Source organism: Streptomyces sp. NPDC101151, from assembly GCF_044768335.1.
In the GTDB taxonomy this organism is placed as follows: Bacteria; Actinomycetota; Actinomycetes; order Streptomycetales; family Streptomycetaceae; genus Streptomyces.
Window position 1 is genome coordinate 391,757 of the sequence record NZ_JBIWPP010000001.1, and the last position, 56,086, is coordinate 447,842.

The window sequence follows — 56,086 nt, forward strand, 5'->3', positions numbered from 1 at the left end:
GATCGACACGATCGAATTCATGCAGGTCATCGGTAGATTTCACGAGCATGCGCGTAAGATCCGGATCGATTGACGTTCCGCAGACTGATTCCGGAATCTCGTTTTCATCCGCCTGGTTGCAGGAAACCTCAAAGACGCCAAGAGACAGCATGACGAGCCCCAGCAAACTGATGCGAAAGAGTGCCCTCACCTCGGCCGCTCCCCAGACATTCCGGCTGCGTGCGCAATTCCTGCCTGCGAAGATCTAGTAATCTCCTCCTTGGGATCGTAGTACGGGTTCTCGCCCACGTGATGCACCTTCTCCCACTCTTTTGCAAGCGCCATCAACTGCCCGTTCCTCGCGGAGTAGGCCTTGATGTTGTCGTCCGACTGCTGGTTATCGAGTCTCTTCTGCTCATCAGCGAGCCACTGGTCGGTGACGTAATCGAACCCAGCCTGCACATCGTCGTTGACCACTGGGATATAACTGATCGCCTTGTCGAAGAACGGCTTGGTCTCGAACTCGGCGGACTTCGGGGATCCCGCTGCCTGGATCCGCGCCTCCTCCAGGAAGCCGACCGTCCGGCCGGCTCGGGTCAGGGAATCCGCCGACTTGGAATGGTCGCCGTGGATGTTCGCGACCATCGCCTGGTTCAGCCCTCCGTTCAGGGTGCCGTAGGCCTCCTTGTCCTTGGACACCTGCTTCACCACCTCGAAGAGCTGGTCCTGCTGCAGAGGCGAGTGCTCGATGTCGATCTCGCTCATGGACGCGTGGACCGTGGCGCCATGGTTGACCAGGATGCCGGCCATGGGTTGTCGCAGCGATGGTGGGAAGTCGTCGCCCCGGTCCGCCAAATAACCCAGCGCCAACTTGAAGACCACATCATTCGCATGCCTGTGACCCACATAGTGCGCATGCTTGTCAGCCGGGTCGATTCCCGTTGCCGCCGCCTGCAGGGCCGCTCCGAAGCCCGCTCGGTCGTCCCCGTCGAGCCCGGCCGCGTACGTGCCCGCCTTGGAGGTCCCCTGATTATGCAGGGTGACCTTCCAGTCGCGCTCCTGCATCAGGTACTTCATGTGCGCGTCCGAGCCCAGGTAGTGCGCCGCCGTACTCGGCTCATGGCTCATGATGCCGAGCATCCCGTCCACCGGGTCGTTGGCGAACCAGCCGCCCCGCTTCCCGGCGTACTCGCCCTTGAGCTGCCAGATCCCCGGATGCTGCCGCTCCGCTCTGATCATGTCGTCCGTCAGATCCTCGAGCATCTCCGGCGCATACCCGTGCCCCTTGCCCATCAGGGTCACCAGCGACTGATATCCCACCGCCTTGTCCAGCCGCTCCCCCTGCGCATCGGTCGCACAGTGCTCGGTCCCTGCCTGCCTCATCGAGGCACGCCAGTCCTGGTACCAGGGCGAGTCCGTATCCCGCGTCGCCGTCGCCAGCGTGTCCGCGAGGCCCGACTCAATCGTGGAGTACGTATGCGCGGCCGCCCCGCCCCGGACGTGGATCAGGTCGTTCAGTTCGTTCGTCAGCCTGATCGTGCCCCTCGTACCCAGATCGTCCAGCAGCGTGCGGGAGAACGCCTCGTCTTCGGAGTTGTCACGGAACACCCGCTCCAGTTCCGCCAGTTCACGCCGCGACAGATGCCCGCCCCGGCTCAGCTTCTCCAGCGCACCCTCCGCCTCCAGCGCCTCGTACTTCTCGACGTCCCCCATCGCCCTGCCGTTGAAGCCCCGGCCCCCGACCAGCGGGTCCGAGTCGACCACCGCCGCAGTCAGCGCGATCTGGACGCCTGTGTCCGCGTCCGTCATGTCCCGAACCGCCTTGTCGATCCGGTCCTGCCAGGACCGCAGGTCCGCGTCGGTCGGGGAGTCCCCGGCGTGGTGCTCGTCGACGCAGACCAGGCCGCGGTCCGAGACCCGCATCCCGGCCGCCATCGCCTCCCGCCGCACCGCCGTCAGCCGGCCTTTCAGCTCCACGAACTGGGCGTGCGCGTCCCGCAGCAGGGAGGCGATCGCCTTCGCCTCCGTCTGCGCGTACCGGAACTCCTTGAGCGTGACGTCGAACCGTCCGTGCGCCGCCTCCGCGCTCATCCCCGTCCAGGCGACGCCCAGCGAGATGCCGTACACATCCCGGCGGTAGGCCCTCTCCTGCTTCGCGAACTCGCCCGCCGTCCCGTCCCAGCGCTCGGCCGCGGCGGTGAGTGCGGAGAGGTCGGTGCTCATGATCTCGTGGTACGTCGGCATCCCCGGCCGTGCCCCCTCAGTACCGGTCCAGGGCGGACATCTGCCGCAGCGTCGACCCCACGGCCAGGTCCGTGCTCGTCAGGACCACGTTCGTACCGCGCAGCGCTTCCTTCTCCGCGCCCAGCCGGTCCATCAGGTTCTTGACCTGGTCGCCCCAGCTCTCATGGGCCTTCCGCAGGGCCGACGAGGTCAGCCAGCCGTCCCCGTCCCGCGTACCGAAGGTCTTCACCGCCGCCGCGGTCTCGTCGTCCGCCCAGCACCCGGCCTTGCGGGTGTCCTGCTCGATGTGGTCCTCGATGGCCTTCGCCGACGCCTGCTTCTCGGCAGGCGAGGACGCCAGGCCCTTCGCCCCCGGGCCACCGACCGGACCCCCACAGTCCCACCCCTCGCCGTACTACTGCCGCCGACTCTCCGGCGGACCCGGGTACGGCGCCGGCCGCCCTCCCGTGTCGCTCAGGAGCCGTTGCAGCACCACCGTCGGATCCGCCCTCCGGAACATCAACCGATGGACGCCGATCTTGGTCACGGTGTGTTTCATGGCCGTCGCGTTGACGTCGACCGAAGCGGTCGGAAGCCCCGCCATCCCGTCACGAGCCCCGCCATGTGCCCCGCCACGTCCCGTTCGCCACCGAGGAGTTGGAGCCTCCGCCGGTGCGGAATGAATGGCGTCCCGGGTCCGTCACCCACAGGTCACCGCCCCCGGACAACGCGAAGGGGCCCGTACGACCGAAGTCGTACGGGCCCCTCCGACAGCTACCAGGTCGGAGACCCGGGCCGGATCAGCTCAAGATCACTTGTTGATCTTGGTGACCTGGCCGGCGCCCACGGTCCGGCCACCCTCACGGATGGCGAACTTCAGGCCCTCTTCCATGGCGACGGGCTGGATGAGCTCCACCGTCATCTCGGTGTTGTCACCCGGCATGACCATCTCGGTGCCCTCGGGGAGGGTCACAACGCCGGTCACGTCCGTCGTACGGAAGTAGAACTGCGGACGGTAGTTGTTGAAGAACGGCGTGTGGCGGCCACCCTCGTCCTTGGACAGGATGTAGGCCTGCGCCTCGAACTCGGTGTGCGGGGTGACCGAGCCCGGCTTGATGATGACCTGGCCGCGCTCGACGTCCTCGCGCTTGATGCCACGGAGCAGCAGACCGACGTTCTCACCGGCCTGGCCCTCGTCGAGCAGCTTGCGGAACATCTCGATGCCGGTGACCGTGGTGGTGGTCTTCTCCTGCTTGATGCCCACGATGTCGACGGTCTCGTTGACCTTGAGGACACCACGCTCGATACGGCCGGTGACGACCGTACCGCGACCGGTGATCGTGAAGACGTCCTCGATCGGCATGAGGAACGGCTTGTCGACGTCACGCTCGGGCTGCGGGATGCTCTCGTCGACGGCCTTCATCAGCTCGAGGACGGACTGCGTCCACTCGGGGTCGCCCTCGAGCGCCTTCAGCGCGGAGACCTTGACGACCGGCAGGTCGTCGCCCGGGAACTCGTACTCGGAGAGGAGCTCACGGACCTCGAGCTCGACGAGCTCCAGGATCTCCTCGTCGTCCACCATGTCGGCCTTGTTCAGGGCGACGACGATGTACGGAACGCCGACCTGGCGGGCCAGGAGCACGTGCTCCTTGGTCTGCGGCATCGGGCCGTCGGTGGCGGCGACCACCAGGATCGCGCCGTCCATCTGCGCGGCACCGGTGATCATGTTCTTGATGTAGTCCGCGTGACCCGGGCAGTCGACGTGGGCGTAGTGACGCGCATCGGTCTGGTACTCGACGTGCGCGATGGAGATGGTGATACCGCGCTGGCGCTCCTCGGGCGCCTTGTCGATGTTGTCGAACGCGGTGGCCTCGTTCAGGTCCGGGTACGCGTCGTGCAGCACCTTGGTAATGGCGGCCGTGAGGGTCGTCTTACCGTGGTCGATGTGACCGATGGTGCCGATGTTGACGTGCGGCTTAGTCCGCTCGAACTTCGCCTTCGCCACTGGGGTCCTCCTGTGGAGTGGTTCTGTACGCCTTACTTCATCGGCGCCAGGTGATCTTTGCTGGAAAGCCCGGAACCCGGGGCAAACATCCAGGATTGTGGCTGTTTGCCCCTTGAGGCTCCGGAGTCAAGCCTAAGGCGTGGGAACGCGGTGCGTTACTCGCCCTTGGCCTTCGCGATGATCTCCTCGGCGACGTTCCGCGGAACCTCGGCGTAGGAGTCGAACTGCATCGAGTAGCTTGCGCGACCCGACGTCTTGCTGCGGAGGTCGCCGACGTAGCCGAACATCTCCGACAGGGGCACGAGGCCCTTGACGACGCGGGCACCGGCCCGCTCCTCCATGGCCTGGATCTGGCCACGGCGGGAGTTGATGTCGCCGATGACCTCACCCATGTAGTCCTCGGGCGTGGTGACCTCGACGGCCATCATCGGCTCAAGGAGCACAGGGCTGGCCTTGCGCGCGGCCTCCTTGAAGGCCTGCGAACCGGCGATCTTGAAGGCGAGCTCGGAGGAGTCGACCTCGTGGTAGCCACCGTCGATGAGCGTGACGCGGACGCCCGTCATCTCGTAGCCCGCGAGGATGCCGAACTGCATGGCCTCCTGCGCACCGGCGTCGACCGAAGGGATGTACTCCTTCGGGATACGACCACCGGTCACCTTGTTCACGAACTCGTACGAGGCGTCGCCGCCCTCGATGGGCTCGATCGCGATCTGCACCTTGGCGAACTGACCGGTACCACCGGTCTGCTTCTTGTGGGTGTAGTCCACGCGCTCGACGGCCTTGCGGATCGTCTCGCGGTAGGCGACCTGCGGCTTGCCGACGTTGGCCTCGACCTTGAACTCACGGCGCATACGGTCGACCAGCACCTCGAGGTGCAGCTCGCCCATACCACCGATGATGGTCTGGCCGGTCTCCTCGTCCGAGTGGACCTGGAAGGACGGGTCCTCCTCGGCCAGGCGCTGGATCGCGATGCCCAGCTTCTCCTGGTCGCCCTTGGACTTGGGCTCGATGGCGACCTGGATGACCGGCGCCGGGAAGTCCATGGACTCCAGGATCACCGGGTTCTTGTCGTCGCAGAGCGTCTCACCGGTCGTGGTCTGCTTCAGACCCATCACGGCGACGATGTCGCCGGCGCCCACCGACTCGATCTCCTCACGCTTGTTCGCGTGCATGCGGTAGATCTTGCCGATGCGCTCCTTGCGGCCCTTGACGGAGTTCAGCACGGCCGTGCCGGACTCCAGGCGGCCCGAGTACACCCGGACGAAGGTGAGCTTGCCGAGGTGCGGGTCGCTCATGATCTTGAAGGCCAGAGCCGACAGCGGCTCCTCGTCGGACGGCTTGCGCTTGACGACCGTCTCCGGGTCCTTGACGTCGTGGCCCTCGATGGCCTCGATGTCAACGGGAGACGGCAGGTAGCGCACGACCGCGTCGAGCAGGGGCTGGACGCCCTTGTTCTTGAACGCGGTGCCGCAGAACACCGGGGTGACCGTGGTGTCCTTGGACTTGCCGGACGCGATGGTGATACGACGGATCGCGGCGTACAGCTGCTCCACGGAAGGCTCCTCGCCCTCCAGGTACAGCTCCATGATCTCTTCGTCGTTCTCGGCGACGGCCTCGATCAGCTTGCCGCGGTACTCCTCGGCAGCCTCGGTGTGCGTGGCCGGGATGTCGACGATGTCGTACATCTCGCCCTTGGTGGCCTCGGCGGACCACACGAACGCCTTCATCGTGACCAGGTCGACGACGCCCTTGAAGTCGGCCTCGGCACCGATCGGGAGCTGCATGACGATCGGCTGAGCGCCCAGGCGGTCAGAGATCATGTCGACGCAACGGTGGAATTCGGCACCGGTCCGGTCGAGCTTGTTGACGAAGCAGATACGCGGAACGCCGTAGCGGTCCGCCTGACGCCACACCGTCTCGGACTGGGGCTCCACGCCGGCGACGCCGTCGAACACCGTCACGGCACCGTCGAGCACGCGCAGGGAACGCTCCACCTCGACGGTGAAGTCGACGTGGCCCGGGGTGTCGATGATGTTGATGGTGTGGTCGACGTCGGCCAGCGGCCAGTGACAGGTGGTGGCAGCAGAGGTGATCGTGATGCCACGCTCCTGCTCCTGCTCCATCCAGTCCATGGTGGCAGCGCCGTCGTGGACCTCACCGATCTTGTAGGACACACCGGTGTAGAACAGGATCCGCTCGGTGGTGGTCGTCTTGCCCGCGTCGATGTGGGCCATGATCCCGATGTTTCGGACCTTGGCCAGGTCAAGTGAAGTGGTAGCCATAAGGCTTCAGTCTTCTCTCGGTCTCGATGTGGGTAGCGACTACCAGCGGTAGTGCGCGAAGGCCTTGTTGGACTCGGCCATCTTGTGCGTGTCCTCGCGCTTCTTGACGGCCGCACCGAGGCCGTTCGAAGCGTCGAGAAGCTCGTTGAGCAGACGCTCGGTCATGGTCTTCTCGCGACGGGCGCGGGAGTAGCCGACGAGCCAGCGCAGCGCGAGGGTGTTGGCGCGACCGGGCTTGACCTCGATCGGAACCTGGTACGTCGCACCACCGACACGGCGGGACTTGACCTCGAGGGTCGGCTTGATGTTCTCCAGCGCGCGCTTCAGCGTGATGACCGGGTCGTTGCTGGTCTTCTCGCGCAGGCCCTCCATGGCGCCGTACACGATGCGCTCGGCGGTGGAGCGCTTGCCGTTCAGCAGCACCTTGTTGATCAGCGACGTGACCAGAGGAGAACCGTAGACCGGGTCGATGATGACCGGGCGCTTCGGGGCGGGGCCCTTACGAGGCATTTCTACTTCTCCTTCTTGGCGCCGTAGCGGCTGCGGGCCTGCTTGCGGTTCTTGACACCCTGGGTGTCAAGGGAGCCGCGGATGATCTTGTAGCGAACACCGGGCAGGTCCTTCACACGGCCACCACGCACGAGCACGATGGAGTGCTCCTGCAGGTTGTGTCCCTCACCCGGAATGTAGGCCGTGACCTCGATCCCGCTGGTCAGACGCACACGCGCGACCTTACGCAGGGCCGAGTTCGGCTTCTTCGGGGTGGTCGTGAACACACGCGTGCAGACGCCACGACGCTGAGGGGAACCCTCGAGTGCGGGCGTCTTGTTCTTCTCGACCTTGTCCTGCCGGCCCTTACGGACCAGCTGCTGGATCGTAGGCACTACTTCTCCGGTTTCTGTGTGCCGATAGGTACAGCTAACCTGGAACGTCGCCGACCCACGCGGTCGGGTGTGTCGAATCCCGCAGACCTTCGCCGCAAGGCGAAAAGGGCGCAGATTTCGGTGGCCGGTGTCGGCTCGCCATGCGGTTGAAGGCACGCACGAAAGCCAGGGCACACCCCAGGCACAAGGTCTGAGCGTACCTACCTCATTCGCTGTGGTCAAAACAAATGGAACTCGGCGGCCTCACCCTGCGAGGCATGTCAAGCCGCTGTACCCTACGTGATCTTCGAATCGACAGTTCCAGGCGCGCCGTCGATCTCGGTCCACGCCCACCCCATGGCCCTCTGTGCCGTTCTCAGGCCCTGCCATCGAGTGCACGGTCTCCCCCTTCCCGGCAGCGCCGGCAGCACCCCGGCCGCCCCGTGACGGCTCTTCACGGCCCATCGGTACGCCGAAGGGCGGCCACCCCGAAACGGAGTGACCGCCCTTCATGCAGCTCGCTTACTGGTTGTACGGACCGTAGTCGTAGTCCTCCAGCGGAACGGCCTGGCCGGAGCCCGTGCCGAACGGCGAGTAGTCGATGTCGTCGTAGCCGACGGCCGAGTACATCGCGGCCTTGGCCTCCTCGGTCGGCTCGACCCGGATGTTGCGGTAGCGGGACAGGCCCGTACCGGCCGGGATGAGCTTACCGATGATGACGTTCTCCTTGAGGCCGATCAGGGAGTCGGACTTGGCGTTGATCGCCGCGTCCGTCAGCACCCTGGTCGTCTCCTGGAAGGACGCCGCCGACAGCCAGGACTCCGTGGCCAGCGAGGCCTTGGTGATACCCATGAGCTGCGGACGACCCGAGGCCGGGTGACCGCCCTCCTGGACCACACGACGGTTCTCGGTCTCGAACTTCGAGCGCTCCACCAGCTCGCCGGGCAGCAGCTCGGCGTCGCCGGACTCGATGATCGTCACGCGGCGGAGCATCTGCCGGATGATGATCTCGATGTGCTTGTCGTGGATCGACACACCCTGCGAGTTGTAGACCTTCTGGACCTCGCCGACCAGGTGGACCTGGACGGCACGCTGACCCAGGATGCGCAGCACGTCGTGCGGGTTGGTGGCACCCACGGTGAGCTGCTGGCCCACCTCGACGTGGTCGCCCTCGCGAACCAGGACCTTGGCACGCTTCGAGATCGGGAACGCCGTCTCGTCGCTGCCGTCGTCCGGGGTGACGACGAGCTTCTTGGTCTTCTCGGTCTCCTCGATCCGCACGCGGCCGGAGGCCTCGGAGATCGGGGCGACACCCTTCGGGGTACGGGCCTCGAAGAGCTCGACGACACGGGGCAGACCCTGGGTGATGTCGTCACCGGCCACACCACCGGTGTGGAAGGTACGCATCGTCAGCTGGGTACCGGGCTCACCGATGGACTGGGCGGCGATGATGCCGACCGCCTCACCGATGTCGACCAGCTTGCCGGTGGCGAGCGAGCGGCCGTAGCACATCGCGCAGGTGCCGACGGCGGACTCACAGGTCAGGACCGAGCGGGTCTTGACCTCCTCGATGCCCGCGGCGACCAGCTGGTCGATGAGGACGTCACCGAGGTCGACGCCCGCCGGGGCGAGCACCTTGCCGTCGACGACGATGTCCTCGGCGAGGCAGCGCGCGTACACGCTGGTCTCGGCGTTGTCCGCCTTGCGCAGGACGCCGTCGGCGCCGCGCTCGGCGATGGCCAGCTTGAGGCCGCGCTCGGTGCCGCAGTCCTCCTCGCGGATGATGACGTCCTGCGAGACGTCCACCAGACGACGGGTCAGGTAACCCGAGTCGGCGGTACGCAGGGCGGTGTCCGCCAGACCCTTACGGGCACCGTGCGTGGAGATGAAGTACTCCAGCACGGAGAGACCCTCACGGAACGACGCCTTGATGGGCCGCGGGATGGTCTCGTTCTTGGCGTTCGACACCAGACCACGCATACCGGCGATCTGCCGCATCTGCATCATGTTTCCTCGGGCACCCGAGTCAACCATCATGAAGATGGGGTTCGTCTTGGGGAAGTTCTCGTTCATCGCCTCGGCGACCTCATTGGTCGCCTTGGTCCAGATCGCGATGAGCTCCTGAGTGCGCTCTTCCTTGGTGATCAGACCGCGCTCGTACTGCTTCTGGACCTTCTCGTCCTGCGCCTCGTAACCCGCGACGATCGCCTTCTTCGCCTCGGGGACGACGACGTCGGAGATGGCCACGGTGACACCGGAGCGGGTGCCCCAGTAGAAGCCGGCCGCCTTCAGGTTGTCGAGCGTCGCCGCCACGATGACCTTGGGGTAGCGCTCAGCCAGGTCGTTGACGATCTCGCCGAGCTGCTTCTTGCCCACCGAGTAGTCGACGAACGGGTAGTCCTCGGGCAGCAGCTCGTTGAAGAGCGCGCGGCCCAGGGTCGTACGCAGGCGGAAGGTGTCACCCTGCTGCCACTCCGGCTCGCCCTCCTCCTGCGCCGGCGGGGTCCAGCCGCGCGGCGGGATGGTGCCCACCGGGAAGCGGATGTCGACCGCGGACTGCAGCGCGAGCTCACCGGCGTCGAACGCCATGGTCGCCTCGGCCGTGGAGCCGAACGCGCGGCCCTCGCCCTTGGTGTCGCGCAGCTCGCCGTCGGTCGTCAGGAAGAACAGACCGAGGACCATGTCCTGGGTCGGCATCGTCACCGGACGGCCGTCGGCGGGCTTGAGGATGTTGTTCGAGGACAGCATCAGGATGCGGGCCTCGGCCTGCGCCTCCGCGGAGAGCGGCAGGTGCACGGCCATCTGGTCACCGTCGAAGTCCGCGTTGAACGCGGTGCAGACGAGCGGGTGGATCTGGATGGCCTTGCCCTCGACCAGCTGCGGCTCGAAGGCCTGGATGCCGAGGCGGTGCAGGGTGGGAGCACGGTTCAGCAGAACCGGGTGCTCGGCGATGACCTCTTCGAGGACGTCGTACACGACCGTGCGGCCGCGCTCCACCATGCGCTTGGCGCTCTTGATGTTCTGCGCGTGGTTCAGGTCGACCAGGCGCTTCATCACGAACGGCTTGAAGAGCTCCAGCGCCATGGCCTTGGGCAGACCGCACTGGTGCAGCTTCAGCTGCGGGCCGACGACGATGACGGAACGCGCCGAGTAGTCGACTCGCTTACCGAGCAGGTTCTGACGGAATCGACCCTGCTTGCCCTTCAGCATGTCGCTGAGGGACTTCAGCGGACGGTTGCCGGGGCCCGTGACCGGGCGACCACGACGGCCGTTGTCGAAGAGCGCGTCGACGGCCTCCTGGAGCATGCGCTTCTCGTTGTTGACGATGATCTCGGGCGCACCGAGGTCGAGAAGGCGCTTCAGGCGGTTGTTGCGGTTGATGACACGGCGGTACAGGTCGTTCAGGTCGGAGGTCGCGAAGCGGCCACCGTCCAGCTGCACCATCGGACGCAGGTCCGGCGGGATGACCGGGACGCAGTCCAGGACCATGCCCTTGGGGCTGTTGGACGTCTGCAGGAACGCGGAGACGACCTTCAGCCGCTTGAGGGCGCGGGTCTTCTTCTGGCCCTTGCCGGTGCGGATGATCTCGCGGAGCTTCTCGGCCTCCTCCTCGAGGTCGAAGGACTCCAGGCGCTTCTGCAGCGCCGCGGCACCCATCGAGCCGTCGAAGTACGTGCCGAAGCGGTCACGCAGCTCGCGGTAGAGCAGCTCGTCGCCCTCGAGGTCCTGGACCTTGAGGTTCTTGAACCGGTTCCACACCTCGTCGAGGCGGTCGATCTCGCGCTGCGCACGGTCGCGCAGCTGCTTCATCTCACGCTCGGCACCCTCGCGCACCTTGCGGCGCACGTCGGCCTTGGCGCCCTCGGCCTCCAGCTCGGCCAGGTCGGTCTCGAGCTTCTTGGCGCGGGCCTCCAGGTCGGAGTCGCGACGGTTCTCGATCTGCTGGCGCTCCACCGAGACATGCGCCTCCAGGGAGGGCAGGTCGCGGGTACGGCGCTCCTCGTCGACGTACGTGATCATGTACGCCGCGAAGTAGATGACCTTCTCCAGGTCCTTCGGAGCGAGGTCGAGCAGGTAACCCAGGCGCGACGGGACGCCCTTGAAGTACCAGATGTGCGTGACGGGGGCGGCCAGTTCGATGTGGCCCATCCGCTCACGGCGCACCTTGGCGCGCGTGACCTCGACGCCACAGCGCTCGCAGATGATGCCCTTGAAGCGGACACGCTTGTACTTGCCGCAGTAGCACTCCCAGTCCCGGGTCGGACCGAAGATCTTCTCGCAGAAGAGTCCGTCCTTCTCGGGCTTGAGGGTGCGGTAGTTGATGGTCTCGGGCTTCTTGACCTCGCCGTGGCTCCACTGACGGATGTCGTCAGCGGTGGCCAGGCCGATCCGGAGCTCGTCGAAGAAGTTGACGTCGAGCACTATGCGTCAATCCCTCTCAGGGTCGAAAGTCTTTGGTCTGAAACGGGGGCCTGGGGGTCGGCGGGGCCCTGTGGGTGAGGGCCCCGCCGGACTCCCGTCAGACCTCTTCGACGCTGCTCGGCTCGCGCCGGGACAGGTCGATACCGAGCTCCTCCGCAGCGCGGAAGACGTCCTCGTCGGTGTCGCGCATCTCGATGGACATACCGTCGCTGGACAGCACCTCCACGTTCAGGCAGAGCGACTGCATCTCCTTGATGAGCACCTTGAAGGACTCGGGGATGCCGGGCTCGGGGATGTTCTCGCCCTTGACGATGGCCTCGTAGACCTTCACGCGACCGGTGACGTCGTCGGACTTGATGGTCAGCAGCTCCTGGAGGGCGTACGCGGCGCCGTACGCCTCGAGCGCCCACACCTCCATCTCACCGAAGCGCTGGCCACCGAACTGGGCCTTACCACCCAGCGGCTGCTGGGTGATCATCGAGTACGGGCCGGTCGAACGGGCGTGCAGCTTGTCGTCGACCAGGTGGTGCAGCTTGAGGATGTACATGTAGCCGACCGAGATCGGGTCCGGGAACGGCTCACCGCTACGGCCGTCGAACAGCCGCGCCTTGCCGGACGGGAGCACCATGCGCTCGCCGTCGCGGTTCGGGATGGTGTGCTGGAGCAGACCCGCCAGCTCGTCCTCACGGGCACCGTCGAAGACCGGGGTCGCGACGTTGGTGCGCGGGGCGACCTGGTCGGCGCCGATGACCTGCAGGCGCTGCGCCCACTCGTCCGCGAGGCCGGAGACGTCCCAGCCGCGGCTGGCGAGCCAGCCGAGGTGGATCTCCAGGACCTGTCCCGGGTTCATTCGGGACGGCACACCCAGCGGGTTGAGGATGATGTCGACCGGGGTGCCGTCCTCCAGGAACGGCATGTCCTCGATCGGCAGGATCTTGGAGATGACACCCTTGTTGCCGTGCCGGCCGGCGAGCTTGTCACCGTCGGTGATCTTTCGCTTCTGCGCCACGTACACGCGCACAAGCTGGTTCACACCCGGGGGAAGCTCGTCGCCCTCCTCGCGGTCGAAGACGCGGACGCCGATGACCTTGCCGGTCTCGCCGTGCGGCACCTTCAGCGAGGTGTCACGGACCTCACGGGCCTTCTCACCGAAGATCGCGCGCAGCAGGCGCTCCTCGGGGGTCAGCTCGGTCTCACCCTTCGGGGTCACCTTGCCGACGAGGATGTCGCCGGCGATGACCTCGGCACCGATGCGGATGATGCCGCGCTCGTCGAGGTCGGCGAGGACCTCCTCGGAGACGTTCGGGATGTCCCGGGTGATCTCCTCGGGGCCGAGCTTGGTGTCACGGGCGTCGACCTCGTGCTCCTCGATGTGGATCGAGGAGAGGACGTCGTCCTGCACGAGGCGCTGCGACAGGATGATCGCGTCCTCGTAGTTGTGACCCTCCCACGGCATGAACGCCACGAGCAGGTTCTTGCCGAGCGCCATCTCGCCGTTCTGGGTGGCGGGACCGTCGGCGAGCACCTGGCCCGTGATGATCCGGTCGCCCTCGTTGACGATGACCTTCTGGTTGACCGAGGTGCCCTGGTTGGACCGGGAGAACTTGGCCAGGCGGTACGTGATGTACGTGCCGTCGTCGTTGGCGGTGGTGATGTAGTCCGCGGAGACCTCCTGGACCACACCGTCCTTCTCGGCCTTGACCACGTCGCCGGCGTCGGCCGCGGAGCGGTACTCCATGCCGGTGCCGACGAGCGGGGCCTCGGACTTGATGAGGGGCACGGCCTGACGCATCATGTTCGCGCCCATGAGGGCACGGTTGGCGTCGTCGTGCTCGAGGAACGGGATCATGGCGGTCGCGACCGACACCATCTGGCGCGGCGAGACGTCCATGTAGTCGACGTCCTCGGGGCTGACGTAGTCGACCTCACCGCCACGGCGGCGCACCAGGACGCGGGCCTCGGCGAAGCGGAGGTCGTCCCCCAGCGTCGCGTTGGCCTGCGCGATGACGAAGCGGTCCTCCTCGTCGGCGGTCAGGTAGTCGACCTCGTCGGTGACCTGGCCGTCGTTCACCTTGCGGTACGGGGTCTCGACGAAACCGAACGCGTTCACACGGCCGTACGAGGCCAGCGAACCGATCAGACCGATGTTCGGGCCTTCGGGCGTCTCGATCGGGCACATGCGGCCGTAGTGAGACGGGTGCACGTCACGGACCTCGAAGCCGGCCCGCTCACGGGAGAGACCACCCGGACCAAGAGCCGACAGACGGCGCTTGTGGGTGAGACCCGACAGCGGGTTGTTCTGGTCCATGAACTGGGACAGCTGGCTCGTGCCGAAGAACTCCTTGATGGAGGCGACGACCGGCCGGATGTTGATCAGGGTCTGCGGCGTGATCGCCTCGACGTCCTGGGTGGTCATGCGCTCGCGCACGACGCGCTCCATACGGGCGAGACCCGTACGGACCTGGTTCTGGATCAGCTCGCCGACGCTGCGCAGACGACGGTTGCCGAAGTGGTCGATGTCGTCCGTCTCGACGACGATCATGTCGCCGTTGTCACCGGTGGTCTCGGTCTCGCCGGCGTGCAGCTGCACCAGGTACTTGATCGTCGAGATGATGTCCTCGACGGTCAGGATGCCCGCGTCGAGCGGAGCGTCCGCACCCAGCTTCTTGTTGACCTTGTAGCGGCCGACCTTGGCGAGGTCGTAGCGCTTCGGGTTGAAGTAGAGGTTCTCGAGAAGCGTCTGCGCGGCCTCACGCGTGGGGGGCTCGCCCGGACGCAGCTTGCGGTAGATGTCGAGCAGCGCGTCGTCCTGGCCCTGGGTGTGGTCCTTCTCCAGGGTGGCGCGCATCGACTCGTAGTCGCCGAACTCCTCGAGGATCTGCTCGGTCGTCCAGCCGAGCGCCTTCAGGAGGACGGTGACGGACTGCTTGCGCTTACGGTCGATGCGGACGCCGACCATGTCGCGCTTGTCGATCTCCATCTCCAGCCAGGCACCCCGGGACGGGATGATCTTGGCGGAGAAGATGTCCTTGTCGGACGTCTTGTCGATGGAGGAGTCGAAGTAGACACCGGGGGAACGGACCAGCTGCGACACCACGACACGCTCGGTGCCGTTGATGACGAAAGTGCCCTTGTTCGTCATGAGCGGGAAGTCGCCCATGAAGACAGTCTGGGACTTGATCTCACCGGTCTCGTTGTTGGTGAACTCGGCGGTGACGAAGAGCGGGGCCGCGTACGTGAAGTCGCGCTCCTTGCACTCGTCGATGGAGTTCTTCGGCGGCTCGAAGCGGTGGTCCCGGAACGTCAGGGACATCGACCCGGAGAAGTCCTCGATCGGGGAGATCTCCTCGAAGATCTCCTCCAGACCGGACTTGGTGGGGACGTCCTGACCGTTCTCAAGAGCCTCCTCGACGCGAGCCTTCCACGCGTCGTTGCCGAGCAGCCAGTCGAAGCTCTCGGTCTGGAGCGCGAGAAGGTTCGGAACCTCGAGGGGCTCCTTGATCTTTGCAAAAGAGATGCGCAGCGGGGCGGTGCTGGCGCCGTTGTTCGTATTCGCGGTCGAGGCGTTGCGCGAGGCGGCCAAGAGGGGGTCCTTCCGAGGGCTCGGACTCACTACGCGCGTACCGGTCCCTCCCCCAGACACAGAGACGGAAACCCCAGGTCAGGGGAGCTTCGGTCATCGGTGCTCGAGTGAGGGCAGACCCCTGGTGACGGGCAGGGGACAGCTAACAGGCAGCGCAAAGGGTCAGTGTAGCCACTTGGCACACTGATGTCCAGTGCGGGTTTTTTGAGACCCTCGTTGTTCTCAACGCCCTTGTCATCGCCCTCGGCATGCCTGCCCTCAACGCACGGTGATACTGCCCTCTTCGTCGTCGATCCATGCCTCGGATTCGGATCCTTGTGACGACGCGTCCTGAGAATTGCGCGCTGCGTGCGGTTCGTCAAGGCCCCCCAAGCCCAAACCGGACCGTCCGGAGACACAACGAAGATCACCATACCCGTCGTCACCACGGGTACAAGGCAACCGAGGCCGGTCCTCCGGATACGCCGAAGAGCGACCACCCGGATGGATGATCGCTCTTCGGTGCGTTCGCGTTACAGCCCTAGGAGGCCGTACTCAGCGCGCGGAGAGAGTCGCGGAGACTCGGAGAGGTCTTACTTGACCTCGACGGAGGCGCCGGCGCCCTTGAGGGACTCGGCGGCCTTCTCGGCGGCGTCCTTGGCGACCTTCTCGAGAACGGGCTTCGGGGCGCCGTCCACGAGGTCCTTGGCCTCCTTCAGACCCAGGGAGGTCAGCTCACGCACGACCTTGATGACCTGGATCTTCTTGTCGCCGGCACCGGTGAGGATGACGTCGAACTCGTCCTGCTCCTCAGGGGCCTCGGCCGGGGCGCCGGGGGCGGCGGGGCCCGCAACGGCGACCGCGGCGGCGGCGGTGACGTCGAACTTCTCCTCGAACGCCTTCACGAACTCGGAGAGCTCGATGAGGGTCATCTCCTCGAACTGCGCGAGCAGGTCTTCCTGGCTGAGCTTCGCCATGATGGGCGATCCTTCCACTAATTCGGCTGGTGCCGGATGTACTGGGTGAGGCGGGCGTACGTCGGCCCGCTGCGACCCGTGCCGCCTAGGCGGCCAAGGTCAGAAAGCGAGCCGAATTACTCGGCACCGCCCTGCTCGTCCCGCTTGGCGCGAAGAGCGTCCACGGTGCGGACGAGCTTCGAGGGAAGCGCCTGGAAGAGCTGAGCAGCCTGAGACTGCTTGCCCTTGAAGGCACCCGCCAGCTTGGAGAGCAGAACCTCGCGGGACTCGAGGTCCGCAAGCTTCTTGATCTCGTCGGCGGACAGCGCCTTGCCGTCAAGGACACCGCCCTTGATGACGAGATTCGGGTTGTCCTTGGCGAAGTCACGGAGACCCTTCGCCGACTCCACCGGGTCACCGGTGACGAAGGCGACAGCCGTCGGACCGTTGAAGAGGTCGTCCAGCGTGTTGATCCCGGCCTCGTTGGCCGCAATCTTGGTCAGCGTGTTCTTCACCACGGCGTACTGGGCGTTCTCACCGAGCGACCGGCGCAGCGTCTTGAGCTGCGCCACGGTGAGACCGCGGTACTCGGTCAGCACGGCAGCGTTGGAGTTGCGGAACTGCTCCGTCAACTCGGCCACTGCGGCAGCCTTGTCGGGCCTCGCCATAGAGCCTCGGCCTCCTTCCGGGTGATTCTGACCGCGCGGACCCGAAGGAGGACTGGGGAAACGAAACGCCCCGGCGCAGGCGCACGGGGCGGACTCGACCGGCTGCACACGGGTGAACGCGTGCCCCGGGAGTTCTTCCACTGTCACCTGCGCGGGTCGCCCACTTTTCAGCGGATCCTTCGGCCACCGCACCCTCATTCAAGCGTGCGGCAACGACCAGCGGTCTTTGGCTTCGTTAGGAGAGTACGGGACCGGGGCGCGGTCGAGCAAATCGGGCTCTACGGGGCTCAGCCGCGGCCCTTTGCCGGGGGCTTCTGGATGTCCACCGTGTCCCCGGCGGAGGGCTTCTCGACGGTCACGGGGGTGCCGTACTCGCTGAAGGTGGCGGTCAGGTCCAGCTCGCCGTGCCGGCCGAAGCCCTGGACGCGCTGCCGCTTGACGCGGTCCCGGCCGTCGATCCACACGTCCAGGGTGAGGTCGAGGACGCCCATCTTCGCGTACGTGTCCAGGCTCTGCTTGCGGCCCGCGTGGCCCGGCCCGGTCCGGCCCTTGAGCCAGCCGCGGAGGCCGTCGACGGTGACCGTGCCCGTGTAGTGCGTGGTGCGGGCCCTGTCGACGGTCTCGGTGCCCACGCGGTGGATGTCCTCCGCCGCACCCAGGAAGGCCGCCTCCCGGGCCGGATTGCGTCCGGCCTGGTCACGCAGTCCGCCGACGTCCATCTTCAGGCCACCGCCGGAGCGGAATCTGCCGGTCGTGCCGAAGTCGATCCAGTGCTTGCCGGGGACCGCTTCCTGGGTCACGCCCTGCTTGCTCATGCTCTGGTACACATGCCCGTCGACCAGGCGCAGCTCGGCCGTGCCCGCGTCCGCGCCGGCGAGGGTGATCAGCTTCACCCGGGCCGCCGAGGGTGTGGTGCCGACCCGGCCCTCGATGCGCACCCTGCCCGGCTCCGGCATCCGGCCGGTGACGAGATAGCGCAGCGAGGGGACGGCCTCGGTGTTCCTGGCCGCCCGGGCGACGGCCGCCGCTGCCGGTCCCCCGGGGGCCTTTTCGCCGGTGGCGGCCGTCGTACAGCCGGTCGCTGCGGCGGTGGCGAGGAGGGCGGCGAGCGGCAGACGTATGGACAACCTCATGGAACTCCCCCAAGGAACACATGGCCGGCGTGGTCCGCGCACAGCAAGATCGCGAGCGTACCTCAGGGGGTAACGGGGGGCTCCTGGATTCAGGAGCTGGTGCCGGTGCCGCCGGACTTCATCAGCTCCTTGAAGTCCTTGGTGTCGGCGGCCGGGGGTTCCTCGGCGGAGACCTTCACGCCGTAGTCGCTGTAGTAGGCCGTGCTGGTCATGGCGCCGGTCGCCATGTCCGCCTTCTCGACCTTCTTGACCAGCAGGTCCTGGTCGTTGACCCAGATGTCGACCGTCTCCGTGGTGACGCCCGCCTGGCTGAGCTGCTTCTTCAGGCCGGCCAGCTGGTCGGCGGTCAGGTTGCTGTTCTTGTCGGCGAGGTCGGCCACGTTGACCGTGCCCGAGTAGTGCGTGGCGTCGACGCCGGAGACCTTCTCCTGGCCGACCTTCTTGACGTCGCCGGAGGCCAGCAGCAGCTTCACCGACTGGTTCGGCGTGGTGTTCTGCATCTGGTCCTTCAGGTAGGCGCCGGAGCCGCCGCCGAGCTTGGCGAGGTCGTCGTACGCGTACTTGATCCAGTGCTTGCCGCCGAACTGCTGGGCGAACTTCTCGCTCATCTTCGCGTAGTAGGCGTCCGGCAGATAGCGGGCCTCCATCGACGTGGAGCCGGCCTGGCGCATGGCGTCGGCCATCTTGCCGCCGGTGTACGTGATGGTGAGATTGCCCTTGAGGCCGTCGCCCCAGGCGAGGGCGCCGTTCGCCGTCATCGACATCGTGTCGCCGATGGACGTGCTGGACCGGACCTTGGCGGACTCGGCCTTGTCGGTCGACTTCTCGGCCGAGCGCAGGGCCGCGAGGGGGCTGACATGCGTGACGCTCCTGCCGACCGCCTTGTCGCCCTTGCCGGAGTCCTCGGAGCCGCAGGCGGCCACCCCGGCCAGCGCGGTCATCACAGCGACGGAAAGGGTCACCCGGCGTACGGTCCTGCTCTTCATCTAGTCCCACCCCTATGCGAGTCCTGTGCCTGCACCGTAGCCCAGGCCGCTGACAATCGTACGAAAGGTCGCACAAAGAAAGGACGGGCCCCGAACCTCGAAGGTTGCAGGGCCCGCCCTCTACTTGCGCGTACCTGACGCGGCTACCGGGGTGAGCGAGAGGCTCAGACGGCGGCCGGGTCCTCCTCGACGAGGAGGTTGCGGGTGCGGTTCGGGTCGAGCGGGATGCCAGGGCCCATCGTGGTGGTGATGGCGGCCTTCTTGATGTAGCGACCCTTGGCGGCGGACGGCTTCAGACGGAGGATCTCCTCCAGCGCGGCGCCGTAGTTCTCCACCAGCTTGGTGTCGTCGAACGACGACTTGCCGATGATGAAGTGCAGGTTCGAGTGCTTGTCGACGCGGAACTCGATCTTGCCGCCCTTGATCTCCGTGACGGCCTTGGTCACGTCGGGGGTGACGGTGCCCGTCTTCGGGTTCGGCATCAGACCACGCGGGCCGAGGACGCGGCCGAGGCGGCCGACCTTGCCCATGAGGTCCGGGGTGGCGACGACGGCGTCGAAGTCCAGACGGCCCTTCGCCACCTCGTCGATCAGCTCGTCGGAACCGACGATGTCGGCGCCCGCGGCACGCGCGGCCTCGGCACGGTCACCGGTCGCGAAGACCAGGACCCGGGCGGTCTTACCGGTGCCGTGCGGAAGGTTCACGGTGCCACGGACCATCTGGTCGGCCTTGCGCGGGTCGACACCCAGGCGGAAGGCGACCTCGACGGTACCGTCGAACTTGGTCGTGGAGGTCTCCTTGGCGAGACGGACGGCCTCGAGCGGGGCGTACAGCTTCTCCCGGTCGATCTTGGCGTCCGCAGCGCGGAGAGCCTTGCTGCGCTTGCTCACAACTGCTCCTGTGTGTTCTGAAAGGAGTCGTGGTACGGGCCGAGCAGGCCCTGCCACGGTTTCTTGCCTGCGGGGGTTGAGGTCAGCCCTCGACCGTGACGCCCATGGAACGCGCGGTACCGGCGATGATCTTCGCGGCGGCGTCCAGGTCGTTGGCGTTGAGGTCGGGCATCTTGGTGGTGGCGATCTCGCGGACCTGCGCCTCGGTGATCTTGGCGACCTTGGTCTTGTGCGGCTCGCCGGAGCCCTTCTCAATGCCCGCGGCCTTGAGGATCATCTTCGCGGCCGGCGGAGTCTTGGTCACGAAGGTGAAGGAACGGTCCTCGTAGACCGTGATCTCCACCGGGATGACCCAGCCACGCTGCGACTCGGTCGCGGCGTTGTAGGCCTTGCAGAACTCCATGATGTTGACGCCGTGCTGACCCAGCGCGGGGCCGACCGGCGGAGCCGGGTTGGCGGCGCCGGCCTGGATCTGGAGCTTGATGAGCCCCGTGACCTTCTTCTTCTTGGGAGGCATGCTCTCTCCGGGTCCTTACTGAGAGGTTGATTACCATCTGCGTCATGGGATGTACCGGGAAATGGATGATCCCGCAGATGGCATACCGCACAACGATAGCCGCAGTCGCCCTGGGACAAGAAATCGACCAGGTCAGACGGCCTGCGCGGGCCTGCTGAGCCGTCTCCACCAGAGCATGGCGGCAAGCAGCGCGACCAGGGCCGACCCGCCCGGCAGCGCGAGCAGCAGGGCCACGTCGGCCGTGCCGACGTCGTCCGCGAGGGCGGCCCGCTGCGGCTCCCCGGGCACGTACCGCACCACCACGGTGTCACCGGTGTCGCGCCCCTCGGCGCTCGTGCCGGCCGGCAGCTCCGCGACCACCCGCTCGCCCGCGACCGTGAACTCCACCTGGCAGCCGCCGAAGAAGCAGCCCTCGCCCCCGTCGTGGAAGGTGCCCGTGGCCTCGGTGCCGCCCTGGGCTGCGACGCGCTGCCACGCGGCCGGGAAGCAGACCACGAGCGTCAGCGTCAGCAGGAGCAGCGCGGCGGCCCCGCACGCGAGGGCGCCGCCGGAACGCCGAAGGCGCCCCGGCCCGGTGTCCACCGGTGGGGCGCCCTGGTCGTGCAGGTCCGTCAGGGGCTCAGTTCTTCTGGATCTGGTCGAAGGAGAGCTCGACCGGCGTCTCGCGGCCGAAGATCTCCACCAGGCCCTTGACCTTCTTCGAGTCGGGGTTGATCTCGTTGATGGTCGCCTGGAGCGTGGCGAACGGGCCGTCGGTGACGGTGACCGAGTCGCCGACCTCGAAGTCCAGCACCTGGACCTCGACCTTGCGCTGCGGGGCGGGCTTGCCCTCGGCCTCGGCTGCCTCGCGGGCGGCCTTCTCCTCGGCCTCCGGGGCGAGCATCTTGACGATCTCGTCCAGGGTCAGCGGGTAGGGGTCGTAGGCGTTGCCGACGAAGCCGGTGACGCCGGGGGTGTTGCGGACGACGCCCCAGGACTCGTTGGTCAGGTCCATGCGGACCAGGACGTAACCCGGCAGCTTGTTCTGCTTGATCGTCTTGCGGTCGCCGTTCTTGATCTGGACGACCTCTTCCTGCGGCACCTCGGCCTGGAAGATGTAGTCCTCGACGTTCAGCGAGACGGCGCGCTGCTCCAGGTTGGTCTTCACGCGGTTCTCGTAGCCGGCGTAGGTGTGGATGACGTACCACTCGCCGGGGAGGGTGCGCAGCTCCTCGCGCAGGGCCTCGACCGGGTCGACGGGCTCCGCGGGCTCTTCCTCGACGGCCTCGACGGCTTCGGCGTCCTCGTCCGCCGGGGAGACGGTCTCGGCCTCCTCGGCGTCTTCGTCTTCCTCGTCCTCGACGTGCAGCGCGGCCTCCTCGGCCGGCTCGCCCGCCTCGGCCTCGGCAGCCTCGAACTCGTCCTGCTCGTCCGCGCCCTCGACGATGTCGAGCTCGTCGTCCACCGTCTCGGCGGCACTCTCGCGAGGCTCGGTGGCGTCGTTCAGGTTCGGGTCAGACACGATGGCTGCTTCTTCCTGGATACATAGGGGTGGAACATGCGAAAACGGGCGCCGGTACCACGGCGCCCTTCGCTCTTGGCTCAGCCGAAGACGTACTTGGCCGCGTGGTTGAGCCCATAGTCAATCACGGTCACCAGGGCGATCATGATGGCGACGAAGAAGATCACCACGGTGGTGTACGACGTCAGCTGGTTGCGCGTCGGCCAGACGACCTTGCGAAGTTCCGCAATGATCTGGCGGTAGAAGATGGCGAGGCGCTTCAGCGGGCCCTTCTTGGCGCGCTTGCCGCCCTTGCGGGCCTTCTTCTTGGACTCGGGCACCTCGTCCTGAGCATCAGGCGTGTCGATGGAGCCCACGGCGTCCGTCATTCGTCCTCACCTGATCCCGGGTCGTGGCCGTGCCGCGCCCGGTTTCTGAGCCGCACGGCGGTGCAATGCTGTACGTACATGCGCACACATCCTGGCGGTGTGTGTAGCAGGGCCGGAGGGACTTGAACCCCCAACCGCTGGTTTTGGAGACCAGTGCTCTACCAATTGAGCTACGACCCTTTGTGTGTCCCCCAACGTACCGCATCCGACCGGGTGCTCGGTGTGCACCGGTTGTGTGCGGCTGCTGAAGGCCAACGAGGTGTGAGTGTACGTGGTCTGCGGCCCGGCGTCGAACAGAAAGTGCCCGTCCGGAGCCACCTGACCGAAGATCGTCCTGGCCGGGGGCTGGATTCGGACCCCTGTTCATGCCTCGACCCCTTGCTGTTCAGTCTGTGAAACCCGTGTGCCGGGGGCGTTTCCGGTCTGGAACGATGGGCCCCATGAGCGCTGCAAACCCTCCCACTGAGCGCCGGGTCTCCGCCCGAGTCGGCGCGATCTCCGAGTCCGCCACCCTTGCCGTGGACGCCAAGGCCAAGGCCCTGAAGGCCGCCGGGCGTCCGGTGATCGGCTTCGGCGCCGGCGAGCCCGACTTCCCGACCCCGGACTACATCGTCGAGGCGGCCGTCGAAGCCTGCAAGAACCCGAAGTACCACCGCTACACCCCGGCCGGCGGCCTGCCCGAACTGAAGGCCGCGATCGCCGCGAAGACGCTGCGGGACTCCGGCTACGAGGTCGACGCGTCCCAGATCCTGGTGACCAACGGCGGCAAGCAGGCCATCTACGAGGCGTTCGCCGCGATCCTCGACCCGGGCGACGAGGTCATCGTCCCGGCCCCGTACTGGACGACCTACCCCGAGTCGATCCGGCTCGCGGGCGGTGTCCCGGTGGAGGTCGTCGCCGACGAGACGACCGGCTACCGGGTGAGCGTGGAGCAGCTGGAGGCGGCCCGCACGGAGAAGACGAAGGTCGTGCTCTTCGTCTCCCCGTCCAACCCGACCGGCGCCGTCTACAGCCGGCAGGAGGCCGAGGCGATCGGCCGCTGGGCCGTCGAGCACGGCCTGTGGGTCCTCACCGACGAGATCTACGAGCACCTCGTCTACGGCGACGCGAAGTTCACCTCGCTGCCCGCTCTCCTGCCCGAGCTGCGCGACAAGTGCATCGTGGTCAACGGCGTGGCGAAGACGTACGCCATGACCGGCTGGCGTGTGGGCTGGGTCATCGGCCCGAAGGACGTCGTCAAGGCGGCGACGAACCTGCAGTCGCACGCCACCTCGAACGTCTCCAACGTGGCCCAGGTGGCCGCCCTGGCCGCCGTCTCCGGCGACCTGGAGGCCGTGGCGAAGATGCGCGAGGCCTTCGACCGGCGCCGCAAGACCATCGTGCGGATGCTCAACGAGATCGACGGCGTGCTCTGCCCGGAGCCCGAGGGCGCGTTCTACGCCTACCCGTCGGTCAAGGGTCTGCTCGGCAAGGAGATCCGTGGCAAGCGCCCGCAGGACACCGTCGAGCTGGCCGCGCTGATCCTGGAGGAGGCCGAGGTCGCGGTCGTCCCGGGCGAGGCCTTCGGCACGCCGGGCTATCTGCGGCTGTCGTACGCGCTCGGTGACGAGGACCTCGTCGAGGGTGTGAGCCGGATGCAGAAGCTGCTGGCGGAGGCGCAGGACTGAGGTCCTGTTCGCGGTACGCGCGCGTGCGGGCCGTTTCCCTTCGGGAGGCGGCCCGTTCGCATGTGCGAGCAAGACCACGTTCGGGGAAAGAGCTACCGATGCGACCGGGACGTACGGCAGGATCCTGGGATGGAGCGTGTACGTGATCTCTCTGAGCTGCCGAAGGCCCATCTGCACCTGCACTTCACCGGTTCGATGCGGCCGGGGACCGTCCTGGAGCTGGCCGACAAGTACGGCGTGCGCCTGCCCGAGACGCTGACCGAGGCACTGACCAGCGGGGAACCGCCGAAGCTGCGGGCCACGGACGAGCGGGGCTGGTTCCGTTTCCAGCGGCTGTACGACGCGGCGCGCTCCTGCCTCAGGGAGCCGGAGGACATCCAGCGACTGGTCAGGGAGGCCGCCGAGGAGGATCTGACGGACGGCTCGGGCTGGCTGGAGATCCAGGTGGACCCGACGTCGTACGCGCCCCGGCTGGGCGGTCTGATCCCGGCTCTGGAGATCATCCTGGACGCGGTGGACACGGCGGTGCGGGAGACCGGGCTCGGGATGCGGGTCCTGGTGGCGGCGAACCGCATGAAACACCCCCTGGACGCGCGCACGCTGGCCCGTCTGGCCGTCCGCTACGCCGAGCGGGGTGTGGTCGGCTTCGGGCTGTCGAACGACGAACGGCGGGGCATGGCACGGGACTTCGACCGTGCCTTCGCCATCGCGCGCGACGGCGGTCTGCTGGCGGCGCCGCACGGCGGCGAGCTGACCGGTCCGGCATCGGTGCGGGACTGCCTGGACGACCTGCATGCTTCGCGGATCGGGCACGGGGTGCGCGCGGCGGAGGACCCGCGGCTGCTCAAGCGGCTGGCCGACCGAGGCGTGACCTGCGAGGTCTGCCCGGCGTCGAACGTGGCGCTGGGCGTCTACGAGAAGCCGGAGGACGTGCCGCTGCGCACGCTCTTCGAGGCGGGGGTCCCGATGGCCCTCGGCGCCGACGACCCGCTGCTGTTCGGTTCCCGGCTGGCCGCCCAGTACGAGATCGCCCGCCACCACCACGGTTTCACGGATGCCGAAATCGCGGAGCTGGCCCGGCAGTCGGTGCGGGGTTCGGCCGCGCCGGAGGACGTCAGGGTGCGGCTGCTGGCCGGTATCGACGACTGGCTGGCTCGCCCGGTCGCCTGAAGTGGCCGTAGGGCGGACAGGGCTGGAAGCCGATCAGGACCTCGAGGGGATGCCCGCCGCCGGGCGGCTGGACCAGCGACGGCAGCGCCGCCATCAGTGCCGGGCGCCCTTCGGCGACGCCCTTCCGGCGCGGCCCCCAGCCTGCCGTGTGGGCGAGTCCGGTGGCGGTCTCGGCGAACACGTCCCGGCTGCCGAACAGGAAGAACGTGCGGGCGTGCGTGGTGTGCCGCAGCTCGCCCCGGAAGTGCGTCCGTTCCCGCCGCTCGCGCCAGGACGCGGCGTCCCGCGCGGTGCGTGCCTCGTCGGTGCGGACGGTCAGCGGGGTGCTGTGGCGCAGCTTGCGGCGCAGTTCGGGCCACTGGCTGGGGCGCAGGCCGAGCGAGTGGTGGGCCAGGACGAGGTCTATCCGCTCGCCCACGCCCTCGGCGGGCGGGACTCCGTCGCGCAGCGGGACATGGACGATCGTGTGCCGGGAGCAGGAGGCGAAGGAGAACAGGCCCGCCAGCCGGTTCAGGCCGTCGTGGTCGCCGTACAGCAGGCCGATGGGCTCGGGGGCGCGCAGTGAGGTGTGGCGCAGGGGCCGGCGGGGCTGGACGACCCGGTGCTCGTACGGCCCTGTCCTGGGCCTGAATTCGCGCAGCCTCAGCCGCATGCGCGTTCCCTCATGGCCTCAGGGTCGCGGCCGGCCGTCACTCTGCGCCATGGAGTTTCCCCCGGCGATGCCGCCCAGCAGGGTCCGGACGAGCCGGGCTGCGAACGTGTCCACGGGCGGCCGTTCGCCGCTTTCGGTGGCGTCGTAGGCGAACGCGCGCTGGGCGCAGGCGCCGAGCAGGAGCGAGGCGGCCGCGAAGGTGTCGGCGTCCGCGCGGACGCGGCCTGCGGCCTGCTCGGCGCTCAGATAGGCGTCCAGGCTCTCGATCGGCATGTGCGGGCCTGAGCCGATCTTCCGCAGCCCGTCGTCGTGCCGTTGCTTGAGCTGTGTCTCGGCGTACAGCGAGGCGGCGATCGGGAAGCTCTGCTCGTAGAAGAGGGCGGCCCGGCGGGCGATCTCGGTGAGGTTCTCCTCCAGGGTGCCCTGTCCCGGCTGTGCCGCGAGGCCGCTCAGCAGCGGGGTGAGCCGGGGCAGCCGTTCGGCCAGCACCCGGACGAAGAGATCCTCCTTGCTGTCGAAGTATTTGTAGAGCGCCGCCTCGGAGCAGCCGGCCGCCCTGGCGATCTCCTTGGTCGTGGCGCGGGCGAGTCCGACGGTGAGCATCAACTCGTGTGCGGCGTCGAGGATGCGGACACGCGCCGGCTTCGTCTCCATGGAACGTCCAATCGGGCTTGACGAGTGGGTGAGTGCTTACCCACTCTAGAAGGACAGCAGGGTGAGTGAATACTCACCCACCTGAGGGGAGTATGGAAATCGCCATGAAGCTCACCGTTTTCGGCGCCACCGGCGGGATAGGCCGGGAGATCGTCCGTCAGGCGCTCGGCGCGGGTCACCGGGTGACCGCCGTCGTCCGCGATCCGTCCCGGCTGGGGGTCACGGGTGACGCCCTGGAGGTGTTCCGCGCGGACCTCGGCGACCCGGAGGAGCTGCGCGCCGCCGTCGCCGGCCGGGACGCCGTCCTGTCGGGCCTCGGCGCACGCAGCCGCAAGGACGCGGGGGTGGCCACCCGGCTCACCCGTGCGGTCCTCGGAGCCATGGAGGCCGAGGAGGTGCGACGGGTGCTGGTGGTCAGTGCCGGCCCGGTCGGACCGGCGCCCGAGGACGACGGCTTCCTGGACCGAGGGGCGCGGGGCCTGGTGTCGGCGATCCTCAAGGACGTCTACGCCGACCTGCGCGAGATGGAGGCCGAGCTGGCGCGCAGCGGCACGGACTGGACGTCGGTGCGGCCGCCGCGCCTGCAGGACAAGCCGCTCACCGGCCACTACCGCACGGTCGTCGGCGGTTTCCCGCCCAAGGGCCGATTCATCGCCCGCGCGGACGTCGCCCACGCGATGCTGTCGATGGTCGACGACATGGGGACGGTGAAGCAGGGGGTGGGAGTCGCGTACTGAGCCGCGCCGGCCGCGCGCCCACCGCCGTTGCGGCTACAGGCCGACTCCGATGGTCACCGGCTCGTTGACCAGCGTGACCCCGAAGGCCTCGCGGACTCCGGCGACGACCTCGCGCGCCAGGGCCAGCAGGTCCTCGGTGGTGGCGCCGCCCCGGTTGGTGAGAGCGAGCGTGTGCTTGGTGGAGATACGGGCGGGCCCGGAGCCGTACCCCTTGGTGAAGCCCGCCTTGTCGATCAGCCAGGCCGCCGAGGTCTTGGTGCGGCCCTCCCCGGCGGGGTAGGCGGGCGGCTCGGTGCCCTCGCCCAGCCGCTCCCGCACGCGCGCGTGGAACGCGGCGAACTGCTCCTCGGTGAGGATCGGGTTGGTGAAGAAGGACCCGGCGGACCAGGTGTCGTGGTCCTCGGGGTCGAGGACCATGCCCTTGCCCGCGCGCAGCTTGAGCACGGTCTCGCGGGCGACGGCGAGCGGCACCCTCTCCCCCGGCCCCACACCGAGCGCACGGGCCACCTCGGCGTATTTGACCGGCGCCGACAGCCCGTCCGCGGCCTCCAGCTCGAAGCGGACGCGCAGCACGACATAGCGCTCGGGGGCGGCCTTGAAGCGGCTGTGCCGGTAGGAGAAGGCGCACTCCTCGTTCGTCAGCGTTACGGTCTCGCCGGCCCGGCGGTCGTACGCGATCACCTCGGTGATCGTCGAGGAGACCTCCTGGCCGTACGCCCCCACGTTCTGAATCGGGGTCGCGCCCGCCGAGCCCGGAATCCCGGCCAGGCACTCGATGCCGGCGAGCCCGGCCTCGACGGTGCGGGCGACGGCGTCGGTCCAGACCTCGCCGGCCGCCAGCTCCAGCGTCGTGCCGCGCAGTTCGAATCCGGTCGTGGCGATGCGCAGGGCGGTGCCGTCGAAGCCCTTGTCGCCGATGACCAGGTTGGATCCGCCGCCGATGAGCAGCAGCGGCGTGCCTGTGTCGTCGGCGTCGCGGACGGCGGCGATCACCTCGGCGTCGGTCGTCGCGGTGACCAGCCGGGTGGCGGGGCCGCCCAGCCGGAAGGTGGTCAGCGGGGCGAGGGGGGCATCGTGGAGTTCCTGCACGCGCTCAAGACTACGAGACGGCACCGACAGCACTGCGGGACGGCACCGGCGCCCGGCCCACTGACCATGCCCTCGCCGGGCACGCGCGCGCGTACGGCCCCGTCGGCGGGAACGGGGCCGTACGCGTGCACGTGCCGGGCGGTGCGCGCTCAGTGGGCGGCGGTCTCCAGGACCGGCGCGGGCTCGGTCGTGGCGGCCGGGACGGTCCGGCGCCCGGCCGGTATCAGCAGGGTCGCCGCCCCGGCGAGGGCGACCACCGCCGCGCCGACGACCAGCGCGGGCCGCAGTCCGTCGACGAAGGCCTGGGCGCTCTCGTAGCCGCCCTGGGCCGCGAAGATCGACGACATGACCGCGATGCCGAGCGCTCCGCCCACCTCGCGCAGGGCGTTGTTGGCGCCGGAGGCGATGCCCTGCTCCTTGGGGAGGACGCTGGACATGACCAGGTTGGAGGCGGGCGCGAAGAACAGGGCCATGCCGACGCCACTGATGATCAGGCCGGGCAGCTGGACCGCGTAGGAGACGTCCGCTGTGACCACGTAGGCCAGGTAGCCGAGGCCGGCGGCCTGCAGGAACAGGCCGGTGGCGACGACCGGGCGGCCGCCGATGCGGTCGGAGAGGATGCCGGCGACCGGCGCGACGAGCATCGGCATACCCGTCCACGGCAGCATCCTGAGGCCCGCCTCGGTGGGCGAGTAGCCGAGCACGCCCTGCATGTACTGACTGAGCAGGAAGATCGAGCCGAACATCCCGAGGAACATCAGCAGGCTCGCGGCGTTGATCCCGGAGAACGCCCGGGAGCGGAACAGCCGCATCGGCAGCATGGGGTTCTTGCTGCGGATGCCGTGGAGCACGAAGCCGGCGAGCAGCGCGGCGCCCGCGATCAGGCCGGTCAGCACGACGGAGCCGGTCCAGCCGTCGACGGGGCCGCGCACCAGCCCGTACACGATCCCGAAGAGCCCTCCGCTGACGAGCAGGGTGCCGGAGAGGTCGAGCCGGGCGCCGGCGGCGTGGGACTCGGCCAGGCGCAGGCGGGCGAGGGGCATCAGGACCACGCCCAGCGGAACGTTCAGCCAGAAGATCCAGTGCCAGGAGATGTGCTCCGTGAGGCTGCCCCCGATGAGCGGCCCGGAGGCGACCGCGAGCCCGTTGACGGCACCCCAGATGCCGTACGCCATACCGCGCTTGGCGGCGGGCACGGCCGCGGTCAGCAGGGTGAGCGTCAGCGGCATCATCACGGCGGCGCCGACGCCCTGGACCGCGCGGGCGGCGATCAGGGAGCCGATGCCGGGGGCCATGGCCGCGGCCGCGGAGGCCCCGGTGAAGACGGTGAGGCCGGCGAGGAAGAGCCGGCGGCGCCCGAAGCGGTCGCCGAGCGCGGCACCGAACATCAGCAGGACGGCGAAGGTGAGCGTGTAGGCGCTCACGGTCCACTCCAGGTCGTCCAGCGCGCCGCCGAGATCCTCGCGGATGGAGGGCAGGGCGGTGGTGACGACGAGGTTGTCGAGGGCCGCCATGAACCCGGCGACGCTGGTGATGACGAGGGCCCAGACGGCACCCCCGCGACGTGCGTGTGTCTCTTCGGTCTGCTGTGACATCGCTCCCCCAGAGCGTGTTCCACGATCAACGACTGGATCGCTTCGATTAGTTATTGCTTACTAACTTTCCTGCGCACGAAAAGACGGCGAACCATCTCCCCCTGTCGCGCTACTTCTCCAGCCGCCCCGTGACCCGGGCGTCGGGATACATCCCCTCCCATACCTGGTGTTCGGGCGGGAACCCCATGGCCGTGAGGGTGTTGATGAGCATGCCGTAGGCCAGGAAGGTCGTCGTCTCGTTCACATCGCCCCCCGAGGGCCCGTACACGGTCTCCCACAGCCGCATCCAGCCGGCCCGCACCAGCTCACCGAACTCGTGCTCACCCTCCGACTCCGCGGCCGCGACGGTGATGTACGTCTGCATCTGCATCTGGAGCCGCTCGGGCCGCTCCTGGATCAGCCGCACATATGCCGTGCCCATGGCTCGCAGGGCCTCCTCGCCCTCCAGCCCCTCCGCCGCGTCCTCGAAGACCCGGCACATCTCGTCGACGCACCGCAGCGAGGCGGCGACGAAGATCGCCTTCTTGCCCGGGAAGAGCCGGAAGAGGTACGGCTGCGAGACGCCGACCCGCTGGGCGATCGCCTCGGTGGAGGTGCCGTAGTAGCCCCTCCGCGCGAACTCCGTGATCGCCGCGCGAATGACGCTCTCGCGCCGCTCCTCTGCACTCATCCTGGGCATGCAGAGAAGTTAGTACTCAATCACTAACTTCGCAAGGGGGTCTGCGGACGCGCCGGCCGCGGACACAGGCAAGGGGCGCACCGCAGTGGCGGACGCCCCTTGCCCCAGTACTTCCTGCGGGCCGTCAGGCCAGTCGTACGACCGCCCTCGACATGCCCAGCACCTTCTGACCGCCGCTCATCGCGATCAGGTCCACGCGGACCGTGTTGTCGTCGAGCTTGGCCGCGACCTTGCCGCTGACCTCGATCACCGCGCCCTGGTCGTCGTTCGGCACGACGACCGGCTTGGTGAAGCGGACGCCGTACTCCGCGACCGCGCCCGGGTCGCCGGTCCAGTCGGTGACCACCCGGATCGCCTCGGCCATGGTGAACATGCCGTGCGCGATGACGTCCGGCAGGCCCACCTCCTTGGCGAACTTCTCGTTCCAGTGGATCGGGTTGAAGTCCCCGGAGGCACCCGCGTACTGCACCAGCGTGGCGCGGGTCACGGGGAAGGCCTGCGCCGGAAGTTCGGTGCCGACCTCGACGTCGTCGTACGCGATCTTCGCCGTCATCGGTACCTCACGCCTCCTCGGCCGCACGGGCCACGAGCTTGGTCCAGGCGGTCACCACGTGCTCGCCCGCCTCGTCGTGCACCTCGCCGCGGATGTCCAGCACGTCGTTGCCCGCGAGGGACTTGATCCCCTCGATGGTTGAGGTGACCGTGAGCCGGTCGCCCGCGCGCACCGGGCGGGTGTAGGCGAACTTCTGGTCGCCGTGCACCACGCGGCTGTAGTCGAGACCGAGCTGCGGGTCCTGGACGACCTGTCCGGCGGCCCGGAAGGTGATGGAGAACACGAAGGTCGGCGGGGCGATCACATCGGGATGACCGAACGCCTTGGCGGCCTCCGGGTCCGTGTACGCGGGGTTGGTCTCCCCGACCGCCTCGGCGAACTCGCGGATCTTCTCCCGGCCCACCTCATAGGGCGCGGTGGGCGGGTAGGACCGCCCCACGAAGGACTGGTCGAGCGCCATGGCCCGGCACCTCCTGGTCTCGGCAACGTGTCTGGTCTCAGCCACGTGTGAAACGACGTGAGGCCGCCCCCCATCTTGCGGGGGCGGCCTCACGTACGAGCCTGATTTATCGCGTTTCGCGGTGCGCGGTGTGCGCGTTGCAACGCGGGCAGTGCTTCTTCATCTCAAGACGATCCGGGTTGTTACGCCGGTTCTTCTTGGTGATGTAGTTCCGCTCCTTGCACTCCACGCAGGCCAGCGTGATCTTCGGGCGGACGTCGGTGGCAGCCACGTGAGTGCTCCTAAGACGAACGGATGGACTAATTCAACGCAAGAAAGAGTAGCCGATCGAAGGACCGACCCCGCAATCGGCTACTGTCAGTAGCGGTGACCGGACTTGAACCGGTGACACAGCGATTATGAGCCGCTTGCTCTACCGACTGAGCTACACCGCTTTGATGAGATCGAACCCCGCCTCGCGACGGGGACCTCTCACACCAGAGCCCCAAAACGGAATCGAACCGTTGACCTTCTCCTTACCATGGAGACGCTCTGCCGACTGAGCTATTGGGGCGAGCGATGAAGACATTACACGGTCCGCCGCCGTTCACCCAAATCCGTATCCGGGCACCCGTCGAAGGCCCCTTCCCCGGCCGTTACCGGGTCTCCCGGCGGCCTCCCGAGTCCCGCTGCGACGCGGGCACGCGCGCGTGCGGAGGCGGGTCATGAACGACCGGCGCGCGCCTTGCACACGCACGTGAGCGCTGGTGATACCGGCGAGTGACACGTGTACTGCCAGGGGCGGACCACGCCGGTACGACTATTGCGCTCCTCCGCGCTCCGCACGGCTCGCCACCCTAGGCTCGACTCACTCTGCGTGATCTTGAGTCCGTAGCGGCCTTGAGTCCCTAGCGGCCTTGAGCCCCTCACACGGCCCTGCCCCGAGCCCCCGGCCCGACCCCTGGAGTCCGATGCCCGACAGCCAGCCGCAGCCGCCCCCGTCGTCGAACTCGTCAGGGTCCTCCGGACAGCGCGACCCGGCCGCCCTGCTGTTGTGCGGGGCGCGGCTCACGGACGGCCGGACCGTGGACGTACGGCTGGGCGGCGGGCGGATCGAGGCGGTCGGCACGGCCGGCAGCCTGACGCCGGGGCCGGCCCGGAAGAGCGCCGCGCGCGTGGACCTCGGGGGCTATCTGCTCCTCCCGGCCCCGGCCGAACCGCACGCCCACAGCGACACCGCGCTCTCCGCCGAGCCCCCCGGACCGGTCTCGTACGCGCCCGACGACGTCCAGCGCCGGGCCACGGAGGCGGCACTGCTCCAACTCGGCCACGGTGCGACCGCCGTACGCACGCACGTGCGCGTGGGCGACGTCCAGGGCCTGGGCGCGCTCGGCGCCGTACTGCATGCCCGGCGCTCCCTGCGGGGGCTCGCGGAGCTGACGACGGTGGCGATGCCGCGCCTGCTGACCGGGGCGGCCGGGGCCGACGGGCTCGCGATGCTGCGGGACGCGGTGAAGATGGGCGCCTCCGTGGTGGGCGGCTGCCCGGACGTGGACCCGGATCCCACGGGTTATGTGGAGGCGGTGCTGGAGGTGGCCTCGGAGCACGGCTGCCCGGTGGACCTGCACACGGACGCCGCCGACCCGGCCCGGCTGTCCCGGATCGCGGCCATGGCGGGTGGTCTTCGCCCCGGCGTGACGGTCGGCCCGTGCGCCGGTCTCGCACGCCTGCCCACCGAGGGCGCCACCCGGCTCGCGGACCAGCTCGCGGCGGCCGGTGTGACGGTGGTGTGCCTGCCCCAGGGCGGCTGCGGAAGCACGGAGCGGCGGGGCGCGGCCCCGGTACGGCTGCTGCGCGCGGCCGGGGTGCGGGTGGCGGCCGGCAGCGGGGCCCTCCGGGACGTCTCGAACCCCGTCGGCCGCGGCGACCCCCTGGAGGCCGCCTACCTCCTCGCCTCCGCCCACGGGCTCCGCCCCGAGGACGCCTACGACGCGGTGAGCGCCTCGGCCCGCGCGGTCCTGGGCCTGCCCGAGGTCCGCGTGGAGGCCGGCTTCCCCGCCGAACTCCTCGCCGTACGCGGCGACTGCCTCTCCGGCGCCCTCTCCCTCGCCTACAGCCGGATCGTGGTGCACCGGGGGCGGGTGGTGGCGCGCACAAGCGCGGTCCGCGAGTACTGCAACTCGGCGGCGGCAGCAGAGCTCGGACTGCCGAGGCAGGGGCGTAAGGAGTTGTCCTGAGGGGCGCGGGCTCTTGCCCGGGGCGCGGGCGGTCATCTGGGACTGGGGCTCGGACAGGGTGGTGGCTCTCGTCCGGGACGCCGGCGATCATCCGAGGCGGGCGTTCCCGTCCGAGGCGGGTGCTTTCGATCCGAGGCGCCGTGGCCTTCCGTGCGGAGCGAGCGTCTCCGTCCGAGGCGCGCGCTTCGGGTCAGGGGCGCGTGTTCATGTCTGCGCGCCCCTGGCCGTACGCCAAGGCGCCCTGGAGTCGCGGTGCGCCACGGCGCGACCCGGCCTTAACTTGCGCAGCGGTCGCACCTCTTCGGGCGTACGGTCGGAATCATGCGCATTGTCATCGCTGGTGGTCATGGTCAGATCGCGCTGCGGCTGGAGCGGCTGCTCTCCGCGCGCGGGGACGAGGTCGCGGGGATCATCCGCAAGGCCGAGCAGAGCGACGATCTGCGAGCGGTCGGCGCCGAACCGGTCGTGCTCGACCTGGAGTCCGCCTCGGCGGAGGAGGTCGCGGCGCATCTGCGGGGCGCGGACGCGGCGGTCTTCGCGGCAGGCGCCGGCCCGGGCAGCGGCACGGCCCGCAAGGGCACGGTGGACAAGGGTGCGGCGGTGCTGTTCGCGAACGCGGCCGTAAGCGCGGGCGTACGCCGCTTCGTGATGGTCTCCTCGATGGGCGCGGACCCCGCGCACAAGGGCGACGACGTCTTCGACGTGTACCTGCGCGCCAAGGGCGAGGCCGACGCGCACGTCACCCGGCAGGCGGCCCTCGACTGGACGATCCTGCGCCCCGGTGCGCTGACGGACGACGCGGGCACCGGTCTGGTCCGCCTGGAGGCCCACACCGGGCGCGGCCCGATCCCCCGGGACGACGTGGCGGCCGTCCTGGCCGAGCTGGTGGACACCTCGGCGACGGCGGGTCTGACGCTGGAGCTGATCAGCGGGTCGACGCCGGTGTCGGTCGCGGTGAAGTCGGTCGCCGGGAACTGAGGCCGGCCGCCGGCCGTTCACCCGTCAGAAGAGAGGCAGCTGCCCGGGAAAGTCCGGCACGGTATATCCGTCCAACGCCGACTGGACCGCCCCGAGTTGGGCCTGCTGCCGGGAACCGGAGCACGAGACCAGCTCCCCGCCCTCGCGCGCCCCGGGCGGGTCGTGCCGCGCGAAGCGCCCCGCGACGACGGCGATCTCGCGACGGCACACAGGACAGGTTCTGCGACGGGAGGCCATGCCGTCAGTGTGCCCCGTTGCCTGCCCGAACGAAGGCGCGCACGTTCTGAGTTGCGAAGCAAGGTCCGCAGGAGCGGAATCCCTTCCGCAGACGAAGGGACTCTGCGGGCAACTCCCCTTGGTCGAAGGCGACCGAAGCAGCGTCTTTGACAGTGCGTTTTCCCCGCCTCGGTGAAGCTCTTCACGGGTGACCCGACACGGCCGTCGACGCCGACGCCCCGGCACCGGCTGACGGTCCGGTAACGATCCACCGAAGCCCGGCACACACCTACATGGAACATACATACGATCCGGTGCATGAACAGAGCTGTGAAGATCGGCCTCGCCGGTACGTGCACCGCACTGCTCGCCCTCGGGGGAATCGGTACCTACAACATCGTGCACGGCTTGACCGCTGATCCCGCGGGCTACGGCACGCCGAAGGCCGCGCGCAGCTTCGACCCGGCGACGATGTCGAGCACGCCGCCGTCGGACGCCGAAGCGGTCGGACTGGCTCGTGCGTTCCTCGACAGCTGGTCCCGGCAGCATCTCGAAGGCGCGGCAAGCGATACCGACCAACCGGACAGCGCGTCGCAGGCATTGCGGGAGTACACGCACGGCCTGCACCTGAAGAAGCTGTCGTTCGATCACATTCTCTCCGAGGGACCGTCGACGGTGACGCGGGGCGCCACCAAGGTCACCTTCGACGTCACCGCCCGGGTCGCGGGCGGCACCTGGAGCTACTCGAGTGCGGTGGCGGTGCTGAAGAGCACGGACGGCCTGCTCGCGGTCCGTTGGAACAACTCGGTGCTCTATCCGGGCCTGGGAGACGGCCAGTCGCTGACCGCGGGCAGACTTCCGGCCGGCGCGAACGCGGTGAAGGTGGTCGCGAACGACGGGAAGACGGACCTCTCCGCCTTCGCGTCCCTGCAGGACATCACGACGACGATCCGCCAGAACGCGAGGCCCACCGGTGGCAGCACCGGCACGGGCGTGGCCGTGGTCGACGGCGGCGGCGCGGGCGTCGAGACACTGAAGGTCTTCACCGAGGGGCGGGCGCCCGTCATCAGGACCACCATCGACGCGCACCTCCAGGCGGTGGCCGAGAACGCGGTGAAGGACTCCCACCTTCAGGGGATGCCCGCCGGGACCGTGGCGCTCGACTGGAGGAACGGCCGCATTCTGGCGATCGCGCATACGGGCGCGGACGGGGACATCGCCATCAACGGCATCAAGTCGCCGGGCTCCACCATCAAGATCATCACCTCGGCGGCCCTGTTCGACCGGGCGGGCCTCACGGCGAGCAGTCCTGCGCCGTGCACCGACTCACTGATGGCCAACAGCCAGATGTTCCACAACGACCCCGGGGTGAGGGCCAACCCAGGATCCTCCCTCGCCCAGGCGTTCACCGTGTCGTGCAACACCTCCTTCATCAAGGACGGGTTCCACCACCTGGTGCACGACGGCGACGCCTCCGCCCTGCACGACGAGGCGGTGAACGTCTTCGGCATGGGCAACTGGTCCATCGGCGGCGGGGTCGCCACCACCGACCCGAGCATCCCGCCGGACGTCCAGGGCGGCGACCAGGCGGCTCAGTTCATCGGCCAGGGCAAGGTCACGGCCACCCCTTTGTTCATGGCGTCCGTGGCGGCGACCGTCCGCAACGTCGGTTTCGAACAGCCGGTCATCCTGCCGGGACAGCATCAGGACACCGCGCCCCGGCCCATCTCCGCCCGCACGGCCGGATATCTGCAGTCGATGATGCGCAGCGTGGCCACCAGCGGTACTGCGGCTCCCCGGCTCGGCGGGCTGGCGGGTGTCGGCGCCAAGACGGGCACCGCGGAGGAGGGGGATCACACCAACGGCTGGCTGACCGCCTACAACTCCCGCGTCTCGGTCGCGGCCCTCGTCGAGGGCGGCAGTTCCGGCGTGGACTCCGCCGGATACGTCGTCCGGCGGCTGCTGACCAGCAGCTGATCTGTAGCTGATCAGCAGCCGACCGGCTCCTCACCGGTAGCTGATCGCCGAATCCCCTGGGGCGCGGGTCCGCGCGTCCGCCACTGGCGGACGCGCGGACCCGCGGACCTTGCGTTCAGGGGAGCGGCCAGCCGTTGTCAGACCGCGGCACCCGGTCCTGCCGACTTGCGACGGCGCACCACGAACACCGCGCCGGCGCCGACAGCCACCGCGGCGCCGCCGGCCAGGGCGATCATGGGAAGTGCGGAGCTGGAGCCAGTCTGGGCGAGGTGGCCCTGGGGCTCGATCTTCGTGTTGCCGGACGGCTGCTTCGGCAGCGGCTTCTTGCCGCCCTGCGGCTTGGCGTCACCGGGCTCGCCGGGCGCGGAGCCCGCCTTGAGGATGTCGAACTCGTAGAAGCTGTCGTCGCCGGAGAAGACGCAGTTGCCCTCGTCGTCTGCGTACATGCCGATGCTGATGGCGTAGCCGAGGCCGGCCGGAGCGGTCTTGTCCACGGCCAGGCGCAGGTCGATGGAGAAGGACTCGTGGGCCTTGACGTCGGTGTAACCGAGGTAGCCGGCGCCCTCGTCGTTTTCGTCCAGGGAGATGTCGACCCACTTGCCGGAGGTCGGGTCCTCGTACTGCAGGGTGAGGTGGCTGGTGTCGATGAAGTAGTCGTCCAGGTCCGTCTGGGCGGCGAACACACCGAGGTCGACACGCTGGTAGGAGCGGTCCCCGGTGTTGTTCACCTTCAGCTGGAAGCCGTGGAAGCCGCTGCCCGCGACGATCTTCGAGGGCAGGCCCGAGAGGCTGGTGTGCAGGTCCTTGTCGACCTTGGGCTCCTCGCTGCCGCACTCGAACGGACCCGTCGACTCGGACGCGGACGCCGAGGGAGTGGCGGATGCCGAGGTCGACGCGGAGACGCTGGGGGAAGCCGACTGGGTGGCGGCAGGAACGTTCTCGGCGGCCGCCGGCGTGGTGTCGTCGGCCGCCGGAGTCGTCTCGTCCGCGGCCGGGGGGGTGTCCTCGGCGGCGGGCGTCGTGTCGTCGGCAGCGGGCGTGGACTGCTCGCTGGCGGGTGCTGTCTCGCTGACGGTGGGCGAAATCCCGCCGTCGTCGTCCGTGGCATGGGCGAGCGGCGCCGCCAGCAGGACGGCCGGAATGGCGGCCGTCGCGGCGGCGAGAGCCAGAGAGCGGCGAAGCTTCATGCGAACCTCGGGGGCAGGAGTGGCCGAAAGCGTACGCAATGACGACCCGCAGCATCCGAAAATGGTTGTCTTGAATTCACATCACACTTAGGTGACGTGAGCCGGCTCGGTGTGGCGCGTAGCGCGGGAGGAAGCCGGGGAGTGGGACAGGCTCGACCAGCACCACGGCCGGCGCCCGCCAGGCGCCCATCCGGCACCCGTCCGGCACCCGAACCGGGCAACCGTCCCGGGAGACCCCGGAGTTGCCGGAACCGATCATATTAAGACAAAGTTCACTGCCGGTCGGCTCGGCTCGGCTCGGCGCACCGTCGACCACCACCCCACCGCCGGACGAGCAGCAGCGGCGTGACCTGGTCCGATCCGATGTCGTTGACCCGGTTATGAAGAAGACCAGCGCGCTCGCCGCGCTCACCATGGCCGGTCTCGCGCTCGCCACCCCAGCCCACGCCGACAACGGCGGCGACTTCGGCCGCGGCATCAATGTCGCCGGCTACCGGCACTTCTCCACCGCCGACCTCTGCAAGCAGGCGCTCGCGCTCGTCCCCGTGGCCGCGCCATGGACCGGTCAAGATGTGGACGACGCCTGCAACAACCGCGACCACACCGACCGCGCCGACCACACACACGACTAGTCCAGGCAGCCCAGCTCCGTATCCGGCCGGCAGTGAACGCACGCCGGTACCTGCTGGCGGAGTGCGTCGAGCGGCCTGCTCGCGGGTGACCGGCCGGCACCGGCCGCTCTTCTTCGCCGCCCAGCAGTCGCCGGCGTGGACCCGGTCCACGTTCACCCTGTTCAGTCCGTAGTGGATCAGCCGTACCGGCGCCGACAGGATCGTTCACGCGCGCGATTCCAGGAGGCGGGCCGTTCCCTGGCATTCACAAAACGGGGCTGCCCCATGCCACGGAAACGGGACCGCTGCCGGTCAGGTTGCTGCCGCGTTCCGTGAACGGCTCACCGGGCGGACGGCGGGGCGTCACAGACCACACCAGCGTGACAGGCGTCCCGGTAGGAGGTCTCGTAAGCGTGCTCTCCGGCATCCTTCGCGACGATCAAGATCCCGCAGATGACGACGGCCATGATGACCTGGCCAACGGCGACCACGCGTACGCGCCGGATTCCGGCCACGACGGCGGCAACCAAGGCGGCGGCCGGCACGAACGCGGCCTTCTGCAGGTAGGGGCCCGGTGGATCGCCGTAACTCTGCGGATCCCACGACCAGTACGACGAAACCCAGGACAGCCAGATCAGAACAAGGGCCGCCAGCTCGACGGCAGCCAAGGCCATGGCCACGCCCTTACCGGTACGTTCGGCTTCTGCATTCACCCCGCGACTTTCACCCCGGCGGTCGCGCGGTGTCATGAGCACCCGTACTCACACCCGGCTCATGGCACGCGCCAACAGTGGTCAAGGTTCCCTGCGTTGATATTGCGACCTGCACTGGCCAGGGTGGGACCTGCTCCGGCTGAGGGAAATCCGCCCCCGACGTGCCGGCGCGGGCACGTGCCGCTCCCGCCCGATCCGGCCGTCCTGTTTCCAGGTGCACGCCGAGTTCCGAAGGGCGGGGACCAAACCGCCGACGCCAAGAGTTCCGCGCGGCTCAGGCGGGACGGGTCTCGGCGCCGGGTGGCGGCCGGAGATCCCGTGTGCTTCCACCAGTACCGCCAGTACCGCCAGTACCGCCTCGAGGACACGGTCCGGGTCCCCGGCTCCGCCGACACCGGGACCTGGGTCCTGGCCTGGTGGGCTGCGGTAGCAGGCGGACACGGCGGCCCACATACTGAAGGCCCGTCCCGAGGAGATCCTCATGGTTGACCACGCGGCCATGGAGCGCTGCTGGGCGGCGCACACGGACGGCGAGTTCGTGCACCTGGACCTGCAGGCCACCATGAGCACGATGACCGACCGTCCGACCGTGCTCCATGTGCCCACCGCGATGGGCGCCAGCGGACGACGCGAGGTCTCCGACTTCTACGCCCGCTGGTTCATCGGCCGCAATCCCTCCGACTTCGATCTGCGATCGGTTTCCCGCACTGTCGGGGATGAGCGGATCGTCGACGAGCTGATCGTGTCCTTCACTCACGACATGGAGGTCCCCTGGATCCTCCCCGGCGTGAGCCCGACCGGCAGGGCGGTACGGATCCCCCTCGTGGCGATCGTGGCCTTCCACGACGGCGCCATCGACAGCGAGCACATCTACTGGGACCAGGCGGCCGTACTCGCCCAGACGGGCCTGGTCGATCCTGCCCTCGCCGCGCAACTGCCCCTGGTGGAGGACCAGGTCACCGTCATGGACACCGGCACCGGGTTCAACGAACTGGCACAGCGTTCCGCAGGGCCGCCGTCCTAGGGCGAAGCACCGCCCTCACCGACAGCCGGTCGCTGCACTGCCGAGCTCCACTGCGGGCGACGCTCCTGCTCGGGCCCGCTCCGCCCGCGCTGCGCCGACGCTCGCCCACTGGCCGATGGCCATGCGTCGATCACCGCGTACTCGACGGTCGGAACAGTGCACGCACAGGTCAACGTCTATCGCCGCCCCGCCGAAATCGGCCTGGGCGCGTGCCTCTACACTCCGCACACCTGTTCACCCCACCGTCATGGATCAGGACGGTGGGCCTGCCCTGTGGGGGGTTTCATGCGCAGACTTGCTGTCGGCATTCTGCTGCCGTGCACGGTGGCGCTCTCAGCTCTGAGCGGTCCGGCCGCCGAGGCCGTGACCGGCAACGGAGATCTGAAGATCACAAAGGTGTCGTTCAACGGTGGCAAGTCCGTCGTGGTCGGCACCACGGAGAAGAAGACCTTCATCCTGGCGATCACCGCCACGGACAGCTCCGGGATCAACGCGGCCTACTCCGACATCTTCAGCACAGCAACCGCCACCGGTTTCGGTTACCACGACAACCTGGGCTGCAAGGCCGTCAACGCCACCACCGCCACCTGCTCGATGAGCTACGTCATGGACCCGGGCCACTACGGACTGGAGAACGCGCAGGCCGGGGCCTGGCGGGCGTACGTGGACATCAGCTCCAAGGACCACGACGTCATAACGGAGAACTTCCCGGACAAGTTCTACGTCAAGCGGTATGCCAAGCTCACGACCGACGCCTCGCCCGAACCCGTACGCAAGGGCACGACGCTGACCGTGACGGGCAAGCTCAGCCGGGCCAACTGGGACGACAACGCGTATCACGGGTACGCCAACCAGTCGGTGAAGCTGCAGTTCCGCAAGGCGGGCACCAGCACCTACACCACGGTCAAGACCGTCGCCACAAGCAGCACCGGCACCCTGAGGACCACCGTCGCCGCTGCCAGCGACGGCTACTGGCGCTACACCTTCGCGGGCACCACCACGACGGCCTCCGCCACTGCCGCCGGCGACTACGTCGACACCAAGTAATCAGTGGACGCCGACACCGGCCGCGGGTGGCGGCAGCCGGGATTCGGCGGGTCGAGACGGCAATCCGCGCCCCCTCCAAGCGCTCATTGCCGTGTGCTCCGACGGGGGCGACCAGCGCAGCGCCGCGTAGTGCCCTCCATTCCCACCGCGGCGCGGGCCGGCGAAAGCCCGGCAAGATCTCCGCTCGACCGGGCCAACGCGGCTGAGATGCCGAAAATCCCGTCCACGCCCCGTCCACACACTTCGAGACGGGGCGTTCGAACACGAGACGGCGTGAGACGGTGCGCTGATCTCCAAGGGGCTGACGAAGGGTCCGTGTGGCGGCGCCAGGATTCGAACCTGGGAAGGCTGAGCCGGCAGCTTTACAGCGGGCTCCGCCCACGCACTGCGACCTGCGCCTTCTCTGATGCAGGCACTACCGGGGGACACCTGGGGAAACGAGTCGGCAGGCGGCCGACCGCAGCCTTGCAACCGCTCCCGGCAGGTCCGGCGCACCCAACCTAGACTCAAGGGGACGGAGCTCACCGCGAGACCGCCCTGCTGATGACTCAACCACCGGTTTGTGCGCAGGGTAGGGGATGCGCATGCCAGGTCCACGAAAGAGGCGCGCACGTGTGGGGCTGGTGCCGCTTACCACCGTGGCCGGTGGGCTGCTCGCCCTACTGATCGGGCTTGCCTTCACCATGCTGCTCTGGTCGATCCTCGGGCTCGGCGAGTCGACGGCTGCCGGTCGCCGCACACAGACGGCGCTCGCCCAGGCGAGGACGGTCGAGGGACTCATCGTCGACCTGGAGACAGGCCAGCGCGGCTTCGTCATCACGGGGGAGAAGCAGTTCCTCGAGCCATGGCAGACCGCCCGGACCACGTTCTCCGGTCAGGCAAAGCAACTCGTGGGCCTCAGTACCACCCCCGGCCAGAAGAAACTGGCCCGGCAAATCAGGCAGGCCGGCGAGTCCCTCATCCACGACTACTCGATTCCGCTGGTCGCGGCTGCGAGCCGAGGGGATCCCCGTGCCCACGGCGTGGCGGCGACGCTGGAAGGGAAGCAGCGCGTCGACGCACTCAGGAAGCAGTTCGACCGGTACGGCTCGACACAGGAAGCCCTGATCGCGGCGCGTGAAAGCGCGGCCAACGCTGACGCCCGGGGAGCGGTCGTGGCCGCGTCGATCGGCCTTACCGGCTCGATACTCCTCATCGCGACCTTCGCCGGGTACGTGATACGGGCCGTTGTCCGGCCGGTCCGCAAGGCGGCCGGCGTGGCGACTCGGCTCGCTGACGGCGACCTCGCCGTGCGGATGCCCGAAGCCGGCAGGGGCGAGATCGGGCAGCTCGGGACAGCGTTCAACACCATGGCCTGCTCACTTGAGGAGAGTCGTGAGCAGGCACGTCACGCTCACGAGCGCCTCGGACTGCTGTACGAAGCCAGCATCGTCATCGGCACGACTCTCGACGCGAAGCAGACCGCACAGGAACTGGTGCGCGTGCTGATCCCACGCTTCGCCGACTTCGTCACCGTCGATCTGGCCTTGCCCGTCCTGCTCGTCGACGAGCCGCTCGCCGGCCACAGCGCATGGGCTCGCCGCGTCGCACTGGGTGGGGTCCGCGATGACCCCCCTCTCGACCCTGTGGACTCACAGATCGCCCTCGCGACCGCGAGCGCGACCTTCGTACCGGACCTTCGTACCTCCTCCGTATGGCAGGCCCATCACGGCCACCAGGCCCGCAAACTGCTGGACTACGGCATGCACTCGCTGATCACCGCCCCGCTGTACTCACGGCGCGCACTCGTGGGTGCGATCGGCCTCTGGCGCGCGGAGAACCGCAGCCCGTTCGGCGAGGACGAGCTGTCCGATGCCGAGGAAATCGCGGCCAAGGCCGCCGTGGCAATCGACAACGCCCTCAGCTACGCCCGCGAGCACGACACAGCTCTGACGCTGCAACGAAGCATGCTGCCCCGCAGCTTCAACCCCCCCGGCGGTATCGAGATCGCCCACCGTTACCTGCCCGCCTCCGACGCCAGTGAGGTGGGCGGCGACTGGTACGACGTGGCCGCCACGACCCCCGACAAGGCCGCCCTGGCCATCGGCGACGTCATGGGGCACGGCATCGCCGCCGCCGCCGTCATGGGGCAGATGCGCAGCACACTCCGCGCTCTCGTCCGCCTGGACCTGCCCCCCGACCAGCTGCTGCACCACCTTGATCAGACCATGCAGGACCTCGACGGCCAGATCCTCGCCACATGCCTGTACGGCGTGTGTGACGCCGCGGCCAACCGCTGCTGGCTCGCTCGGGCCGGACACCCCCCACCTGCCCTGATCGCCCCCGACGGCACTGCCCGCCTCATCGACCTGCCCCCCGGCGCACCGCTCGGCATCGGTGGCATCTCCTACACGACCACCGAGATCCCCGTCGCTCCCGGGACCGTGCTCGTCCTCTACACCGACGGGCTCGTCGAAGACCGAGAGCACGACCTCGATGAGCGCCTGGAGGAGCTCACCCACCTCCTCGCCGGTACCCATCCGTCCCTCGACGAGCTGGCCGACACCCTCATCAACCGCCTCGCCCCAACCCCCGCGCAGGACGACATCGCCCTCCTCATCGCCCGCGTCGGCACCTCGATCCCCCGGTGAACGCCCTGCCTCGGCGGCGTACGACAGGACGGACTCAGGCAGCAGAGCGAGAGCGGGGCGGGCTCGAAATGAGGTCGGTGAATTTGCAGTCTCAGCCGGGTCAGCAGCTGACCGCTCTTGCGCCGACGGTCAACTCGACTCGGTGGGCGAAGACATCCAAGCGTGATGGAGATCGGCCCGAACCGTCTCTCGCAGCGCTCCCGTGGCTTCCCGCCGGAGCGGGCACGCGAAGGGTACGGGGCTGCCACCGTGCCTCGGGCCCCTCGATGCGAACTATGGGAGGGGCGGTCACTGAGGTCTGCGAGGCATGTCAGTCGGCTGCTCGGGTTCGGTAACGGTCGATCGTGGGCGCGGAGGTTGCTGTACTTCGCTGCTGTAGCGCACCCCGGGGAGGTCTGCCCGGACGGGACGCCGAGCAGACGCCCACTTCAGCCAGTCGCGATCAGGCAGTACTTGGAGGGGACGCCGGCAAGTTCACACGTGGCAGCATCCTCCTCGCCCTCGGAACGATGTTGCTGAAGATACGCCGCTGTCGCACGAGTTCCAGCTCCGAAGCACGTCGGATTCTGCACCACGATCGTGCTGAGGATCTTCACTCGTGTCGTTGTCACGTCCGCGCTCATGGAGTTGAGGTAGTCGTCATCGTGGGACTCTCGTTGCTTCTGCTTCCGAAGCTGTCCGGCTCGCTTCTCAAAGTCCTGGTTGGCCTGCTCACACGTCGCGGACCGCTCGGCCGCGCTGTCGTGCCGCGTCGCGCCGACGGCATAGCCGCCCAGGGCCAGTGTGATTGCTCCTGCGCTGACCAGCGCGATCATCGAACGCTTCATGGCCGGGGATCGTATACGCCCAGGTGAGGCCGCTCGCCACCGGCGCCTGCCGGTCTGCGGTCGACGACGCTGAGAGGTTGGCTGCGAGACTCTGGGCGGGAGTTGCCATGGGGCGAGCGATCATGGCCCCTTGAGCTTCCGGCGAGTCGGGCAGTCTGTGGACCTGCCATGCGTGAGTGGAACGAGCCCTAGTGACCCGTGCTCTGCCCGGGGGACACGCCCTGATCAGAGGTGAGATTCGGGCGGCACGGGGTGAGACCGGGCATTCGATTCCGAGGCTGCATCGAACAACGGGCAAGAACGAAGGAACCCCCTCCCACCTGCCGTAATGGCTGATTGGAGGGGGTTTTCCCCAGTGTGGCGGCGCCAGGATTCGAACCTGGGAAGGCTGAGCCGGCAGATTTACAGTCTGCTCCCTTTGGCCGCTCGGGCACACCGCCGGGGTTGCTGCCGTTCGAACCGCCTTTCGGCGGTGCTCCCTGGCAACGACGTAAACAATACCCGATGCCGAGGGGTGCTTCGCCACCCGATTGATCTGCGCCTCTCAGGTCGCGGGGTGGCTAGGCTGGTGCGGATGCGGCTCGGCTGGTGCGGATGCGGCTCGGCTCCGGGCCGGGCTCGGCGGCCGCCGCCACGCACCCGATACGCACACCGACAAGCACCCCGATACAAGGAGCCACAGGACATGGCCGACTCCAGTTTCGACATCGTCTCGAAGGTCGAGCGGCAGGAGGTCGACAACGCCCTCAACCAGGCCGCCAAGGAGATCTCGCAGCGCTACGACTTCAAGGGCGTGGGTGCCTCGATCTCGTGGTCCGGTGAAAAGATCCTCATGGAGGCGAACTCCGAGGACCGGGTGAACGCAGTCCTCGACGTCTTCCAGTCCAAGCTGGTCAAGCGGGGCATCTCGCTCAAGGCGCTGGACGCGGGCGAGCCCCAGCTCTCCGGCAAGGAGTACAAGATCTTCGCGTCGATCGAGGAGGGCATCTCCCAGGAGAACGCGAAGAAGGTGGCGAAGATCATCCGCGACGAGGGCCCCAAGGGCGTGAAGGCCCAGGTCCAGGGCGAGGAACTGCGGGTCACCTCCAAGAACCGTGACGACCTGCAGGCCGTGATCGCCCTGCTGAAGGGCAAGGACTTCGACTTCGCGCTGCAGTTCGTGAACTACCGGTAGGACACCGGCAGGTGACGAGCAGAAAGGGTGGGCACCTTCGGGTGCCCACCCTTTCTGACGCGTGCGTCGTCGTGTCAGTCGCGGGAGTTGCCGAACAGAACGCGGTAGACGATCAGCAGGACGAGCGAGCCGCCGATCGCGGCGGCCCAGGTCGCGCCGTCGTAGAAGTTCTTGGTGACCGGGTGGTCCAGCCAGCGGGCCGATATCCAGCCGCCGATGAACGCGCCCGCGATGCCGATGAGGGTCGTGCCGATGAAGCCGCCCGGGTCACGGCCCGGCAGCAGGACCTTGGCGATGGCTCCGGCCAGAAGCCCCAGAATGATCCAACTGATGATCGTCATGCCGTGAACCTGCCCTCCCGCGCTGTGTCCGCACTGTCCTGCCTCTGAAATTCCGGTGAGGATCGGCTGTCCGTCGCGCGCGTGTTCGTGCCGTGTCGATGAAGAGGACGCCACGGATCCGCCACCCGGTTGCGGCGATCAGTAGGGTGCGGCCCATGACACCTTCCGGCGCCGGACTGCGCCGCACCCTGGGCGTGCGGGACGCCGTGGTCGTCGGGCTCGGCTCGATGATCGGGGCCGGCGTCTTTTCCGCCCTGGGCCCCGCCGCGCGTGCCGCCGGGCCAGGGTTGCTGCTGGGGCTGGCGGTCGCGGCCGTGGTGGCGTACTGCAACGCCATGTCCTCGGCCCGCCTGGCGGCCCGCTATCCGGCGTCGGGCGGAACGTACGTGTACGGCAGGGAGCGACTGGGCCCGTTCTGGGGGTATCTCGCCGGCTGGGCGTTCGTGGTCGGCAAGACGGCCTCCTGTGCGGCCATGGCGCTCACCGTGGGGGCGTATGTGTGGCCGGGGCAGGCGCACGCGGTGGCGGTGGCGGCCGTGGTGGCGCTGACCGCCGTGAACTACGGCGGCATCCAGAAGTCGGCGTGGCTGACGCGCGTGATCGTGGCCGTGGTGCTGGCCGTCCTCGCCTGCGTGGTGGTCGTGTGTCTTGCCTCCGCGGAGGCGGATGCCGGGCGGCTCGGCATCGGGCTGCCGTCGGGTGTGGGCGGGGTGCTTCAGGCGGCCGGTCTGCTGTTCTTCGCCTTCGCCGGGTACGCGCGGATCGCGACCCTGGGCGAGGAGGTGCGGGATCCCGCGCGCACCATTCCGCGCGCCGTCCCGCTGGCTCTCGGTATCGCACTGGTGGTGTACGTGTGCGTGGCCGTGGCTGTGCTCGGTGTCCTCGGCGCGGACCGGCTGGGGCACGCTGCGGCTCCGCTGGTCGACGCGGTGCGGGCGGCCGGGGCGCCGGGGCTCGCGCCCGTGGTGCGGGCGGGGGCCGCGGTGGCCGCTCTGGGGTCGCTGCTCGCGCTGATCCTCGGTGTGTCCCGGACGACGCTCGCCATGGCCCGCGACCACCATCTGCCCGGAGCGCTGGCCGCCGTTCATCCGCGGTTCCGGGTCCCGCACCGGGCGGAGCTGGCCGTGGGCGCCGTGGTCGCCGCGCTGGCCGCGACGGTGGACGTACGCGGCGCCATCGGCTTCTCCTCGTTCGGCGTGCTCGTCTACTACGCGGTGGCCAACGCCTCCGCCTGGACGCTGAGCCCGGCCCTCTCGGCACGGCTGGTACCCGCCGTGGGGCTGCTGGGTTGCGTGACGCTGGCGTTCGCGCTCCCGGCGCTCTCGGTCGCCGTGGGGGCAGGTGTGCTGGCCCTGGGTGTGGCGGCCTACGGCGTACGGCGATGGTGGGCGGGACGCGGCGCAGGCGAGGCCGACCGGGCTCCGGGGCGGTAGGTCAGCGCGCCGCGAACGGCTGGTCCGTACGGACGATCTCGCGGCCCAGCGGCAGCAGGGAGACCGGGATCAGCTTGAAGTTGGCGATGCCGAACGGGATGCCGATGATCGTCAGGCACAGGACGATGCCGGTGGTGATGTGGGCGAGGGCCAGCCACCAGCCGGCCAGGACCAGCCACAGCACGTTGCCGAGGCAGGAGGGCGCGCCCGCGTCGTGGCGCTCGACCGTGGTGTACCCGAAGGGCCACAGGGCGTAGACGCCGATGCGGAAGGCCGCGATGCCGAAGGGTATGCCGATGATCGTGATGCACAGCAGCACACCCGCGAGCAGGTAGCCGAGGAACAGCCAGAAGCCGCTCAGGACGAGCCAAATGACGTTCAGGATGGTCTTCACTGGTTGCGTCCTGCCATCTTCTCGAGCCGGGCGATTCGCTCCGCCATCGGCGGGTGCGTGGAGAACATCTTGGTCAGTCCCTGGCCCGCGCGGAAGGGATTCGCGATCATCATGTGGCTCGCGGTCTCGATCTTGGGCTCAGGGGGCAGCGGGAGCTGCTGGATACCGGTCTCCAGCTTGCGCAGGGCACTGGCGAGGGCCAGTGGGTCGCCGGTGAGCTGGGCGCCCGAGGCATCGGCCTCGTACTCCCTGGAGCGGCTGATGGCCAGCTGGATGAGGGTGGCGGCGAGCGGGCCCAGGATCATGATCAGCAGCAGGCCGAACAGGCCCGGGCCGTCGTCGTCGTCCGAGCGGCCGATCGGGATCAACCAGGCGAAGTTGACCAGGAACATGATCACCGAGGCGAGGGCGCCGGCCACAGAGGAGATCAGGATGTCGCGGTTGTAGACATGGCTCAGCTCGTGGCCGATGACGCCGCGCAGCTCGCGCTCGTCGAGCAGACGCAGGATGCCCTCGGTGCAGCACACGGCCGCGTTGCGCGGGTTGCGGCCCGTCGCGAAGGCGTTGGGTGCCTCGGTCGGGGAGATGTACAGGCGGGGCATGGGCTGGCGGGCCTGCGTGGACAGCTCGCGGACCATCCGGTAGAGCGCGGGGGCCTCGAACTCGCTCACCGGGCGGGCGCGCATCGCGCGCAGCGCCAGCTTGTCGCTGTTCCAGTACGCATAGGCGTTCGTGCCCAGCGCGATCACGACCGCCACGATCAGTCCCGTACGGCCGAAGAAGCTGCCGATGACGATGATGAGTGCGGACAGTCCCCCGAGGAGTACTGCGGTCCTGAGCCCGTTGTGCCGGCGGTGCACGGTACGCCCTCCAAGTCGTGCAGCAGGGGAACCCTTTGGTCCAGTGGACCCTCCCGCTCTGGTCAACGCCAGGCGGCGGTCGCAAGTTCCCTTGTGCGTGCGGGGGCTCGGTTCGGCCATACGGATGACGTGCTCTTTCGGCCTTTCGCACGCGTGGGAGCGCGGATGCGCCACACACGCGCGTGGCGGGTCCTCAGAACACGCGCGGTGGTCCCTCAGGACAGGCGAGGGCGGAACCTCAGGACATGCGTGGCGGGTGTCCTCAGAACAGTCCGGTGGCCGCGAAGCGCAGGACCAGCTGGGGTGCGCCGGAGAGGGCCACGCCGAGGACGCCGGTGAGGGCGAGTGCGGCGGTGAGGGGGCCCGGGGCCCGGTGCCGGGCGGGTTCGCCGTCGGGGGCGCGGAACAGCAGGGCCGTCCACTGGAGGTAGTAGAAGAGGGCGATCACCACGTTGACGGCCATCACCACGGCGAGCCAGCCCAGACCCGCGTCGACGGCCGCCGAGAAGACGGTGACCTTGGCGAACAGGCCGATGACGCCGGGCGGCAGCCCGGCGAGGCACAGCAGGAAGAAGGCCAGGAGAAGGGCCGCACCCGGGTTGGAGGCGTACAGGCCCCGGTAGTCGCTGATCCGGTTCAGGGACTTGGTACGGCCCACCAGGGCGGCCACCGCGAAGGCGCCGAGGTTCACGGCGGCGTACATGAGGGCGTACGCGACCGTGGAGCCGATCGCCTTCTGGCCGTCCTCGGCGTACCCGGCGGCGGCGATCGGCACCAGCAGGTAGCCGGCCTGGCCGACGGAGGACCAGGCGAGCAGTCGTACGGCGCTGTACGCGCGCGTGGCCTGCTGGCGCAGGGCGCCGACGTTGCCCACGGTCATGGTGAGTGCGGCCAGCGCGGCGAGCGCGGGCCCCCAGACGTCGGCGTACGACGGGAAGGCGACGACGGTGACCAGGATCAGGCCGGTGAAGCCAACCGCCTTGCCGACGACCGACAGGTAGGCGGCGATGGGCAGCGGCGCGCCCACGTACGTGTCGGGAACCCAGAAGTGGAAGGGGACGGCGGCCGTCTTGAAGGCGAAGCCGACGAGGGTGAGGACGACGCCGGTCTGGGCGAGGGTGTGCAGCTGTCCGTCGACGTGCTGGATCCGCTGGGCGACCTGGGTGAGGTAGAGGGTGCCGGTGGAGGCGTAGACGAAGCTGATGCCCATCAGGCTCACCGCGGTGGCGCTGACCGAGGACAGGAAGAACTTCAGGGCCGCCTCGGAAGACCGCTTGTCGCCGTGCCGGATGCCGACGAGGGCGAAGGCGGGCAGGGAGGCGACCTCCAGGGCGACGATCAGCGTGGCCAGGTCGCGGGAGGCGGGCAGCAGGGCGGCGCCGGCCGCGGAGGACAGCAGCAGGAACCAGAACTCCCCCGCCGGGACGCGCCGCTGCTCGTCCTTGAGGTTCGTCACCGACAGCAGGGCCGCGAGCAGGGCGCCGCCGAGGACGAGGAACTGGATGACGAGGGTGAAGGGGTCGGCGGTGTAGCTGCACACGCGCGCGTCGCCGGTCAGGCAGAAGGTGCTGCGGTCGCCGTCCAGCAGCGGCAGCAGCATCAGCGTGGCGGCGGCGAGACCCGCGACGGAGACCCAGCCGAGCAGGGGCTTGCGCGCCTCCGGCACGAACAGGTCCGCGACGAGCACGGCGAGCGCGACCACCGCGGCGATGGTCGGCGGCGCGATGGCGAGCCAGTCGACGGACTGGACCGCGGACAGGGCCGTGGACTGGGCCAGTGGCTGGGCCAGGGCGCTCATCGGGTGCCTCCTGCGAGGAGCTGCTGCACGGCCGGGTCGGTCAGGCCGAGCAGGGCCCTCGGCCACAGTCCGGCGACGACGGTGAGGGCGACGAGCGGGGTCCAGGCCGCGAACTCGTAGCCGCGGACGTCCGCAAGCTTCGGCATGTCCTGGGGTACGGCGCCCATGCACACCCGGCGGACCACGATCAGCATGTACGCGGCTGTCAGCAGGGTGCCGAACGCGCCGATCGCCATGAAGGTGAGGAACGCGGGCCGGCTGAGGCCGGCGGCTGGGTCGAAGGCTCCGAACAGCGCGAGCATCTCGCCCCAGAACCCGGCGAGTCCGGGCAGGCCGAGCGAGGCCACGGCGGCGAAGGCGAGCAGGCCGCCCAGGCGCGGGGCCTTGCCGTACAGGGCGGCGCCCGTCTCCTCGGCCAGGGTGTCGAGGTCGGTGCTGCCCGTGCGGTCCTTCAACGCGCCGACCAGGAAGAACAGGAGGCCGGTGATGAGGCCGTGGGCGATGTTGGCGAACAGCGCGCCGTTCACGCCGGTCGGGGTCATGGTGGCGATGCCCAGCAGGACGAAGCCCATGTGGCCGACGGAGGAGTAGGCGATCAGACGCTTCAGGTCGCCCTTCGCGCCCCGCTTGGCGAGGGCCAGGCAGGCCAGGGACCCGTAGATGATCCCGACCACGGCGAACGCGGCGAGGTAGGGCGCGAAGGTGCGGAAGCCGTCCGGAGCCACCGGCAGCAGGATTCGAACGAATCCGTACGTACCCATCTTCAGCAGTACGCCGGCCAGCAGGACCGAGCCGACGGTCGGGGCTGCGGTGTGGGCGTCGGGCAGCCAGCTGTGCAGCGGCCACATCGGTGTCTTGACCGCGAGTCCGATCCCGATCGCCAAAACGGCGACGACCTGCACGGATGTGGTGAGCGACCGGCCGTTGTCAGTGGCGAGTGCCACCATGTCGAACGTGCCCGCCTTGATTCCGATCAGGAGCAGGCCGAGCAGCATGACGACGGAGCCGAGCAGCGTGAACAGGATGAACTTCCACGCGGCCCGGGTCCGGCCCTCGCCGCCCCAGCGGGCGATGAGGAAGTACATCGGGATGAGCACCATCTCGAAGGCCAGGAAGAACAGCAGCAGGTCGAGGACGGCGAAGGTCGCGAGCGTGCCGGACTCTAGGAGGAGCAGCAGCGCGACGAATGCCTTCGGGGACCCGCCGGACGGCAGCTTGAAGTACGAGTAGAGCGCGCAGAGGAAGGTCAGCAGCGCGGTGAGGACCAGAAGGGGGAGGGAGATGCCGTCGATTCCGAGGTGGATCCGCACGTCGAGTGCCGGGATCCAGCTGATGTCGGTCGTGGCCTGCATCTTCGACGGATGGTCGTGGTCGAAGCCGAGCGCGAGGACGATCGCGGCGATGAGGATCACGCCGGTCACGGTCACGCCGTGCCGCAGCACGGCCTGCCCCGGCGACTTCCCCTTCAGCCCGGGCGGGGCCGGCAGGAGAGCGGCGGCGGCACCGAGGAGCGGGCCGACGACGACGAACGCCAGAAGGAACTGCATCACGGACTCGTTGATATCGATCACGCCTGCTCACGCTCCCGTGGCGACGAGGAGAACGGCCACCGCCAGGACGACGGTGCCGGCGAGCAGCGCGCTCACATAGGTCTGCACGTTGCCGGTCTGTGCGCGCCGTACGGCGGCCCCGAGGATCCGGGGCAGGGCGGCCGCGCCGCGCACGTAGGTGTCGACGACCTCGCGGTCGAGGAACCGGACGAGACTCGCTCCGGCCTGGACCGGGCGGACGAACAGCGCCGCGTACACGGCGTCCAGGTGGAAGCCGACGGCCGCGGGCCGGTAGAGCGGGCCGAGCAGCAGCCGGCCGGGGTCGGGTGCGTGGGCCAGGTCGCGCCGGGCCGGCCCGTGGTCGGTGAGGGCGTGGGCCTCGACCAGGCTCGCGTCGCCCTCCGGGTGTGCGGCGGCCTCTCCCTCGAGGCGCTCCCAGTCGAAGGTCGGCGCGGGCGCTGCCGGGACGTGTGCGGCGAGGGCACGGGTGCGCTGCCAGGCGCCGTAGGTGAGGAGTCCGCCGACCAGCGCGAGGCCGGTGCCGAGGATGGAGGTGAGGAGCGTCGGGGTCAGGTCACGACCGTCGAACCACCCGGGCAGGGAGCGGTAGGCGAGCCCGCCGAAGGCCAGGGACGGCACGGTCAGGACCCACAGCACCACGGTCATCGTGAGCGGTTGGCGGCCGTGGTCGGGAGCCTCGGCACCTCGGCCGCGGAAAGCCAGCAGCCACAGGCGCGTGGCGTAGGCGGCGGTGAAGAGGGCCGAGAGCAGACCGGCGACGAGGACGATCCAGCCCGCCGCACCGGGGGCGTGGTCGGTGTGGCCGGTGGCCACGTGTTCGGCGGCGCCGAGGACGGACTCCTTGGAGAAGAAGCCGCTGAAGGGCGGGACGGCGGCGAGCGCGAGGAGCGCCACGGTCATCGTCCAGTAGGCGTCCGGGACGCGGTCGCGCAGGTGGCTCATGCGGGACATGGCGGCCAGCGAGTTGGTGCCGGCGGCGTGGATGATCACGCCGGCCGCGAGGAACAGCAACGCCTTGAAGGCGCCGTGCGACAGGAGGTGGAAGACGGCGGCACCGCGGTCGCCGACGGCGAGGGCGCCGGTCATGTAGCCGAGCTGGCCGATCGTCGAGTAGGCGAGGACCCGCTTGATGTCGTCCTGGGCCAGTGCGGCGAGGCCGGAGCCGGCCATCGTGACGGCGGCCATCACGGCGAGGACCACCATCGCGGCCTGGGACGCCTCGAACACCGGGAGGAGACGGGCGACGAAGTAGACACCGGCGGCGACCATCGTCGCGGCGTGGATCAGTGCCGATACGGGCGTCGGGCCCGCCATCGCGTCGGGGAGCCAGGTGTGCAGCGGGAACTGCGCCGACTTGCCGGCCACGCCCGCGAGCAGCAGCAGGGCGATCAGGGTCGGATGGTCGAGTCCGCCGGCGGCGGCCATGCCGAGGACCCGGGTGATGCGGAACGACCCGGCGTCGGTGGCCAGGGCGAACAGACCGATGAGGAACGGCACGTCGCCGAGCTTGGTGACCAGGAAGGCCTTGAGGGAGGCGGCGCGGGCCTCGGGTGTCTCCCAGTAGTGGCCGACCAGGAAGTAGGAGCAGATGCCCATGACTTCCCAGCCGACCAGCAGCACGATCAGGTCGCCCGAGTAGACGACGAGGAGCATCGCGGAGGTGAACAGGGACACGAGGGCCGCGTAGGAGGGGTAGCGCGGGTCGTCGCGCAGGTAGCCCGTCGAGTAGATCTGCACGCAGGTCGCGACGAAGGCCACCAGGACGGCGACGAGCGCGGCGAAGCCGTCGATGTGCAGGCCCAGCTCGATCGGCACCGAGCCGGTGGGTGTCAGCTCCGTGCGGGAGTCGATGGCCTGACCGCCGCCCTGCCGTACGGCGACCAGGGCGGCCAGGACCAGCGCGGCCAGGGCCGGCAGCACGGCGAGCGGGCGGACGAAACCGGGGGCGGTACGGCCCAGGAGCAGGCCTGCCACGGCGCCCAGGAACGGCAGAAGGGGGACGAGGACGGCGAGGGTGGTCGTGGTCACGCGGTGGCCTCAGCCTTCTCGGCCGCGGGGGCGTCGGTGTCGGGGCCGTCGGTGTCGTCGCCGTGGCCCTCGGCGGTGTCACGAAGCTTGTCGATGTCGGAGGTGCCGCGGTTGCGGTACACGGCGAGCACGATCGCCAGGCCGATGCCGATCTCGGCGGCGGCGATGGCGATGGTGAACAGGGTCAGCGCCTGACCGGAGTGCAGGGTCTCCTCGGCGGCCCGGCTGAGCCAGACGTCGAAGGCGACCAGGTTGAGGTTGACGGCGTTGAGCATCAGCTCGACCGACATCAGGACCAGGATCGCGTTGCGGCGGGCGAGGACGCCGTACAGGCCGGTGCAGAAGAGGAGGGCGGAGAGGACGGCGGGATAGGCGAGGTGCATCAGCGGGTGCCTTCCTTCTCGCCGGAGGCGGCCACGGGGGTGTCCGCGGTGCCCGGTGTGCCGGAGGCCGTGCCCGGTGTGCCGGAGGCCGTACCCGGTGTGCCGGAGGCCGTGTCCGCCCTCGCCTTGCGGGACAGGACGATCGCGCCGACCAGGGCCGCGAGGAGAAGGACGGAGAGGGCCTCGAAGGGCAGGACCCAGTTCTGGAACAGGCTTTCGCCGGTGACACGGGTGCTGCCTGCGGCCGGGCCGTCCAGGTCGATCCAGGTCGCGCGGAACGCGTCGACGACCACCCACACCAGGGCGCCGGCGGCCGCCACCGCGACGGCGAGGGCGGCCCACCGGTTGCCGGAGTCGGCGTCCGGGGAGCGGCCGATGGGGGCCTTGGTGAGCATCAGACCGAACAGGAGGAGGACGACGACGGAGCCGACGTAGATGAGGACCTGCACCCAGGCGATGAACTCGGCGGTGAGCAGGAGGTACTCGACGGCGAGTCCGCCGAGGGTGACCACCAGCCACAGGGCGGCGTGCACCAGTTGCCGGGTGGTGACGGTGACGAGGGCCGCGCCGAAGGTGACCAGGCCGACGAGCAGGAAGGCGATCTCGACACCGGTCGGGGACAGAAAGCCGTGCTGGGCTGCGGCGAGGCTCACGACTCCCCCTCCTGCGGGGCGGCCTGGGCGGCCGCCAGCTTCTCGGCGGTCTTGCGGGCGGCGGCGATCTCCTTCGGCTCCTCCGCGCCGGCATCCAGGGCGGGCGGGGCGGGGACGGTCCACATCCACTCGCGGAGTTTGTCGCGTTCGTGGGTGAGCTCGCGGATGTCGGTCTCGGCGTACTCGAACTCCGGGGACCAGAACAGCGCGTCGAAAGGACAGACCTCGATGCAGATACCGCAGTACATGCACAGGGAGAAGTCGATGGCGAACCGGTCGAGGACGTTGCGGCTGCGCTCGCGCCCGCCCGGGGCGGCCGGCGGGACCGTCTCCTTGTGGGAGTCGATGTAGATGCACCAGTCGGGGCACTCGCGGGCGCACAGCATGCAGACCGTGCAGTTCTCCTCGAACAGG

At 68.8% G+C, this 56,086-nt stretch carries 52 protein-coding genes, 4 tRNA genes and 2 pseudogenes (2 of these 58 cut by a window edge); 12 read left to right on the forward strand and 46 right to left on the reverse strand.

Annotated elements, in window-relative coordinates:
* The 20 genes from ACIRU3_RS01860 to ACIRU3_RS01955 all read right to left on the reverse strand — a co-directional run.
* A protein-coding gene (locus tag ACIRU3_RS01860) for a hypothetical protein (protein ID WP_404049923.1) crosses the window boundary here: on the reverse strand, nt 1-190 show its 5' end (the start). 350 nt of this gene lie to the left of the window's left edge; the window shows 190 of its 540 coding nt (coding positions 1-190); the start codon lies at nt 188-190; its stop codon lies off the left edge, out of view.
* Nucleotides 187-2,202, reverse strand: coding sequence for a hypothetical protein (locus ACIRU3_RS01865; RefSeq protein WP_404049925.1), 2,016 nt, complete (start codon nt 2,200-2,202; stop codon nt 187-189). Before ACIRU3_RS01865 ends, ACIRU3_RS01860 begins: the two co-directional genes overlap by 4 nt.
* Before the next feature lie 37 nt (nt 2,203-2,239).
* Entirely contained in the window at nt 2,240-2,452 is a 213-nt protein-coding gene (locus ACIRU3_RS01870; RefSeq protein ID WP_404049928.1) for a hypothetical protein, read from the reverse strand.
* 165 nt (nt 2,453-2,617) lie between these two features.
* A complete protein-coding gene (locus ACIRU3_RS01875; protein WP_404049930.1) occupies nt 2,618-2,806 on the reverse strand; it encodes a hypothetical protein in 189 nt (62 codons plus the stop codon).
* A gap of 207 nt (nt 2,807-3,013) precedes the next feature.
* On the reverse strand, nt 3,014-4,207 hold the full coding sequence (gene tuf / locus ACIRU3_RS01880) for an elongation factor Tu (protein WP_404049933.1): 1,194 nt from the start codon (nt 4,205-4,207) through the stop codon (nt 3,014-3,016).
* 155 nt (nt 4,208-4,362) lie between these two features.
* Nucleotides 4,363-6,489, reverse strand: coding sequence for an elongation factor G (gene fusA, locus ACIRU3_RS01885; protein ID WP_404049935.1), 2,127 nt, complete (start codon nt 6,487-6,489; stop codon nt 4,363-4,365).
* Nucleotides 6,490-6,528: 39 nt separating this feature from the next.
* On the reverse strand, nt 6,529-6,999 hold the full coding sequence (gene rpsG / locus ACIRU3_RS01890) for a 30S ribosomal protein S7 (protein ID WP_005481264.1): 471 nt from the start codon (nt 6,997-6,999) through the stop codon (nt 6,529-6,531).
* A 2-nt stretch (nt 7,000-7,001) separates the two neighbouring features.
* Nucleotides 7,002-7,373: a 30S ribosomal protein S12 gene (gene rpsL / locus ACIRU3_RS01895; protein WP_003948652.1), complete on the reverse strand. Its 372-nt coding sequence runs from the start codon at nt 7,371-7,373 to the stop codon at nt 7,002-7,004.
* A gap of 501 nt (nt 7,374-7,874) precedes the next feature.
* Nucleotides 7,875-11,774, reverse strand: a complete 3,900-nt coding sequence (locus ACIRU3_RS01900) for a DNA-directed RNA polymerase subunit beta' (RefSeq protein ID WP_404049938.1) — start codon at nt 11,772-11,774, stop codon at nt 7,875-7,877.
* A 97-nt stretch (nt 11,775-11,871) separates the two neighbouring features.
* Nucleotides 11,872-15,357, reverse strand: a complete 3,486-nt coding sequence (gene rpoB, locus ACIRU3_RS01905) for a DNA-directed RNA polymerase subunit beta (RefSeq protein ID WP_404049941.1) — start codon at nt 15,355-15,357, stop codon at nt 11,872-11,874.
* A gap of 572 nt (nt 15,358-15,929) precedes the next feature.
* A complete protein-coding gene (gene rplL / locus ACIRU3_RS01910; RefSeq protein WP_404049944.1) occupies nt 15,930-16,313 on the reverse strand; it encodes a 50S ribosomal protein L7/L12 in 384 nt (127 codons plus the stop codon).
* Between the two features lie 116 nt (nt 16,314-16,429).
* Nucleotides 16,430-16,960 (reverse strand): 50S ribosomal protein L10, encoded by a 531-nt coding sequence (gene rplJ / locus ACIRU3_RS01915; RefSeq protein ID WP_404049947.1) that lies wholly within the window; start codon nt 16,958-16,960, stop codon nt 16,430-16,432.
* Between the two features lie 287 nt (nt 16,961-17,247).
* Nucleotides 17,248-18,093, reverse strand: a complete 846-nt coding sequence (locus ACIRU3_RS01920) for a hypothetical protein (protein WP_404049950.1) — start codon at nt 18,091-18,093, stop codon at nt 17,248-17,250.
* Between the two features lie 89 nt (nt 18,094-18,182).
* Nucleotides 18,183-19,079 (reverse strand): hypothetical protein, encoded by an 897-nt coding sequence (locus tag ACIRU3_RS01925; protein WP_404049952.1) that lies wholly within the window; start codon nt 19,077-19,079, stop codon nt 18,183-18,185.
* A gap of 164 nt (nt 19,080-19,243) precedes the next feature.
* A complete protein-coding gene (rplA, locus tag ACIRU3_RS01930) occupies nt 19,244-19,969 on the reverse strand; it encodes a 50S ribosomal protein L1 (protein WP_404049954.1) in 726 nt (241 codons plus the stop codon).
* An 82-nt stretch (nt 19,970-20,051) separates the two neighbouring features.
* Nucleotides 20,052-20,486, reverse strand: coding sequence for a 50S ribosomal protein L11 (gene rplK / locus ACIRU3_RS01935; RefSeq protein ID WP_033528316.1), 435 nt, complete (start codon nt 20,484-20,486; stop codon nt 20,052-20,054).
* Nucleotides 20,487-20,618: 132 nt separating this feature from the next.
* Nucleotides 20,619-21,068, reverse strand: coding sequence for a DUF3592 domain-containing protein (locus ACIRU3_RS01940; protein WP_404049956.1), 450 nt, complete (start codon nt 21,066-21,068; stop codon nt 20,619-20,621).
* 37 nt (nt 21,069-21,105) lie between these two features.
* On the reverse strand, nt 21,106-21,987 hold the full coding sequence (nusG, locus tag ACIRU3_RS01945) for a transcription termination/antitermination protein NusG (RefSeq protein ID WP_404049958.1): 882 nt from the start codon (nt 21,985-21,987) through the stop codon (nt 21,106-21,108).
* 80 nt (nt 21,988-22,067) lie between these two features.
* Nucleotides 22,068-22,355: a preprotein translocase subunit SecE gene (secE, locus tag ACIRU3_RS01950; protein ID WP_404049961.1), complete on the reverse strand. Its 288-nt coding sequence runs from the start codon at nt 22,353-22,355 to the stop codon at nt 22,068-22,070.
* Nucleotides 22,356-22,462: 107 nt separating this feature from the next.
* A tRNA-Trp gene (locus ACIRU3_RS01955) sits at nt 22,463-22,535 on the reverse strand.
* 260 nt (nt 22,536-22,795) lie between these two features.
* On the opposite strand from ACIRU3_RS01955, the gene ACIRU3_RS01960 reads away from it, so the two are divergent.
* Both ACIRU3_RS01960 and ACIRU3_RS01965 read left to right on the forward strand, forming a co-directional pair.
* Entirely contained in the window at nt 22,796-24,022 is a 1,227-nt protein-coding gene (locus ACIRU3_RS01960; protein ID WP_404049964.1) for a pyridoxal phosphate-dependent aminotransferase, read from the forward strand.
* A gap of 129 nt (nt 24,023-24,151) precedes the next feature.
* A complete protein-coding gene (locus ACIRU3_RS01965) occupies nt 24,152-25,192 on the forward strand; it encodes an adenosine deaminase (protein WP_404049966.1) in 1,041 nt (346 codons plus the stop codon).
* On the opposite strand, the gene ACIRU3_RS01970 is transcribed toward ACIRU3_RS01965, so the two are convergent.
* Nucleotides 25,137-25,844, reverse strand: coding sequence for a hypothetical protein (locus tag ACIRU3_RS01970; RefSeq protein ID WP_404049968.1), 708 nt, complete (start codon nt 25,842-25,844; stop codon nt 25,137-25,139). The two genes, ACIRU3_RS01965 and ACIRU3_RS01970, sit on opposite strands and share 56 nt — an antisense overlap.
* A gap of 18 nt (nt 25,845-25,862) precedes the next feature.
* Entirely contained in the window at nt 25,863-26,498 is a 636-nt protein-coding gene (locus ACIRU3_RS01975; protein WP_404049970.1) for a TetR/AcrR family transcriptional regulator, read from the reverse strand.
* Between the two features lie 104 nt (nt 26,499-26,602).
* Between ACIRU3_RS01975 and ACIRU3_RS01980 the strand changes: the two genes are divergently transcribed.
* Complete coding sequence (locus ACIRU3_RS01980; RefSeq protein WP_404049972.1) at nt 26,603-27,235, forward strand: NAD(P)-dependent oxidoreductase; 633 nt, start codon at nt 26,603-26,605, stop codon at nt 27,233-27,235.
* Between the two features lie 33 nt (nt 27,236-27,268).
* Here the strand turns inward: ACIRU3_RS01980 and ACIRU3_RS01985 are convergent, their stop codons facing one another.
* The 8 genes from ACIRU3_RS01985 to ACIRU3_RS02020 all read right to left on the reverse strand — a co-directional run bounded on the left by ACIRU3_RS01985 (nt 27,269) and on the right by ACIRU3_RS02020 (nt 32,164).
* Entirely contained in the window at nt 27,269-28,357 is a 1,089-nt protein-coding gene (locus tag ACIRU3_RS01985; protein WP_404049975.1) for a UDP-N-acetylmuramate dehydrogenase, read from the reverse strand.
* Between the two features lie 116 nt (nt 28,358-28,473).
* Nucleotides 28,474-29,919, reverse strand: coding sequence for a DHA2 family efflux MFS transporter permease subunit (locus ACIRU3_RS01990; protein WP_404049977.1), 1,446 nt, complete (start codon nt 29,917-29,919; stop codon nt 28,474-28,476).
* Between the two features lie 109 nt (nt 29,920-30,028).
* Entirely contained in the window at nt 30,029-30,598 is a 570-nt protein-coding gene (locus ACIRU3_RS01995; RefSeq protein ID WP_404049980.1) for a TetR/AcrR family transcriptional regulator, read from the reverse strand.
* A gap of 124 nt (nt 30,599-30,722) precedes the next feature.
* Nucleotides 30,723-31,151, reverse strand: coding sequence for a MaoC family dehydratase (locus ACIRU3_RS02000; protein ID WP_404049983.1), 429 nt, complete (start codon nt 31,149-31,151; stop codon nt 30,723-30,725).
* A gap of 7 nt (nt 31,152-31,158) precedes the next feature.
* Nucleotides 31,159-31,611 carry a MaoC family dehydratase N-terminal domain-containing protein gene (locus ACIRU3_RS02005; protein ID WP_404049985.1) on the reverse strand — a complete coding sequence of 151 codons (453 nt, stop codon included), beginning with the start codon at nt 31,609-31,611 and terminating at the stop codon, nt 31,159-31,161.
* A gap of 106 nt (nt 31,612-31,717) precedes the next feature.
* A complete protein-coding gene (gene rpmG, locus ACIRU3_RS02010) occupies nt 31,718-31,882 on the reverse strand; it encodes a 50S ribosomal protein L33 (protein WP_003948671.1) in 165 nt (54 codons plus the stop codon).
* 90 nt (nt 31,883-31,972) lie between these two features.
* Nucleotides 31,973-32,045 (reverse strand) — tRNA-Met (locus tag ACIRU3_RS02015).
* Between the two features lie 46 nt (nt 32,046-32,091).
* Nucleotides 32,092-32,164: transfer RNA gene (locus tag ACIRU3_RS02020), tRNA-Thr, on the reverse strand.
* 397 nt (nt 32,165-32,561) lie between these two features.
* Between ACIRU3_RS02020 and ACIRU3_RS02025 the strand changes: the two genes are divergently transcribed.
* Together ACIRU3_RS02025 and ACIRU3_RS02030 are read left to right on the forward strand one after the other, a co-directional pair.
* Nucleotides 32,562-33,827: an amidohydrolase family protein gene (locus ACIRU3_RS02025; protein WP_404049988.1), complete on the forward strand. Its 1,266-nt coding sequence runs from the start codon at nt 32,562-32,564 to the stop codon at nt 33,825-33,827.
* Nucleotides 33,828-34,148: 321 nt separating this feature from the next.
* Nucleotides 34,149-34,805, forward strand: coding sequence for an SDR family oxidoreductase (locus ACIRU3_RS02030; RefSeq protein WP_404049991.1), 657 nt, complete (start codon nt 34,149-34,151; stop codon nt 34,803-34,805).
* Nucleotides 34,806-34,829: 24 nt separating this feature from the next.
* On the opposite strand, the gene ACIRU3_RS02035 is transcribed toward ACIRU3_RS02030, so the two are convergent.
* Nucleotides 34,830-35,042, reverse strand: a complete 213-nt coding sequence (locus ACIRU3_RS02035) for a hypothetical protein (RefSeq protein WP_404049994.1) — start codon at nt 35,040-35,042, stop codon at nt 34,830-34,832.
* Nucleotides 35,043-35,339: 297 nt separating this feature from the next.
* Here ACIRU3_RS02035 and ACIRU3_RS02040 point away from each other — a divergent pair, with 297 nt between their 5' ends.
* Entirely contained in the window at nt 35,340-36,998 is a 1,659-nt protein-coding gene (locus ACIRU3_RS02040; protein WP_404049996.1) for a penicillin-binding transpeptidase domain-containing protein, read from the forward strand.
* A gap of 137 nt (nt 36,999-37,135) precedes the next feature.
* Here the strand turns inward: ACIRU3_RS02040 and ACIRU3_RS02045 are convergent, their stop codons facing one another.
* Nucleotides 37,136-38,185: an LAETG motif-containing sortase-dependent surface protein gene (locus ACIRU3_RS02045; RefSeq protein WP_404049998.1), complete on the reverse strand. Its 1,050-nt coding sequence runs from the start codon at nt 38,183-38,185 to the stop codon at nt 37,136-37,138.
* Nucleotides 38,186-38,427: 242 nt separating this feature from the next.
* On the opposite strand from ACIRU3_RS02045, the gene ACIRU3_RS02050 reads away from it, so the two are divergent.
* Nucleotides 38,428-38,817, forward strand: coding sequence for a hypothetical protein (locus tag ACIRU3_RS02050; RefSeq protein WP_404050567.1), 390 nt, complete (start codon nt 38,428-38,430; stop codon nt 38,815-38,817).
* On the opposite strand, the pseudogene ACIRU3_RS02055 reads toward ACIRU3_RS02050, so the two are convergent.
* The 3 genes and pseudogenes from ACIRU3_RS02055 to ACIRU3_RS02065 form a co-directional block, all read right to left on the reverse strand.
* A pseudogene (locus ACIRU3_RS02055) lies at nt 38,814-38,858 on the reverse strand (hypothetical protein); the annotation flags it as partial. The gene ACIRU3_RS02050 and the pseudogene ACIRU3_RS02055 sit on opposite strands and share 4 nt — an antisense overlap.
* 67 nt (nt 38,859-38,925) lie before the next feature.
* Nucleotides 38,926-38,973, reverse strand: a pseudogene (locus tag ACIRU3_RS02060) (hypothetical protein); the annotation flags it as partial.
* Between the two features lie 164 nt (nt 38,974-39,137).
* The gene (locus ACIRU3_RS02065; RefSeq protein ID WP_404050001.1) at nt 39,138-39,545 is read right to left on the reverse strand and encodes a DUF6234 family protein; all 408 of its coding nucleotides are present in this window, start codon (nt 39,543-39,545) and stop codon (nt 39,138-39,140) included.
* A gap of 445 nt (nt 39,546-39,990) precedes the next feature.
* Here ACIRU3_RS02065 and ACIRU3_RS02070 point away from each other — a divergent pair, with 445 nt between their 5' ends.
* The 3 genes from ACIRU3_RS02070 to ACIRU3_RS02080 all read left to right on the forward strand — a co-directional run bounded on the left by ACIRU3_RS02070 (nt 39,991) and on the right by ACIRU3_RS02080 (nt 44,210).
* Nucleotides 39,991-40,533 carry a nuclear transport factor 2 family protein gene (locus ACIRU3_RS02070; protein ID WP_404050004.1) on the forward strand — a complete coding sequence of 181 codons (543 nt, stop codon included), beginning with the start codon at nt 39,991-39,993 and terminating at the stop codon, nt 40,531-40,533.
* Between the two features lie 285 nt (nt 40,534-40,818).
* Nucleotides 40,819-41,580, forward strand: coding sequence for a calcium-binding protein (locus ACIRU3_RS02075; protein WP_404050007.1), 762 nt, complete (start codon nt 40,819-40,821; stop codon nt 41,578-41,580).
* A 614-nt stretch (nt 41,581-42,194) separates the two neighbouring features.
* Nucleotides 42,195-44,210: a SpoIIE family protein phosphatase gene (locus tag ACIRU3_RS02080; protein WP_404050010.1), complete on the forward strand. Its 2,016-nt coding sequence runs from the start codon at nt 42,195-42,197 to the stop codon at nt 44,208-44,210.
* A gap of 428 nt (nt 44,211-44,638) precedes the next feature.
* Here ACIRU3_RS02080 and ACIRU3_RS02085 read toward each other — a convergent pair whose 3' ends face one another.
* The gene (locus tag ACIRU3_RS02085) at nt 44,639-45,037 is read right to left on the reverse strand and encodes a hypothetical protein (RefSeq protein WP_404050012.1); all 399 of its coding nucleotides are present in this window, start codon (nt 45,035-45,037) and stop codon (nt 44,639-44,641) included.
* A gap of 358 nt (nt 45,038-45,395) precedes the next feature.
* Nucleotides 45,396-45,477 (reverse strand) — tRNA-Tyr (locus ACIRU3_RS02090).
* 245 nt (nt 45,478-45,722) lie between these two features.
* Here ACIRU3_RS02090 and ACIRU3_RS02095 point away from each other — a divergent pair.
* Nucleotides 45,723-46,211, forward strand: a complete 489-nt coding sequence (locus ACIRU3_RS02095) for a YajQ family cyclic di-GMP-binding protein (protein WP_404050015.1) — start codon at nt 45,723-45,725, stop codon at nt 46,209-46,211.
* 74 nt (nt 46,212-46,285) lie between these two features.
* Here the strand turns inward: ACIRU3_RS02095 and ACIRU3_RS02100 are convergent, their stop codons facing one another.
* Nucleotides 46,286-46,552, reverse strand: a complete 267-nt coding sequence (locus ACIRU3_RS02100) for a GlsB/YeaQ/YmgE family stress response membrane protein (RefSeq protein WP_404050018.1) — start codon at nt 46,550-46,552, stop codon at nt 46,286-46,288.
* 155 nt (nt 46,553-46,707) lie between these two features.
* Between ACIRU3_RS02100 and ACIRU3_RS02105 the strand changes: the two genes are divergently transcribed.
* Complete coding sequence (locus ACIRU3_RS02105) at nt 46,708-47,985, forward strand: APC family permease (RefSeq protein WP_404050020.1); 1,278 nt, start codon at nt 46,708-46,710, stop codon at nt 47,983-47,985.
* A gap of 1 nt (nt 47,986) precedes the next feature.
* Here the strand turns inward: ACIRU3_RS02105 and ACIRU3_RS02110 are convergent, their stop codons facing one another.
* The 8 genes from ACIRU3_RS02110 to ACIRU3_RS02145 form a co-directional block, all read right to left on the reverse strand.
* Nucleotides 47,987-48,379: a YccF domain-containing protein gene (locus tag ACIRU3_RS02110; RefSeq protein ID WP_404050022.1), complete on the reverse strand. Its 393-nt coding sequence runs from the start codon at nt 48,377-48,379 to the stop codon at nt 47,987-47,989.
* Nucleotides 48,376-49,239 (reverse strand): zinc metalloprotease HtpX, encoded by an 864-nt coding sequence (htpX, locus tag ACIRU3_RS02115; RefSeq protein ID WP_404050026.1) that lies wholly within the window; start codon nt 49,237-49,239, stop codon nt 48,376-48,378. The genes ACIRU3_RS02110 and htpX overlap by 4 nt, the downstream gene beginning before the upstream one ends.
* 262 nt (nt 49,240-49,501) lie before the next feature.
* A complete protein-coding gene (locus ACIRU3_RS02120; RefSeq protein WP_404050028.1) occupies nt 49,502-51,037 on the reverse strand; it encodes an NADH-quinone oxidoreductase subunit N in 1,536 nt (511 codons plus the stop codon).
* On the reverse strand, nt 51,034-52,608 hold the full coding sequence (locus ACIRU3_RS02125; protein ID WP_404050030.1) for an NADH-quinone oxidoreductase subunit M: 1,575 nt from the start codon (nt 52,606-52,608) through the stop codon (nt 51,034-51,036). Before ACIRU3_RS02125 ends, ACIRU3_RS02120 begins: the two co-directional genes overlap by 4 nt.
* Before the next feature lie 6 nt (nt 52,609-52,614).
* The gene (locus ACIRU3_RS02130) at nt 52,615-54,636 is read right to left on the reverse strand and encodes an NADH-quinone oxidoreductase subunit L (RefSeq protein WP_404050032.1); all 2,022 of its coding nucleotides are present in this window, start codon (nt 54,634-54,636) and stop codon (nt 52,615-52,617) included.
* Entirely contained in the window at nt 54,633-55,019 is a 387-nt protein-coding gene (gene nuoK, locus ACIRU3_RS02135; protein ID WP_404050035.1) for an NADH-quinone oxidoreductase subunit NuoK, read from the reverse strand. The genes ACIRU3_RS02130 and nuoK overlap by 4 nt, the downstream gene beginning before the upstream one ends.
* Nucleotides 55,019-55,672, reverse strand: a complete 654-nt coding sequence (locus tag ACIRU3_RS02140) for an NADH-quinone oxidoreductase subunit J (protein ID WP_404050037.1) — start codon at nt 55,670-55,672, stop codon at nt 55,019-55,021. The genes nuoK and ACIRU3_RS02140 overlap by 1 nt, the downstream gene beginning before the upstream one ends.
* On the reverse strand, nt 55,669-56,086 hold the 3' portion of the coding sequence (locus ACIRU3_RS02145; RefSeq protein WP_404050542.1) for a 4Fe-4S binding protein. It continues 77 nt past the right edge of the window; the window shows 418 of its 495 coding nt (coding positions 78-495); its start codon lies beyond the right edge, outside the window; its stop codon occupies nt 55,669-55,671. The genes ACIRU3_RS02140 and ACIRU3_RS02145 overlap by 4 nt, the downstream gene beginning before the upstream one ends.

What these genes read in the sequence shown, in the direction of transcription:
- ACIRU3_RS01865 (WP_404049925.1), bottom strand. Translation starts at nt 2,202, where the DNA reads ATGAGCACCGACCTCTCCGCACTCACCGCCGCGGCCGAGCGCTGGGAC.
- ACIRU3_RS01875 (WP_404049930.1), bottom strand. Translation starts at nt 2,806, where the DNA reads ATGGCGGGGCTTCCGACCGCTTCGGTCGACGTCAACGCGACGGCCATG.
- fusA (WP_404049935.1), bottom strand. Translation starts at nt 6,489, where the DNA reads ATGGCTACCACTTCACTTGACCTGGCCAAGGTCCGAAACATCGGGATC.
- rpsG (WP_005481264.1), bottom strand. Translation starts at nt 6,999, where the DNA reads ATGCCTCGTAAGGGCCCCGCCCCGAAGCGCCCGGTCATCATCGACCCG.
- rplL (WP_404049944.1), bottom strand. Translation starts at nt 16,313, where the DNA reads ATGGCGAAGCTCAGCCAGGAAGACCTGCTCGCGCAGTTCGAGGAGATG.
- rplJ (WP_404049947.1), bottom strand. Translation starts at nt 16,960, where the DNA reads ATGGCGAGGCCCGACAAGGCTGCCGCAGTGGCCGAGTTGACGGAGCAG.
- ACIRU3_RS01920 (WP_404049950.1), bottom strand. Translation starts at nt 18,093, where the DNA reads ATGAGGTTGTCCATACGTCTGCCGCTCGCCGCCCTCCTCGCCACCGCC.
- ACIRU3_RS01925 (WP_404049952.1), bottom strand. Translation starts at nt 19,079, where the DNA reads ATGAAGAGCAGGACCGTACGCCGGGTGACCCTTTCCGTCGCTGTGATG.
- rplK (WP_033528316.1), bottom strand. Translation starts at nt 20,486, where the DNA reads ATGCCTCCCAAGAAGAAGAAGGTCACGGGGCTCATCAAGCTCCAGATC.
- secE (WP_404049961.1), bottom strand. Translation starts at nt 22,355, where the DNA reads ATGACGGACGCCGTGGGCTCCATCGACACGCCTGATGCTCAGGACGAG.
- ACIRU3_RS01960 (WP_404049964.1), top strand. Translation starts at nt 22,796, where the DNA reads ATGAGCGCTGCAAACCCTCCCACTGAGCGCCGGGTCTCCGCCCGAGTC.
- ACIRU3_RS01965 (WP_404049966.1), top strand. Translation starts at nt 24,152, where the DNA reads ATGGAGCGTGTACGTGATCTCTCTGAGCTGCCGAAGGCCCATCTGCAC.
- ACIRU3_RS01970 (WP_404049968.1), bottom strand. Translation starts at nt 25,844, where the DNA reads ATGCGGCTGAGGCTGCGCGAATTCAGGCCCAGGACAGGGCCGTACGAG.
- ACIRU3_RS01975 (WP_404049970.1), bottom strand. Translation starts at nt 26,498, where the DNA reads ATGGAGACGAAGCCGGCGCGTGTCCGCATCCTCGACGCCGCACACGAG.
- ACIRU3_RS01980 (WP_404049972.1), top strand. Translation starts at nt 26,603, where the DNA reads ATGAAGCTCACCGTTTTCGGCGCCACCGGCGGGATAGGCCGGGAGATC.
- ACIRU3_RS01990 (WP_404049977.1), bottom strand. Translation starts at nt 29,919, where the DNA reads ATGTCACAGCAGACCGAAGAGACACACGCACGTCGCGGGGGTGCCGTC.
- ACIRU3_RS01995 (WP_404049980.1), bottom strand. Translation starts at nt 30,598, where the DNA reads ATGCCCAGGATGAGTGCAGAGGAGCGGCGCGAGAGCGTCATTCGCGCG.
- ACIRU3_RS02000 (WP_404049983.1), bottom strand. Translation starts at nt 31,151, where the DNA reads ATGACGGCGAAGATCGCGTACGACGACGTCGAGGTCGGCACCGAACTT.
- ACIRU3_RS02005 (WP_404049985.1), bottom strand. Translation starts at nt 31,611, where the DNA reads ATGGCGCTCGACCAGTCCTTCGTGGGGCGGTCCTACCCGCCCACCGCG.
- ACIRU3_RS02025 (WP_404049988.1), top strand. Translation starts at nt 32,562, where the DNA reads ATGCCCGACAGCCAGCCGCAGCCGCCCCCGTCGTCGAACTCGTCAGGG.
- ACIRU3_RS02030 (WP_404049991.1), top strand. Translation starts at nt 34,149, where the DNA reads ATGCGCATTGTCATCGCTGGTGGTCATGGTCAGATCGCGCTGCGGCTG.
- ACIRU3_RS02035 (WP_404049994.1), bottom strand. Translation starts at nt 35,042, where the DNA reads ATGGCCTCCCGTCGCAGAACCTGTCCTGTGTGCCGTCGCGAGATCGCC.
- ACIRU3_RS02040 (WP_404049996.1), top strand. Translation starts at nt 35,340, where the DNA reads ATGAACAGAGCTGTGAAGATCGGCCTCGCCGGTACGTGCACCGCACTG.
- ACIRU3_RS02045 (WP_404049998.1), bottom strand. Translation starts at nt 38,185, where the DNA reads ATGAAGCTTCGCCGCTCTCTGGCTCTCGCCGCCGCGACGGCCGCCATT.
- ACIRU3_RS02065 (WP_404050001.1), bottom strand. Translation starts at nt 39,545, where the DNA reads ATGACACCGCGCGACCGCCGGGGTGAAAGTCGCGGGGTGAATGCAGAA.
- ACIRU3_RS02070 (WP_404050004.1), top strand. Translation starts at nt 39,991, where the DNA reads ATGGTTGACCACGCGGCCATGGAGCGCTGCTGGGCGGCGCACACGGAC.
- ACIRU3_RS02075 (WP_404050007.1), top strand. Translation starts at nt 40,819, where the DNA reads ATGCGCAGACTTGCTGTCGGCATTCTGCTGCCGTGCACGGTGGCGCTC.
- ACIRU3_RS02085 (WP_404050012.1), bottom strand. Translation starts at nt 45,037, where the DNA reads ATGAAGCGTTCGATGATCGCGCTGGTCAGCGCAGGAGCAATCACACTG.
- ACIRU3_RS02095 (WP_404050015.1), top strand. Translation starts at nt 45,723, where the DNA reads ATGGCCGACTCCAGTTTCGACATCGTCTCGAAGGTCGAGCGGCAGGAG.
- ACIRU3_RS02100 (WP_404050018.1), bottom strand. Translation starts at nt 46,552, where the DNA reads ATGACGATCATCAGTTGGATCATTCTGGGGCTTCTGGCCGGAGCCATC.
- ACIRU3_RS02105 (WP_404050020.1), top strand. Translation starts at nt 46,708, where the DNA reads ATGACACCTTCCGGCGCCGGACTGCGCCGCACCCTGGGCGTGCGGGAC.
- ACIRU3_RS02120 (WP_404050028.1), bottom strand. Translation starts at nt 51,037, where the DNA reads ATGAGCGCCCTGGCCCAGCCACTGGCCCAGTCCACGGCCCTGTCCGCG.
- nuoK (WP_404050035.1), bottom strand. Translation starts at nt 55,019, where the DNA reads ATGCACCTCGCCTATCCCGCCGTCCTCTCCGCCCTCCTCTTCTGCACC.